Annotated in this window: 53 protein-coding genes and 2 pseudogenes; 24 read left to right on the top strand and 31 right to left on the bottom strand. The window is 57.0% G+C overall.

Annotated features, from left to right (window positions below):
• Positions 1-117 precede the first annotated feature (117 nt).
• Together ATU_RS14070 and ATU_RS14065 are read left to right on the top strand one after the other, a co-directional pair.
• Positions 118-2,082, top strand: a complete 1,965-nt coding sequence (locus ATU_RS14070) for a glycosyltransferase family 2 protein (RefSeq protein WP_010972720.1) — start codon at positions 118-120, stop codon at positions 2,080-2,082.
• 44 nt (positions 2,083-2,126) lie between these two features.
• Positions 2,127-3,392, top strand: coding sequence for a hypothetical protein (locus ATU_RS14065; protein WP_010972719.1), 1,266 nt, complete (start codon positions 2,127-2,129; stop codon positions 3,390-3,392).
• 199 nt (positions 3,393-3,591) lie between these two features.
• Here the strand turns inward: ATU_RS14065 and ATU_RS14060 are convergent, their stop codons facing one another.
• Positions 3,592-4,761 carry a glucoamylase family protein gene (locus ATU_RS14060; protein WP_010972718.1) on the bottom strand — a complete coding sequence of 390 codons (1,170 nt, stop codon included), beginning with the start codon at positions 4,759-4,761 and terminating at the stop codon, positions 3,592-3,594.
• A gap of 408 nt (positions 4,762-5,169) precedes the next feature.
• Here ATU_RS14060 and ATU_RS14055 point away from each other — a divergent pair, with 408 nt between their 5' ends.
• The 9 genes from ATU_RS14055 (at position 5,170) to ATU_RS14015 (ending at position 15,191) form a co-directional block, all read left to right on the top strand.
• Positions 5,170-6,816 (top strand): ABC transporter ATP-binding protein, encoded by a 1,647-nt coding sequence (locus ATU_RS14055; RefSeq protein ID WP_010972717.1) that lies wholly within the window; start codon positions 5,170-5,172, stop codon positions 6,814-6,816.
• Positions 6,817-7,104: 288 nt separating this feature from the next.
• Complete coding sequence (locus tag ATU_RS14050; RefSeq protein WP_010972716.1) at positions 7,105-7,590, top strand: MarR family winged helix-turn-helix transcriptional regulator; 486 nt, start codon at positions 7,105-7,107, stop codon at positions 7,588-7,590.
• Positions 7,587-8,297 (top strand): SDR family NAD(P)-dependent oxidoreductase, encoded by a 711-nt coding sequence (locus ATU_RS14045; protein WP_010972715.1) that lies wholly within the window; start codon positions 7,587-7,589, stop codon positions 8,295-8,297. Before ATU_RS14050 ends, ATU_RS14045 begins: the two co-directional genes overlap by 4 nt.
• Position 8,298: 1 nt before the next feature.
• On the top strand, positions 8,299-9,630 hold the full coding sequence (locus ATU_RS14040) for an NAD(P)/FAD-dependent oxidoreductase (protein ID WP_010972714.1): 1,332 nt from the start codon (positions 8,299-8,301) through the stop codon (positions 9,628-9,630).
• 136 nt (positions 9,631-9,766) lie between these two features.
• Positions 9,767-11,428, top strand: coding sequence for a peptide ABC transporter substrate-binding protein (locus ATU_RS14035; RefSeq protein ID WP_010972713.1), 1,662 nt, complete (start codon positions 9,767-9,769; stop codon positions 11,426-11,428).
• A 129-nt stretch (positions 11,429-11,557) separates the two neighbouring features.
• The gene (locus ATU_RS14030; protein ID WP_010972712.1) at positions 11,558-12,508 is read left to right on the top strand and encodes an ABC transporter permease; all 951 of its coding nucleotides are present in this window, start codon (positions 11,558-11,560) and stop codon (positions 12,506-12,508) included.
• Positions 12,509-12,549: 41 nt separating this feature from the next.
• Complete coding sequence (locus ATU_RS14025) at positions 12,550-13,440, top strand: ABC transporter permease (protein WP_010972711.1); 891 nt, start codon at positions 12,550-12,552, stop codon at positions 13,438-13,440.
• An 11-nt stretch (positions 13,441-13,451) separates the two neighbouring features.
• Entirely contained in the window at positions 13,452-14,777 is a 1,326-nt protein-coding gene (locus ATU_RS14020) for an NAD(P)/FAD-dependent oxidoreductase (RefSeq protein WP_010972710.1), read from the top strand.
• Positions 14,778-14,843: 66 nt separating this feature from the next.
• The gene (locus tag ATU_RS14015; protein WP_006311983.1) at positions 14,844-15,191 is read left to right on the top strand and encodes a cupin domain-containing protein; all 348 of its coding nucleotides are present in this window, start codon (positions 14,844-14,846) and stop codon (positions 15,189-15,191) included.
• A 65-nt stretch (positions 15,192-15,256) separates the two neighbouring features.
• Here ATU_RS14015 and ATU_RS14010 read toward each other — a convergent pair whose 3' ends face one another.
• The 9 genes from ATU_RS14010 to ATU_RS13970 all read right to left on the bottom strand — a co-directional run bounded on the left by ATU_RS14010 (position 15,257) and on the right by ATU_RS13970 (position 26,889).
• On the bottom strand, positions 15,257-16,201 hold the full coding sequence (locus ATU_RS14010; RefSeq protein ID WP_006311984.1) for an isoaspartyl peptidase/L-asparaginase family protein: 945 nt from the start codon (positions 16,199-16,201) through the stop codon (positions 15,257-15,259).
• Between the two features lie 44 nt (positions 16,202-16,245).
• Complete coding sequence (locus ATU_RS14005) at positions 16,246-17,784, bottom strand: hydantoinase/oxoprolinase N-terminal domain-containing protein (RefSeq protein WP_010972709.1); 1,539 nt, start codon at positions 17,782-17,784, stop codon at positions 16,246-16,248.
• Positions 17,781-18,857: a DUF917 domain-containing protein gene (locus tag ATU_RS14000; RefSeq protein ID WP_010972708.1), complete on the bottom strand. Its 1,077-nt coding sequence runs from the start codon at positions 18,855-18,857 to the stop codon at positions 17,781-17,783. Before ATU_RS14000 ends, ATU_RS14005 begins: the two co-directional genes overlap by 4 nt.
• A gap of 115 nt (positions 18,858-18,972) precedes the next feature.
• Complete coding sequence (locus tag ATU_RS13995) at positions 18,973-20,568, bottom strand: ABC transporter substrate-binding protein (protein WP_035257578.1); 1,596 nt, start codon at positions 20,566-20,568, stop codon at positions 18,973-18,975.
• Positions 20,569-20,629: 61 nt separating this feature from the next.
• Entirely contained in the window at positions 20,630-21,763 is a 1,134-nt protein-coding gene (locus ATU_RS13990) for a DUF917 domain-containing protein (RefSeq protein WP_006311988.1), read from the bottom strand.
• Positions 21,756-23,312: a hydantoinase/oxoprolinase N-terminal domain-containing protein gene (locus ATU_RS13985; RefSeq protein WP_010972706.1), complete on the bottom strand. Its 1,557-nt coding sequence runs from the start codon at positions 23,310-23,312 to the stop codon at positions 21,756-21,758. The genes ATU_RS13990 and ATU_RS13985 overlap by 8 nt, the downstream gene beginning before the upstream one ends.
• 16 nt (positions 23,313-23,328) lie before the next feature.
• Positions 23,329-24,975, bottom strand: a complete 1,647-nt coding sequence (gene nikE, locus ATU_RS13980; protein ID WP_010972705.1) for a nickel ABC transporter ATP-binding protein NikE — start codon at positions 24,973-24,975, stop codon at positions 23,329-23,331.
• Between the two features lie 4 nt (positions 24,976-24,979).
• Complete coding sequence (locus ATU_RS13975) at positions 24,980-25,861, bottom strand: ABC transporter permease (RefSeq protein WP_006311991.1); 882 nt, start codon at positions 25,859-25,861, stop codon at positions 24,980-24,982.
• The gene (locus ATU_RS13970) at positions 25,861-26,889 is read right to left on the bottom strand and encodes an ABC transporter permease (protein ID WP_006311992.1); all 1,029 of its coding nucleotides are present in this window, start codon (positions 26,887-26,889) and stop codon (positions 25,861-25,863) included. The genes ATU_RS13975 and ATU_RS13970 overlap by 1 nt, the downstream gene beginning before the upstream one ends.
• Positions 26,890-27,024: 135 nt before the next feature.
• Here ATU_RS13970 and ATU_RS13965 point away from each other — a divergent pair, with 135 nt between their 5' ends.
• Complete coding sequence (locus ATU_RS13965) at positions 27,025-29,376, top strand: helix-turn-helix transcriptional regulator (RefSeq protein ID WP_035257500.1); 2,352 nt, start codon at positions 27,025-27,027, stop codon at positions 29,374-29,376.
• Between the two features lie 148 nt (positions 29,377-29,524).
• Here ATU_RS13965 and ATU_RS13960 read toward each other — a convergent pair whose 3' ends face one another.
• From ATU_RS13960 to ATU_RS13945, 4 genes are all read right to left on the bottom strand, one after another.
• The gene (locus tag ATU_RS13960; protein WP_010972703.1) at positions 29,525-30,073 is read right to left on the bottom strand and encodes an ROK family protein; all 549 of its coding nucleotides are present in this window, start codon (positions 30,071-30,073) and stop codon (positions 29,525-29,527) included.
• 18 nt (positions 30,074-30,091) lie between these two features.
• Positions 30,092-30,331, bottom strand: coding sequence for a hypothetical protein (locus tag ATU_RS13955; RefSeq protein ID WP_010972702.1), 240 nt, complete (start codon positions 30,329-30,331; stop codon positions 30,092-30,094).
• A 64-nt stretch (positions 30,332-30,395) separates the two neighbouring features.
• Positions 30,396-30,800, bottom strand: a complete 405-nt coding sequence (locus tag ATU_RS13950; RefSeq protein ID WP_010972701.1) for a hypothetical protein — start codon at positions 30,798-30,800, stop codon at positions 30,396-30,398.
• Positions 30,801-30,844: 44 nt separating this feature from the next.
• Positions 30,845-31,063 (bottom strand): hypothetical protein, encoded by a 219-nt coding sequence (locus ATU_RS13945; RefSeq protein WP_003521599.1) that lies wholly within the window; start codon positions 31,061-31,063, stop codon positions 30,845-30,847.
• Positions 31,064-31,260: 197 nt separating this feature from the next.
• Between ATU_RS13945 and ATU_RS26665 the strand changes: the two genes are divergently transcribed.
• A complete protein-coding gene (locus ATU_RS26665) occupies positions 31,261-31,533 on the top strand; it encodes a hypothetical protein (RefSeq protein ID WP_236762298.1) in 273 nt (90 codons plus the stop codon).
• A 32-nt stretch (positions 31,534-31,565) separates the two neighbouring features.
• Here the strand turns inward: ATU_RS26665 and ATU_RS13935 are convergent, their stop codons facing one another.
• The 11 genes from ATU_RS13935 to ATU_RS13885 all read right to left on the bottom strand — a co-directional run bounded on the left by ATU_RS13935 (position 31,566) and on the right by ATU_RS13885 (position 44,256).
• Positions 31,566-32,813 carry a glucarate dehydratase family protein gene (locus ATU_RS13935; protein WP_010972699.1) on the bottom strand — a complete coding sequence of 416 codons (1,248 nt, stop codon included), beginning with the start codon at positions 32,811-32,813 and terminating at the stop codon, positions 31,566-31,568.
• Positions 32,813-33,514 carry a sugar phosphate isomerase/epimerase family protein gene (locus ATU_RS13930; RefSeq protein ID WP_236762297.1) on the bottom strand — a complete coding sequence of 234 codons (702 nt, stop codon included), beginning with the start codon at positions 33,512-33,514 and terminating at the stop codon, positions 32,813-32,815. Before ATU_RS13930 ends, ATU_RS13935 begins: the two co-directional genes overlap by 1 nt.
• A gap of 92 nt (positions 33,515-33,606) precedes the next feature.
• Positions 33,607-34,641, bottom strand: coding sequence for a hydroxyacid dehydrogenase (locus ATU_RS13925; RefSeq protein WP_035257505.1), 1,035 nt, complete (start codon positions 34,639-34,641; stop codon positions 33,607-33,609).
• Entirely contained in the window at positions 34,638-35,807 is a 1,170-nt protein-coding gene (locus ATU_RS13920; RefSeq protein WP_010972696.1) for an SGNH/GDSL hydrolase family protein, read from the bottom strand. The genes ATU_RS13925 and ATU_RS13920 overlap by 4 nt, the downstream gene beginning before the upstream one ends.
• Positions 35,808-35,823: 16 nt before the next feature.
• Positions 35,824-36,573, bottom strand: a complete 750-nt coding sequence (locus tag ATU_RS13915) for an SDR family NAD(P)-dependent oxidoreductase (RefSeq protein ID WP_010972695.1) — start codon at positions 36,571-36,573, stop codon at positions 35,824-35,826.
• Positions 36,574-36,588: 15 nt separating this feature from the next.
• Entirely contained in the window at positions 36,589-38,919 is a 2,331-nt protein-coding gene (locus ATU_RS13910) for an alginate lyase (RefSeq protein ID WP_010972694.1), read from the bottom strand.
• Positions 38,920-38,990: 71 nt separating this feature from the next.
• Positions 38,991-40,520 carry an extracellular solute-binding protein gene (locus ATU_RS13905; protein WP_010972693.1) on the bottom strand — a complete coding sequence of 510 codons (1,530 nt, stop codon included), beginning with the start codon at positions 40,518-40,520 and terminating at the stop codon, positions 38,991-38,993.
• A gap of 60 nt (positions 40,521-40,580) precedes the next feature.
• A complete protein-coding gene (locus ATU_RS13900) occupies positions 40,581-41,462 on the bottom strand; it encodes a carbohydrate ABC transporter permease (RefSeq protein ID WP_003517572.1) in 882 nt (293 codons plus the stop codon).
• 11 nt (positions 41,463-41,473) lie between these two features.
• On the bottom strand, positions 41,474-42,403 hold the full coding sequence (locus ATU_RS13895; protein WP_010972692.1) for an ABC transporter permease: 930 nt from the start codon (positions 42,401-42,403) through the stop codon (positions 41,474-41,476).
• The gene (locus ATU_RS13890) at positions 42,400-43,515 is read right to left on the bottom strand and encodes an ABC transporter ATP-binding protein (RefSeq protein WP_010972691.1); all 1,116 of its coding nucleotides are present in this window, start codon (positions 43,513-43,515) and stop codon (positions 42,400-42,402) included. Before ATU_RS13890 ends, ATU_RS13895 begins: the two co-directional genes overlap by 4 nt.
• Before the next feature lie 30 nt (positions 43,516-43,545).
• Positions 43,546-44,256 carry a GntR family transcriptional regulator gene (locus tag ATU_RS13885; protein ID WP_010972690.1) on the bottom strand — a complete coding sequence of 237 codons (711 nt, stop codon included), beginning with the start codon at positions 44,254-44,256 and terminating at the stop codon, positions 43,546-43,548.
• A 404-nt stretch (positions 44,257-44,660) separates the two neighbouring features.
• On the opposite strand from ATU_RS13885, the gene ATU_RS13880 reads away from it, so the two are divergent.
• Entirely contained in the window at positions 44,661-45,224 is a 564-nt protein-coding gene (locus ATU_RS13880) for a hypothetical protein (RefSeq protein WP_035257513.1), read from the top strand.
• Positions 45,225-45,294: 70 nt separating this feature from the next.
• Here ATU_RS13880 and ATU_RS13875 read toward each other — a convergent pair whose 3' ends face one another.
• From ATU_RS13875 to ATU_RS26915, 4 genes and pseudogenes are all read right to left on the bottom strand, one after another.
• Entirely contained in the window at positions 45,295-45,678 is a 384-nt protein-coding gene (locus ATU_RS13875) for an ester cyclase (RefSeq protein ID WP_010972688.1), read from the bottom strand.
• 70 nt (positions 45,679-45,748) lie between these two features.
• Positions 45,749-46,338: pseudogene (locus ATU_RS13870) on the bottom strand (histidine phosphatase family protein).
• Positions 46,339-46,377: 39 nt separating this feature from the next.
• Positions 46,378-46,929: a P-loop nucleotide/nucleoside kinase family protein gene (locus tag ATU_RS13865; protein ID WP_010972685.1), complete on the bottom strand. Its 552-nt coding sequence runs from the start codon at positions 46,927-46,929 to the stop codon at positions 46,378-46,380.
• A 105-nt stretch (positions 46,930-47,034) separates the two neighbouring features.
• A complete protein-coding gene (locus tag ATU_RS26915; protein WP_266021412.1) occupies positions 47,035-47,163 on the bottom strand; it encodes a hypothetical protein in 129 nt (42 codons plus the stop codon).
• 189 nt (positions 47,164-47,352) lie between these two features.
• Here ATU_RS26915 and ATU_RS13860 point away from each other — a divergent pair, with 189 nt between their 5' ends.
• From ATU_RS13860 to ATU_RS13840, 6 genes are all read left to right on the top strand, one after another.
• On the top strand, positions 47,353-47,586 hold the full coding sequence (locus ATU_RS13860; RefSeq protein ID WP_006312031.1) for an AbrB/MazE/SpoVT family DNA-binding domain-containing protein: 234 nt from the start codon (positions 47,353-47,355) through the stop codon (positions 47,584-47,586).
• Positions 47,583-47,987: a type II toxin-antitoxin system VapC family toxin gene (locus tag ATU_RS13855; protein WP_010972683.1), complete on the top strand. Its 405-nt coding sequence runs from the start codon at positions 47,583-47,585 to the stop codon at positions 47,985-47,987. Before ATU_RS13860 ends, ATU_RS13855 begins: the two co-directional genes overlap by 4 nt.
• Positions 47,988-48,071: 84 nt before the next feature.
• Entirely contained in the window at positions 48,072-48,197 is a 126-nt protein-coding gene (locus ATU_RS26910; RefSeq protein WP_258114296.1) for a hypothetical protein, read from the top strand.
• On the top strand, positions 48,145-48,834 hold the full coding sequence (locus tag ATU_RS13850) for a type VI immunity family protein (protein WP_010972682.1): 690 nt from the start codon (positions 48,145-48,147) through the stop codon (positions 48,832-48,834). Before ATU_RS26910 ends, ATU_RS13850 begins: the two co-directional genes overlap by 53 nt.
• Before the next feature lie 227 nt (positions 48,835-49,061).
• On the top strand, positions 49,062-49,403 hold the full coding sequence (locus ATU_RS13845) for an ArsR/SmtB family transcription factor (RefSeq protein ID WP_035257518.1): 342 nt from the start codon (positions 49,062-49,064) through the stop codon (positions 49,401-49,403).
• Positions 49,400-50,323 (top strand): SRPBCC family protein, encoded by a 924-nt coding sequence (locus ATU_RS13840; protein WP_010972680.1) that lies wholly within the window; start codon positions 49,400-49,402, stop codon positions 50,321-50,323. Before ATU_RS13845 ends, ATU_RS13840 begins: the two co-directional genes overlap by 4 nt.
• 26 nt (positions 50,324-50,349) lie before the next feature.
• On the opposite strand, the gene ATU_RS13835 is transcribed toward ATU_RS13840, so the two are convergent.
• Entirely contained in the window at positions 50,350-51,417 is a 1,068-nt protein-coding gene (locus tag ATU_RS13835) for an acyltransferase family protein (protein WP_010972679.1), read from the bottom strand.
• A 430-nt stretch (positions 51,418-51,847) separates the two neighbouring features.
• Between ATU_RS13835 and ATU_RS13830 the strand changes: the two genes are divergently transcribed.
• Together ATU_RS13830 and ATU_RS13825 are read left to right on the top strand one after the other, a co-directional pair.
• A complete protein-coding gene (locus tag ATU_RS13830; protein ID WP_162180334.1) occupies positions 51,848-52,096 on the top strand; it encodes a hypothetical protein in 249 nt (82 codons plus the stop codon).
• A 229-nt stretch (positions 52,097-52,325) separates the two neighbouring features.
• Positions 52,326-53,534, top strand: coding sequence for an O-antigen ligase family protein (locus ATU_RS13825; protein WP_051883815.1), 1,209 nt, complete (start codon positions 52,326-52,328; stop codon positions 53,532-53,534).
• 406 nt (positions 53,535-53,940) lie between these two features.
• Here the strand turns inward: ATU_RS13825 and ATU_RS13820 are convergent, their stop codons facing one another.
• Positions 53,941-54,360 carry a hypothetical protein gene (locus ATU_RS13820; RefSeq protein WP_035257524.1) on the bottom strand — a complete coding sequence of 140 codons (420 nt, stop codon included), beginning with the start codon at positions 54,358-54,360 and terminating at the stop codon, positions 53,941-53,943.
• 68 nt (positions 54,361-54,428) lie between these two features.
• Between ATU_RS13820 and ATU_RS13815 the strand changes: the two are divergent.
• A pseudogene (locus tag ATU_RS13815) lies at positions 54,429-55,182 on the top strand (IS5 family transposase).
• 88 nt (positions 55,183-55,270) lie between these two features.
• Positions 55,271-55,984, top strand: coding sequence for a hypothetical protein (locus ATU_RS13810; RefSeq protein WP_010972674.1), 714 nt, complete (start codon positions 55,271-55,273; stop codon positions 55,982-55,984).
• Positions 55,985-56,926: the final 942 nt, after the last annotated feature.

Below are 56,926 nucleotides of genomic sequence, written 5' to 3'. Positions count from 1 at the left end.
GGGCGAGCCCTGCGGGTTCACTCCTATACCCGCAGGGCAGTTCTTCTTTTTCAAAGATGATGTTCAGATGCGCGCCCGGAACCCGACGCGCAGCCGACCAACTGCGAGGTTAGGGCGATGTATTTCAGTGCTGAAGGTGACGTTCAGTCGGTGCTTTATGTGAACCTGACGATTGCGATTGGGGCGATCCTGTTTGCCCTTCTCGCTGATCCCAGAAAGATGGTCGACAGGTTGGCCTTCAGCATCATCATGTTGCTATCGCTTGGTGTCTATATCGTATGGCGGGCAACGGATACCTTGCCGCCGCTGGAATTCTCCCTCGAAACGCTCTGGTGCTACACCTATTTCACCTTCGAGCTGATCTCGGTGCTTTACGCCATGGGGTCCATCCTCATACTTCTTCGCCGGACCGACTGGTCAGCCGTTGCCGATCAGGGAGAGGCATATCTTGCAGGCAACCCGCATGCGCCGCTCGTCGATGTGTTTATCTGCACTTACAACGAGCCGCTGAACGTTCTCGAAAAATCCATCATCGCCGCGCAGGCGATGGATTATCCTCGACTGCGCGTCTTCGTCTGTGACGACACACGTCGCGCAGAGGTAAGAACCTATTGCGAAGCCGTGGGCGTGAACTACGTCACACGTCCCGACAACAAGCACGCCAAGGCAGGCAATCTCAACAATGCGCTGCTCCACACCAATGCGCTGGAAGAGGTTTCCGACTTCATCATGGTCCTCGATGCGGATTTTGCCCCCCAGGCAAACTTCCTGCGGCGCGTGACGGGTCTCTTTTCGGACCCGAAGGTGGCTGTCGTCCAGACGCCTCAATTCTATTTCAACAGTGATCCAATTCAGCACAATCTCGGTATCGACAAGAGCTTCGTGGACGACCAGCGGGTCTTCTTCGACGTCTTCCAGCCGGCCAAGGATGCCGTTGGTTGCGCTTTTTGCGTCGGCACCAGCTTCGTCGTACGCCGCGCCGCGGTAAATGGTATTGGCGGTTTCCCTTCGGATGCGCTTTCCGAAGACATGCTGCTGACATATCGCCTGATGGAAAGGGGATATGTCACGCGCTGGCTGAATGAGAAGTTGAGCGTTGGATTGTCGGCGGAAGGTGTACCCGAATACATCACCCAGCGCACCCGCTGGTGTCTCGGCACGATCCAGATCGGGCTTTTGCGGACCGGACCTCTCTGGCGTGGAAATTTTACGCTGACGCAGCGGCTGCACTATCTGCATGGACTTTTCTGCTGGCTGTCGAAGCCGTTTATCCTGTGCCTGCTGCTTGCACCGTCCATCTATTGGCTGACGGGTGTATCGGCGCTGCAGGCCGATGAGCTGATGTTCATGAAGCTCGGCCTGTCATCTCTTGCGCTTTTCTGGACCTATTCCACCTGGATATCCGGCAAGAGGACGCTTCCTCTCTTCACCGAAGTCACCCACGCCCTGACCGCCGTACCCATTACCATCACGCTTTTTCAGGCAATCCGTAAACCGTTCGGGCGCCCGTTCAAAGTCACCGAAAAGGGAGGAGACCGATCCCAGGTCCGTGTCCACCTCCCGACGGCGATTTTTTTCGCTTTCGTGACCCTGTCTTCGGCCGTCTCCATCGTGCTGGCTGTCTATGGTCTGGATGCTCCGTCCGAGCTGTCCTCGCGGGACTGCCTCAATCTGATCTGGTCCGCCGTCGCGATGGTGATCGCATTCACCAGCTTCATTTGCTGCATTGAATTGCCGCGTTTCGGCAAGGAGGAAATGATCGGAGTGGATTTTCGCGGGCAGTTGCGGTCCGCATCCTCGACGAGACCGGTGCGTATCACCGGCCTCTCAACCGAAAACATCACACTGGCTGCGGTTCCGTCTTCCAGCGATGTAACGGATGTTTTCGTACCGGAGGCGGGGTGGATGCGGATCAGCCCTGCGGAGCACGCGCAGAACTCCGGAAAGTTCGATATTCATCCAAGCGACGAGCAGCGCCGGTCCATTTTGCGCCTGTTGTTTCGCAAGGCTCCTGAAAATGTCGCGGAACAGGGCGACCTGATGAAATCCATGCGGATTCTTCTCGCACGGGCATTCGGGTGAATGGACCCGTAGGAATTTGCAACAGCGCGAAAGGGTTCGTCGGGATGAGCATCCGAAACATGATCGCGACGCTTTTGATGGTTTTCGCGATGACGTCTACGGCGGCGGCCGGGAAAATAGCGGATCGTACTGGTCTCGCGGCAAAGCTGTGTGACGGCCTTGCGGGCAGGATGGACCAATCAACCGCACCGTTTTTGCTCCGCAGCTTCGAGCCGGGTCCGTCACAGAAGCCGCTCGATCCGGCGCTGTCAAATACGGCTTTCACCTATGATAATGCGCTTGCCTCGATTGCGCTTTTCGCCTGTGGAAAGGATGACAAGGCGCTGAGGATCGTCGAGGCTCTGCGTTATGCGCTTGGGCACGACCGGACCTATCGCGATGGGCGGGTGCGGAATGCCTACCGTGCCGGTGCTGTCGATGTGTATCAGGGCTCCATGCTCCTGCCGGGTTTCTGGAACGAGGGCCGCAAGGCTTGGATGGAGGACGACTATCAGGTCGGAAGCGCTACCGGAAATCTTGCCTGGGCAGCACTGGCGTTTCTCGCCGCTTTTGATCGTTCGGGAGATAAATCCTATCTCTCGGCTGCGTCGTCACTCATCGAGTGGATCAACCAGAATACCGTTGGAACAGGCGGTCTCGGTTTTACGGGCGGGACGTTCGGGCAGGATGCCCAACCAATACATCTCGACTGGAAATCGACGGAGCATAATCTTGACGTCTTTGCCGCTGCAGCCTGGCTGAGCGAGATCGACCAGGCGAAGGACTGGCGATCCGTGCAGGACCGGGCGTTGTCTTTTCTCAATGCCATGTGGAACGATGGTGAGGGTCGTTTTTACGTCGGCAGTTTGCCCGGTGGCGACACGCCAAACACCAGCCAGTCCGGCATTGATTCCGAACTTTGGCCGATCATGGCCGTGCCGAAATTCCGCGCGCGCGCGGACCATGTTCTCGATTGGGTCGATCGTCATTATGCCGTTGATGGCGGTTTTGATTTCAACGACGACCGGGATGGCATATGGCTGGAAGGCACGGCGCAGGCTGCACTGGCGTTCGAGATTGCGGGGCATCGCGCTCGCTCGGACGCGCTTCTTGATACGATTGGAGCGGAATTGTCGCCGGAGAGCCTTGTCTATGCCACGTCGGGTCCGGAATTAACGACGGGTTTGAAAATAGGCCCGGACTCCACATCCGCAGATTTCAAATATTTCCGGTTACCTCACGTCGGCGCGACGGCATGGGGGATACTCGCTGCGAAAGGCTGGAATCCGTTCGTCAGGAGGGGAGTTTCAAGGATGCACGAGGCAGAATAATGCCGGAACGCTGTAACGGAGTTTGATCTTTCGATTATCTGGGGGCGTTCGCGCAAAAAAAACCCTCCGTCAGGAGGGCTGCAATAGTGCGGACCTTACGCGCTTGTAAGGAGGGGGCGGAGGGGAACAGTTCGCCCGCTTATCAAATGCGCGGGACGTAAAACGGTTCCGCTTCCAATCCGGTTTCATATGCCTGCCGCTATTTTGGGATAGCTCGAACCGTGGCAGCGTCGATTTCCCGCCTTGCCTGTTGCGATGCGTTTCGGAAGCCGAGCCGGCACAGGCCGGTTTGAATCTCCTGCGCGTTCATGAACAAATCCCAGATAAGTCCGCTTCGATGGTTCTCCATCATGGCAACAACAGGGCCCTGGTTGATGGCGAGATGTGTTTTGGAGACCCAGCCGGTTGTCGGCTCGAAGGAATCCATGAGTCCAAAGCGACCCACCAGCGCGCCGCCATGCCATTGCAGAAAGCGCTCGGCCGCCTGTTTTGATCGGAGCGGCAGAAAAGGCATGCTGGAGAGTGCAGCCGTCGTCGCAATGATACCGTGATCATCCGTCGGAGAGTTGACAACATACCCTTTCGGCCCATCGCAGGCGGACAGACCCCATCCGTCTTCAGGCGCGTAGCGAGTGCTGCAATAGCGATAGTTGATCAGACTATGCGCATGCACCTGTTCGAGATAATCGCTGCAATAGACATCCCCCAGACCGCGCGGATCGAGCGTGCAGAACGAGTAATGCGACAGAAAAAGCGGGCCTCCAAAGGGCTCGCCAAGCGGCAGTCGGACGCCAAGATAGGTCGTGCCGTTCGTGATTTCCCCATTTCGCGCCCAGCCGGCGTGATAGGATGCCGGGTCTATCGCGTCAGCAGTTGATCCTGCCGCCAGCACGTAACTGACGAGAGCCTCATTCCAGCCGACGATAGGAAGGTTCTTCGCCCAGCCGTATCGGGGGCTCCAGTGCCAGAAGAGCGGTCCGCGTTTTCCCTGTGTGAACCAGGCCCACTCCACCGTCTCGACGATGTCGGCGACGGATCGGCGTAGATCGATTTCATCGGCTGTCTGCCTGTCGAAGAACTCCCGGGCGCAAATCAGCCCCTGAACGAGGAGAGCCGTCTCGACGAGGTCCCCGCCATCATCGAACTTCGCGAAGGGAATTGTCTTTCCGCCAGCCGTCTGGATGAAATGGGGAAAGGCACCGTGAAATCGTTTTACCGCGCCGAGCGATCGCAACATGCGGTTTGCCCGATCGGCGCCCTCCTGCCTCGTTATCCACGCGCGATGAACGCCGACGACAAGCGCGAGAAACCCGAAGCCCACTCCCGATATGGAGGTGATCTCGTGGATTGGCAGACCGTCGGAACGCATGCGATCCCTCGGAAGTCCGCTTTCCGGATGGCTGCCGGACCAGAAATAGTCGAAGGCACTGTGATGCAAGCCATCAAGTTGAGCAGAAAATTCGTCTGACACTTCCAACCTCGGTGATCTGCTGCAACCTGGCGCGGATCCAGAGCAAGGCTTATCCGACTCGCCCGCTTATTCCAAATCCCTGAGCGGAACGTCCGAAAGCCTTGGTCGAACGACCTCACGGAGCATGTGACAAGCGCTTCGCTCTAAAATTTGACACGCCTGCGGTCGTCGGCGGCACAATAGCAAACAGTTGGCGAAGCCACGGCCTTACCGCTAGACAAGATAGTGGATATAGTCCACCATCTTGTCTCCGGCGTGAAGACGTCGGCCAAAGCGAACAAAGTTACAAAAAAACAAGGGGAACTTATGTCGCATTCAACCACGTCGGCCGACGTGGTGCTTTCCGTTCGTAATCTCACGGTGGATTTGCCGCGAGGAATGGAGCGCAGCCACGCGGTCAAAGATATTTCGTTCGACCTCCACGCAGGTGAGATCCTTTGCATTATCGGTGAATCCGGATCCGGCAAGTCCGTCACCGCAAGCACGATCATGGGGCTGCTGTCGCCTGTCATCACCGTCAGTTCCGGAGAAATTCAATTCAAGGGAATGGATATACTCGCGGCGAAGGAGGAGAAGATCCGGCCTTTGCGTGGCCAGGCTGTGTCTATCATTTTCCAGGACCCGCTTTCAGCACTCAATCCGTTGATGACCGTCGGCGATCAGGTTGCCGAGGTACTTGAAGCGCACGGTGTCGGCACGCGTGAGACCCGTAACGCCAAGGTTCTGGAGCTGCTGGAAGAGGTCGGCCTTCCCGACCCGCTGTTGATGCGGCTCCAATATCCATTCCGCCTGTCTGGCGGGCAGCGCCAGCGCGTCATGATCGCCATGGCGCTGGCGCTTGATCCGGATGTGCTGATCGCAGATGAGCCCACGACCGCACTTGATGTGACCACTCAGGCACAAATTCTTGAGCTCATCCGCAAAATTCAGAAACGAAAAAATATGAGTGTGATGTTCATCACCCATGACTTCGGGGTCGTGGCGGAAATTGCCGATCGCGTCGTGGTGATGGAGAAGGGATATCTCGTTGAGCAGGGGCGAGCGGATCAGGTTCTTATCAATCCCGTTCACCCTTACACCCAGCGGCTGGTTGCGGCGGTTCCGCGAATGCGCAGTGTCGAGCGTTCGATCGATGAGGAAGTTCCCGTTGTTCTCGAGGTGGAAAACCTCGAGAAGGAATACCGAAGCTCAGGATCGTTTTTCCGCAAGGCCCGCACCGTCAAGGCCGTGAACAATGTGAGTTTCAAGCTTCGAAAAGGACAGACCCTCGGCGTCGTCGGGGAAAGCGGATCGGGCAAATCTTCCCTCGGACGCGTGTTGCTGAAGTTGCTTGACCCGGATGGCGGGGCCATTCGCTTCGACGGCCGCGATATCGCGACGATGGACGAAAGTGCGTTTCGAGCTTTGCGACCCTATATTCAGATGATCTTTCAGGATCCATTTGCTTCGCTCAATCCGCGCCATACCATTGGCAAGATTTTGACGGTCGGTCCGCTTGCCCATGGAATGGCCTTGCATGAGGCGAGAACAAAAGCCCTTGGAATTCTGAAACTCGTTGGTCTGGATGAGCAGGCTTATGACCGTTTTCCGCATGAATTCTCCGGCGGACAGCGCCAGCGCATCGGAATTGCCCGTGCCCTGATGTTCGATCCGGTTGTTCTGGTGGCTGACGAAGCCGTGTCTGCCCTTGACGTTTCCATACAGGCCCAGGTTCTGGAGCTTCTGGCCCGCGTGCAAAGGGAAATGAAGGTGGCAATGATCTTCATCACTCATGACCTGAGGGTCGCAAGCCAGATTTGCGATGACGTCCTCGTCATGCACAAGGGAACAGTGGTAGAGCAGGGACCTCCGACGAAAATCTTCCGCGCACCCACGCATCCCTATACGCAAAAACTCGTTGCAGCCATTCCTGGCGCAGACTGGGAACCATCGGCCGAGGTAGCCCACATGTGAAAAGCCTCTCGGGCTGACTGACCCGAGGGATTTTCGTATCGCGCGATGTTTCGAGATATTTTCGAACGCCGGATCTCTTCGATCCTGCGGCGCATCGGGTTGAGTTTATAAGCAATTGATTTAAATGAATAATTTAAGAATTTTTGCAAAAAATAGTTGCGTTTATCCACTAACTGTCATTTCATATAGTCACAAAACTGCAATACGACATGGTCGAAAGCTCCATCGCGGTGCGCGGGGAAAGCGCATTCGTAAATCTTCTTTTTTGACCATTCGAACGGAAAACACATGTCCAAACCTACAGCCAAACCGCCTGTATCGCCTACCGACATCAATCTCGACGTGCTTGAAGACACGCTGAGCTTCTATATCCGCACGATCAATCTCGCCGTATCGCGAGATCTGGACAACCGGCTGGAGGGGCTGGATGTGGCGAAGGGAACTGGAAAAATCACGACTTTGCTGCTTGTCGACGATTATCCCGGAATCCGCCCTTCAGTGATTGCGCATCTGACGATGCGGGACCGTTCCGCTATGGGAAGGGTCATCGATCAGATGGTGTCACACGACCTGATTCGCCGGGAGGTGTCGCCGGACGATAGCCGGGCGCAGGAACTCTACATCACCGCGGCGGGGTCAGCACTCGCCTTGAAAATCCGGGAAATCGTTCCGCAGCAATCGCGCGACTTCTTCTCCTTCATTCCGGAAGACGAACAGAAACAGGTGATCGACATTTTGCGTCGTGCCTACCGTCACATCGTGGGGCTATCATGACAGATCGGCGAGGAGGGCGGGTTGCTCTCATCTCGGGTGCCAGCCGGGGTATCGGAGATCACATTGGTGCAGCGCTTCTGCAGCAAGGTTGGCTGGTGTCACTCGGCATGCGTACGCCTGTCCTGCCGTCCTGGGCTGTTGGTCGCGAGAAAGACGTTCATCTGTTCAGCTATGATGCGAACGATGCCGCTGAAACGCGCTGGACGGAAGACGCTCTCCGGCATTTCGGTCGCATCGATGCGATCGTCGCGAACGCCGGCATCATGATCCCGAAGACGGTGATCGAGGCGAATGACGACGATATCGACGCCATGCTTTCCGTGAACGTCAAGGCGCCGCGAAGACTGGTGAAAGCCGCTTGGAACGCCCTGTGCGAAAGCGGTCGTGGCCGCGTGATCATCCTTGCCTCCCTTTCGGGAAAGCGCGTCAAGTCGGCATCGGCGGGCAGTTATTCGCTCTCCAAATTTGCCGCTGTCGCCCTTGCCCATGCCATTCGGCAGGCGGGCTTTGAGAAAGGGGTGCGTGCTACGGCGGTTTGCCCGGGATTTGTCGCAACCGATATGGCTGCCGCTTTGTCCGAGCGGCCGGCCGAGCAGATGACCCAGCCCACGGATCTCGGCCGCATCATTGCCATGCTGCTCTCCCTTCCGAACGAGGCTTCCGTCGCCGAATTCGCCATCAATTGTCAGCTTGAGGAGTTTTTCTGACATGCCCGGTCCTTATGTCGTCCCCGTTCATGGCGATGCGGAACTACCGAAAGAAGTCGATGTCGTCGTCATAGGCGGCGGCATCGTCGGCACCTCCACTGCGCTCGAACTCATCGATCAGGGGCTGCGTGTCGCCCTTTGTGAAAAAGGCGGCATTGGGCACGAGCAGTCGAGCCGAAACTGGGGATGGGTCCGCATTTCCCGTCGCGATCCGCGGGAAGTACCGTTGATGGCGGAGGCGCTTCGGATCTGGGCCGATCTCAATCGCCGGACCGGCCGGGAGACCGGTTTTAAACAATCCGGCATCGTCTTCACCTGCGCCAATGACAAGGAATTTTCCGAGCACGAACGCTGGAACCGCAATCTGGAGGGATATCAGATTGAAAGCCGCATGCTAAGCGCGGCGGAATTCAAGGCGAAGTATCCCGGCTCAGACATGAATGTTGCGGGGGCGCTTTACACTGCCGGGGACTGCCGCGCTGAACCGCAGCGAGCCGCGCCCGCGATTGCGGAAGCGGCACGCGATCGCGGTGCCTTTATCCTGACGGAATGTGCTGTGCGTGGGTTGCAGCTTTCCGGCGGCAAGGTCTCCGGTGTGGTGACGGAACGGGGTGAAATTGCCTGCAAAGCGGCCGTCATGGCAGGCGGCGCATGGTCGAGCCTGTTTCTGGGCAACAACGGACTTGATCTACCACAGCTCAAGGTAATGAACTCCGTGCTGAGGACAAAGCCGCTGGAGGGCGGGCCGGAACAGGCGATCTGGTCAAACGGCTTTGCGATCCGCAAACGCCTCGACGGCGGATATACAATCGCAAACGGCTTCCAGAATATCGTCGATATCGTTCCGGCGTCTTTCCGTTATGCGGCGAAATTCCTGCCGGCGTTGCGGCACGAGTGGCGTTCGCTCGATCTGCGTCTGACGGGCAGGTTTTACGATGAGTGGCGTATGCCGCGCCGCTGGAAGCTCGATGAGCCATCGCCCTTCGAATATAATCGGGTGCTCGATCCAGTTCCGTCGACGAAGATGACGGACGGCGCCCTTGCAAAGCTCAAGCAGGCATTTCCCGTCTTCGAGAAGGCAGAAATCGCGCAACGCTGGGCGGGCATGATCGATGTGACGCCGGACGCCATTCCGGTCATCGACGCCATCGATGCGATTCCGGGTTTCCATGTCGCCACGGGTTTTTCGGGACATGGTTTCGGAATAGGTCCGGCGGCCGGAAAACTCATGGCCGATATTGTCACCGGCCGCACTCCGATCGTCGATCGCTACGATTTCCGTTTCAGCCGCTTCAGCGACGGTTCGAAGATCGAACTGGTCAGCGGGTTCTGAGGCCAGGTCCTGGTACGGACATGACCTGTCACGTCAAGGCATAAGGCAGGCAACTGTCGAAGGGAGCCAAACTGCCCAAAGAGGCGGAAGAAATAATAATCGTCATGTTCAACCATCGGATCAAGGGGAACTAAAAATGTCCGACCAGAACAAGCCGCTTATGAATACCACCCGCCGCCAGGCACTCGGCCTTTTGGCGCTTGGCGCATCCGGTGTCGTCCTTTCAGGCCTTCCGGGCTTTTCCCGCGCAATGGCGCAGGGAGAGTCCGCCAAAGGCCAGTTGACCGTCGGGTTCTCGCAGGAACCCACTGTTTTCAACCCCCATATGCCTCATATCGAAGTTGATGAAGGTATCCATTTCAGCATTTTCGACCCACTCTTTTATGTCGATGAGAAAGGCGCTTTTGTTGCTGCCCTCGCCGCCGAGGTGCCGACCGTCGAAAACGGCGGTATTTCCGCCGATGGCCTCGCTTGGAAAGTCAAACTTCGTGACGACGTCAAGTGGCACGATGGAAAGCCTTTCACAGCCGAAGACGTGAAGTTCACGCTTGAACTGCTCGTCGATCCCAACTTCCGGTCGTGGCGCAAGACCGGGCATGAGTTTGTGCGTGATCTTACTGTGGTCTCGCCAACGGAAATCACCTGGAAGATGGAAAAGCCCTTTGCGCCATATCCATCGATCCTCGCGTCCACATTCATTACCCCGAAACATCTCCTGGGTGCGGAAGCTGACCGCAACACGGCCGCCTACAACAACGCCCCGGTTGGAACGGGCGCCTTCAAGTGGAAGGAGCGTGTTGCCGGAGACTACATCCTGCTTGAAGCCAATGCCGATTATTTCGGTGACGGCCCGCATATCGAGCGTTTGATCTACAAATACGTGCCCGATCTGAACGTTCTCTACACCCAGTTCAAGACAGGCGATATCGACGTGGTCGGCCTTCAATGGATCACGCCCGACCATTATGACGAGGCCAAGGATCTGTCCGGCAAGGTTGTCAATGTCGTGCCGGGCTCGACGATTGAATCGCTCTCGTTCAATATGGAGCGACCGCAATTCAAGGATCCGGCTGTCCGGGAAGCGCTTTACGCTGCGATCGACAAGCAATCGATCATCGAGGCGCTTTATTACGGTCTACCGGCGCCCACGGAAAGTTACGTCCCGCAGCAGTCCTTCTATTACAATCCTGATCTGCCCAAACACGAATATTCCATCGAAAGAGCGAAGAAGCTGCTGGAGGATGCTGGTTGGGTCGCCGGTGCAGATGGCGTCCGAGCAAAAGATGGCGTGAAGCTTGCCTTCACCTGCTCGACAACGGCGGGAAATCACATCCGTGAACAGGTGCAGCAATACATACAGCAATCCTTTAAGGATATCGGCGTGGAGATGACCATTTCCAACCTGCCGCCTGCCGTCATGTGGGGCGACTACTGGATGCTGTCGAAGTTCGATTCCGTTATTGTCGGGCTCGATTTCCTGACCGGTCCTGACCCGGATACGTCGGACTTCTTCCGCTCGACATCGAGTCCGGCGAAAGGCGGTTCGGGACAGAATACCTGGCAGTTTGCGAACAAAGAGGTTGACGAACTTCTTGCGAAGGGCGGCAGCCTCTTTGTGCCGGAGGAGCGCAAGGCCGTCTACCTGAAGATTCAGGAGATCATGCGCAAGGAACTGCCGCTGCTGCCGCTCTTCCAGTATGCGACGGTACGCGGGCATAAGCAGGGTGTCGAGAACGTCAAACCCAATGTCAACACACGCATCGATACCTGGAACGTTGCGACCTGGCACCTGGCGTAAGGGCCAGCCACAGAACGGGGCCTCGGCCCGAGCTATGTGGAAAGCACCGGCGTCAAGGTCGCCGGTGCCGTGACGGCTATTCGTGGACGGGTGTGAGGCCTGTCGACGATGCGACCTGGAGTTTGACCCATGCTGACCTTTCTTCTGCACCGCATATGGCAGAGCCTCGTGCTTTTGCTGCTTGTCTCCATTATCGGTTTTGCGATCCTCAATCTCGCGCCGGGCGGGCCTCTCTCGCAATTTGCCCTCACTCCGGGCATGACGCGGGAAGCGCTTGACCGTATCGCCCACCAGATGGGCCTCGATCGGCCGTTGCCGATCCAATATCTCGATTGGGCCTGGCGATTGTTGCAGGGCGACTGGGGTAAATCCTATCGCGACCAGCGTCCGGTTCTCGACATCATTTCCGGACATCTGTTTGCGACATTGCTTCTGATGGTTTCATCGACAGTCGTATCGGTCCTCGTTGGCACGTGGATCGGGATTAAGGGGGCCATCAAGCGCTACACGCTGTTCGATTACACCGCGACAGTCGGTGCGATGATTGCGCTCTCCATTCCAACTTTCTGGTTCGGCCTGGTTGCGATTTATGTTTTTGCGCTACGGCTGAAATGGCTACCGGCGGGCAATATGTATACGATCGGTGATCAATCCCTCTATGATTATGCGATCCACCTGATCATGCCGAGCCTCGTGCTCGCCCTCGTGAATATTGCCGTCTGGAGCCGCTACATGCGGACGGCCACGCTTGACGTCATCAATCAGGATTTCGTCCGCACCGCCCGTGCCAAGGGGCTGACCCCGCGCAGGGTGTTGATGAAACACGTCGTTGGTAACGCACTTCTGCCGATGATCACCCTTGCCGGCCTGCAGCTTCCGACGATCCTCGGTGGCGCCCTGGTAACGGAGACCGTCTTCACCTGGCCAGGTATGGGGCGTTTGTTCCTCGATAGCCTTGGTTATCACGACTATCCCGTCGTGATGGGGCTCCTGATGTTTTCCGCGATCCTCGTGCTGTTCGGCAGTTTGCTTGCCGACCTGCTGGTCGCCCTGGTCGATCCGCGCATCAGGCTCGGATGAGGCCTGGTCGCCGGACGGCGCAACCAATCGAAGGAAAGATCATGTCCGCTGCAACACTCCAACAATCGCAGGACGCGCCACGGTTTCACTGGTGGCAGAACCGCACGCTTCGTCGTTTTGCCCGCCACAAGCTGGCTGTACTTGGCGTCATCATGATTATGATCATGATTTTTGCCTGCGTCGTGGGGCCATATCTCTTGCCTTACGACGAATTGTTCATCGATTTGCGTGCACGCTTCGCGCCGCCACTGACCGGCTATCATATATTCGGTACAGATCCACTCGGACGTGACATTGCTGCGCGACTGTTCAATGCAGGTCGCATCTCACTGCTTGTCGGCTTTTTCGCCATGGTGCTGTCTACCTTGATCGGGACAGTCATCGGTGTTGTGGCCGGGTATTACGGTGGACGTATCGGGGCAATCCTGATGCGCTTTGTCGATGCATTTCTTTCTTTTCCGAGCATTTTCCTGCTTCTGGCACTGGCCGCTTTTGTCAAGCCAAGTCCGTTCATGATCACGCTCATCATCGCCGTCACGAGCTGGATGGAAATTGCGCGTCTGGTCGAGGCGGAGGTTCGGTCACTTCGTGAACGTGATTTCGTCATGGCGGCTCGTATGCTCGGCTTGCCCAATGGCTGGATCATGTTCCGCGAATTGCTCCCGAATGCCATCGGGCCGATCATCGTCGCTGCCACCTTGACGGTTGCGCGGGCCATTCTTCTCGAAGCCTATATCAGTTTCCTTGGTTACGGCATTCAGCCGCCGCTGCCGAGCTGGGGCAATATGTTGAACGGCGCCCAGCAATATCTCGACAAGGCTCCGTGGCTCGCGATCATACCCGGTGTCGCCATCACGCTGGCCGTCACCAGCTTCAACTTCATTGGCGACGGGCTTCGCGATGCGCTCGATGCCCGCACCGATCTGAATTGAGAGTCAAGGCGATGGCTTCTTTCTCACCTTTCGATGTGACGCTGTGGTATTCAACAGCCGCTCCCGCGCCACTGACGGAACCGCTATCCGGTCGCATCCAGGCCGACGTCTGTATCGTCGGTGCAGGTTACACTGGTCTAACGACCGCGCTTGAACTGGCAAAAGCCGGGGTCGACGTCGTTCTTCTGGAGCGGCAGGAGATCGGGTTTGGCGGTTCCGGCCGAAATGCCGGGCATTGTACCCCCACTTTCACTCATTATAGCCTGCCCGAGCTGCGAAAGATGCTGGGCGAAACCTGGGCCGAGCGGCTTATCGAACGGCAAACACGGGCGAATGATCGGGTGTCGCACATGATCCGCGACTACCGGATCAACTGCGAATGGGTGCAGAACGGTTATGTCATGGGCGCTCCGCACAAGGGCGCGATTGAGGAAATCAGGCGTAAGGTAGAGACCTACAATGCTGTCGGTGCGAAAACCCGGCTGCTCGGCCGAGATGAGGTGGCTGCCATCACGGGGAGCCCCCGCTTCCATGGCGGGTGGCTGCACGAGGAGGCGGGCCACCTCAATCCGCTCGCTTATGCCAGAGGGCTTGGCGGCGCGGTTATTCAGGAGCGCGGAAGAATATTCACGGGCTCGAGCGTAACCGGCTGCGAGCGCAATGCGACCGGCGGCTGGAAGGTGAGGACAGAGCACGGCGAGGTCATCGCATCCAAGGTGATCTTCACCACTGGAGCCTACACTGTCGGCGGATGGCCCAAGCTCGATCAGACCTTTAAGATTCAGCGCGTTTTCGTTGCCGCGACGCAAATATTGTCAGAGGAGACACGTCGGACTGTCCTGCCGCGAAACACCACGATCCACGACGGCCGGGGTGACATCTATGTCTATAAATACAATGCCGAAGGCCGCATTGTAGCATCGATGTTTCCCATGGGACGCCGCGGGCGGGACATCGTCTATACGCGACAGGTCATGAGCGATCGCCTGAAATGGCTGCACCCTCAGATTTCTGCGGATATTCGCTGGGACTATTTCTGGTTCGGCGAACTGGATATGCAATATCGCACCGTTCCGCGTCTTTATGATCTGTCGCCGGGTGTCGTCGCCCTGACCGGTTTATCTGGTCGTGGCGTGCCGACCGGCTCCATGCTTGGTTCCATTCTTTCGGAATGGGCGCTCGGAAAGCCGGAGAACGAACTGGCCTTGAAAGTTGAGCCGCTGAAGTCCGCACCATTCTACATGAGTTTCGCGCCAGCCATGACGCTAAGATATTACCGCATGCGCGACAACATCGCCACGAGGCTCGCGGGCATGGAACTACCGCCCCATGCGTGAGGCCGGACACGGCCGCGAACATCATCAATCCTCGGTCCTCAAACCAACACAGCAAGGAAAAAGCCCATGACAATGCCGATTTTCAATATTTCCGATGACGTGGATCTTGTGCCGGCAATGCCGGCGGAGGGCCGCGACGGCGGCTCGTATCGCCGTCAGATATGGCAGGACGACGTCGAAAACGGCACCATCGTTGCCGTCTGGATGGCCGAGCCCGGCATCTATAATTACGCTGGTCGCGATCTCGAGGAAACCTTTGTCGTCGTAGAGGGCGAGGCGCTCTATTCGCAGGCTGACGCCGATCCGGTGAAGATCGGTCCGGGCTCAATCGTCAGCATCGCCAAGGGTGTTCCAAGCCGTCTCGAAATCCTCTCTTCATTCCGCAAGCTTGCCACCGTCATTCCAAAGCCTTGATATGGGATATGGAAGAGGGGCGCTCCAAAGCTGGAGTCCCCTCCAATGGTGACGAAATTCCGGGCTTATAATTTGACGGCGTAAGCTTCAGCGTGAGTGGCCACAAACGCCTCTCCAGACGCCGTAACCCAGCCGCGGAACATGCCTGGTGTATTGTACGGAGCGGTAATGCCGCCCTTCGCATCAATGGCGACCAGACCGGCACCGATATCATAGGGAGCCAGGTCCCTGTGCACGAGATTGCCGGCGGCGGTTTCCAGATCCTGTCCGAGATAGGCGACGCGTGACGCGATCTCGTGGCCGACGACATAACGGATGAAAAACTCACCCTTGCCGGTGCCGGAGACCGCGCAGGCGCCGTCGCGCGCATAGGTGCCGGCGCCGATCACGGGGCTGTCGCCCACCCGGCCATCCGGCTTGTTGGTATAGCCGCCGGTTGAGGTGGCCGCAGCAAGGTGCCCCGCCGCATCGAGCGCCACCGCGCCGACGGTTCCGTGCTTTTCGTTTTCCGTCGCTTCCGTGCCTGTGGCTGCATGGCGCTTCATCGCTGCCAGTGCCTCGAGGCGTTTTTGCGTGGTGAAATAGGACTGAGGTTCGGTGGCGAGACCCTTCTCCGTGGCAAAGCGATCCGCAGCCTCTCCTGTGAGATAGACCGCCCGTTCATCCACCATCAGTGCGCGGGCCGCCTTCACAGGATTGCGAATGGCGCGGGATGCGCTGATCGCGCCTGCCGAAAGCGTGGCCCCGTCCATGATCGAGGCATCGAGTTCGTGAATGCCGTTTTCGTTCAGCGCCGCCCCGTGTCCCGCATTGAAGTGCGGGCTGTCCTCCATGACGACGACCGCTGCCTCAACGGCCTCGAGCGCTGTTCCGCCCGCCTTCAGCACGCCATAACCGGCCCGCAGCGCTGCTGCCAGATCTTCACGGGCCGCGGCCCATTCCGCCGCCGTCATGCTGTCTTCCGGCATCACGCCGCAACCACCGTGAATGGCCAGTGCGATCTTCGTCATTTGATAACTCCTTCGTCGCCCAACTTTGGCAGGGCCTCTTACAATCAATGAAAGGCGATATCGCCGATGACCCGCACGCGAACCCGCCGCGCCCCGCCGGGTAGATAGGCGATCGGAATATCCTCCACCTCAAGCGTCTTGAGGCTTGTCCGCTCCGCGCCTGAAGCAACCGCTGCGTTCTGCGCTTCGGTCTCGGCTTTCGCAAGGGCTTCATCACGGCTCAGGCCCGAGAAAACCTGGTCGACCTCGCCGGAAACCTGCGCCATCGCCGCGCCCAGCGCATTGGCAACGCCGGCATTTTCAACACGCAGTACGTCCGACGCGCCCGGAACCGTCTCGGGGATCAGGAATGCCCCGCCGCCGACGGCAACCAGCGGCACATCTTCGGCTGATGTCTTCATCTGGTCGAAGCTGTCGGCCACCATGTTACGGATGCGTTGAAGTGTTGCCTGCACGAAAGTTGAATCAAGGTCTTTCACACGGTCGCGGTCGCCTATTTCGATCAGGCCTGCGGCAACGGCGATATCCGATGTCGTCAGTGTCTCGCCGCCGAAAACGCGGGCTTCCGTCAGGATGCGGTAACCGACCGAGCGCGGGCCGATCTTGCCCGTCTCAGGGTCGACGATGGTGCCGCCGCCGAGCGCAATCGGCAGAAGATCGGGCATACGGAAGAGCGTGCGCACCCCGCCAATATGGACGATATTGTTCGCCTCTCGCGGAAATCCGCCGACAAGGCAGCCGATATCGGAGGTGGTGCCGCCGACATCCACCACCATCGCATCGGAAAGACCGGTGAGGAAGGCAGCACCGCGCATCGAATTGGTCGGGCCGGAAGCGAAGCTGTGCACGGGATTGGCCGCAGCGACATCCGCGAGCGACACGGTGCCGTCATTCTGGGTCAGATAGAACGGTGCTTTCACGCCCGCTTCGCGCAGCGCATCCGAAAATGCCTGCACTGTCGTCTTGCCAAGCGTCTGCAAGGCAGCATTCAGGAGGGCGACATTCTCACGCTCCAGAAGCCCGATACGCCCAAGCGTATGGGAAAGCGTGATGCGTGCATCGGGGATCACAGAGCGGACGATTTCAGCCGCCCGTACTTCGCACTCCGTGGTCAGCGGCGAAAAGGTCGCGGAAATGGCGATGGAGGTGATGCCCGCATCGCGAATTTTCATCGCCGCCTCGCGGATTTCATCCGGGATCATCGGCACCAGCGGACTGCCGTCATATTCGTGGCCGCCATGCACCATGAAGATCAGAGGATCGACGGCGTCGTGCAGATCCTTCGGCCAGTCGCACATCGGCGGCAGCGAAGAACCTGTCGGCAGCGCAATACGGAGCGCCGCAACCCGCTCTAGCCGGGCGCGCTCCACCACTGCATTGGTGAAATGGGTGGTGCCGATCATCACCGCATCAATTGGCCGGTCCGCCGCGCCGACATGGCCCGCCACATGAGCGAGGGCCGCCTTTACGCCGGACAGAACATCCTGCGTCGTCGGAACCTTGATGGAGGCAACAATCGTGTCTCCATCGATCAAAACGGCATCCGTATTGGTGCCGCCAACGTCAATACCGATGCGTTTCATGGGAATACCGATCTGAAATCAATGTCATAACCGAAGGCGCGCGGGCCGACCGCGTCGATGCCGGCAGGCGTCGTCAGAAGTTCAGGCGCGGGCAGGGCGACAACCGTCACACGCTGGCCGTAACGCACCGATTCCGTGCCGATGGCGCCGCCGGAAACCGTGTCGAGAAGGCAAAGCAGGTCGGGCGTCATGGCAACCGGCTGGCCGTCGCGGAAGGCGACCGCCCATTCGTTCTGGAAGGCCAGTTCCATGCGCGAACCGCGGTCGGCATCGATGCCTTCGATGGTCGTGCTGCCGCGCAGGAAACCACCCGTGGTCTCGCGGGCGACATCCACCACCTTGCCGCGGAACAGCTGCTTGCCGCCCTCATGATCGAGAACCGCCTGGACGGGATCATCATGGCGCGCACGCGCCTCCATCACCGCGCGCCCGAGTTCCGTCGCCTTGGTGACGGTGTAGTGAATGCCCCATTCCTTCACTTCCTTGCCGGTGCGCGGCGCCTTGCAGGTGGCGGCGGTGGAGCCGACTTCGGTGCAGACCTTGCGCGAGATGCGCTCCATCCATTTCCACGATGCAGCGCGCGTCACGATCACCTCATTGTCGCGGACATCGACCAGCGACAGCGGAAACATCGGCAGGTTGCCGATGGCGAAGGATGTCATCTGTGCTTCGGGATAGGCGCGTCCCATCGCATCGGCATTCACGACCGGCCGGTCGAGCACGGCGGCGGCGAGGAAGGATGACAGTGCGTTCGAACCGCCGATTTCAACGCTCATGATCGCCCGGAACGGCTTGCCGAGATAATCCTCCATCACCTCGACAGCGCGGGCGAGATGCGCCGGATCCCCCAATCGCTCCTGACCAACGAGCGGCGCCCCCATCTTGGAGACGACCGCAACCATGTCATCATCGGCAAGCGCCATGGGATCCATGACCTTCACCCGTCTGCCCTCGGCATAAAGACGGCGCAGATTGAGCGTCGAGATATAGGGATTGCCTCCACCGCCCGTTCCCAGAATCCAGGCGCCGGTGGCGAGAGGTTCGATATCGTCTTCGGAAAATTCCCGGATCATGCGTCATCCTCGGGCATGCCGCAGCCTTTCCGGCCGCAAGCGATGCTCCTTCCCTTTGTCGTTCTGGTCTCATCGGTCCCGCCCTGAGGCGGGGCCGGTTTTCATGAGGCGGAGATCACTCCGCCTTGCAGTCCCAATGGAAATTGGAGAAGTTCAGGTCCCAGCTCTGCATGGGAATGAACTCGTAACCCTGAAGGCACTTGTTCGCCGCATAACGGCGGTTCGGCGCAACGGCCCAGACGTCAGGCTGAAGATCGGCGATCTTTGTCTGCAGTTCCTTGTAGGTGGCGTTCTGCTCGTTCACATTGGTCGTGGCGCGAACCTTATCGATCAGGCCGTCGATTTCCGCGTTCTGCAGCCATTCCATCGACATCCAGGTGCCGGAAGCCTTGGAATGATACTGATTGTAGAACATCGAATCCGGCGACGGATAAGTTGGCGAAATGTTCACCTGCGTCGATGCCGGCGTCGTTTCCGGCTTGGAGGACAATTCGACGATACGGTTCCATGGCTCCGGCTTGATATCGAGCGTGATGCCGACCTGCTCGAGGCTGGACTGCAGAAGCAGCGCCACTTCGGCCTCGAAGGCCAGCGAAGCGACATAGCTGTTGACGAGCGTGATCTTCTGGCCGGCATATTTCGACTTCGCCAGTTCTTCCTTGGCCTTTTCCAGATCGTAGACGCCGGGCTGGATGTCGCCATTATGCGCATCCTTGAACGCGTCGGAGAGCGGTCCGCGCATGTCGAAGCCGGGATAGATCACTTCTTGGATCGTCTTGTAGTCCGTCGCGTAGGCAATGGCGCGGCGAACGTGAACGTCGTCGGTCGGATAGACCTTGGTGTTGAGCTTGATGACGAAACCGCCGGCGGTGCGGGTCTGGATCAGCTTGTAACCCTTCATGCGGCCGATGGATTCATAGGTGTCATTGCCAAGACCATGCGAGGAAAGGCCGAGTTCACCCTTTTCAGCCAGCGCCTTGACGGTGGCGTCGTCGCTGGTCTGCACGAAGCGCACTTCGTCGATCGGCTTGCCCTTGCTCCAGCCGAGAAAATAATCGGCATTGCGGGCGATGACCATGTCGGCGGAACGGTTGTAGCTGACAAGCTTGTACGGGCCGGAACCGGCGGAATGTTCGCCGACATAGGCCTCGCCCCACTTGTCCTCGGGCTTGGCATTGGCTTCGATGAGCGTCTTGTTCATCGCCATCATCAAGGGCGTTGCCGCCATGAAGGGCGAAAACTGACGCTCGATCTTCATGACCAACGTCGCCTCGTCGGGCGCGGTGACGTTTTCGGGCTTCAATACGCCGACGATCAGGTTCGACGGGCCCTTGTTGATCCCGAGCAGGCGCTGGATCGACCAAGCAAGATCGGCAGCCTTTACGGCCGTGCCGTCCTGAAATTTCGCGTCGTCGCGCAGGTGGAAGGTATAGGTCAGGCCGTCTTGCGAAACATCCCAGGATTTCGCCAGATGCGGCACGATTTCGCCCTTGGCGTTCACCGTGGTCAGGCCGTCATACATGTTCACAATGGCCATGTAGCCGGTATAGTCAGTCACTTTCGCCGGGTCGAGCGAACTGAATATCTGCATGGTATTGACCGCGACCGACACCTTGTCTTCCGCAAAAGCAGCGGAAGGAACAAGCGGCAGCGCCATTGCCGTGCCGAGCGCAAGCATGGCAAGGCGGGAAGAAAGTCCCGGCATTTTCATTTTCATTTTCATTTTCATTATCGTTCTCCTCTTTATTGCGGGTCATTTGCCCCGCTTATGGTTAGGCAGCCTTGCTGACCGGAAGGGGCAGCGGTGAGAAAGGAATGTCCGGATAGCCGAAGGCTGCCGGACCAACGACTTCGAGCGCGCGGGCGCTGCGCAGCAGATCGTGGCAGGGAATGGCGATAACGGCCACGCGCTGGCCGTAGCGAAGCACTTCGGTGGTGATCGGATAACCCGTGTCGACATCGAGCAGGACGATCAGGTCGGGAACCGTCACTTCCACCTTGCCGTCACGGGAAAACAGCAGGAACTCGTTCTGGATGGCGACGCCCGCCGTCTGGCCGGCGCAATCGTCGAAACCGGACAGCGTGAGATCGCCGACTGCAAAACCGCCGCGCAGGTGGCGCTTCAGATCGGTGATCTTGCCGTTGAAAATGCGCCGTCCGCCTTCCAGTGCGCAAACCGCGGCAATCGGGTCTTCCTGCTGCTTGCGGGCGCGGATCACCGCCTCACCGATGGCAATCGCCTTGGTGTAGGTTTTCGGGATGCCGTACTGGTGCACGTAGTGCGCCTGCATCGGCGCGGTCGCCAGCATCGCGCCGCCTCCCTGCGCCACAACGCAGGCGCGGGCCATGCGTTCATGCCAGACCTCGGAAACGGCATGGCTGAAGATGACAGCATTGCCGTGCAGATCGCACATCACCGATGGCGTGGAACTATGCCCATAGATGGAGAATGTCGTCATCTGCATTTCCGGGAAAGCCCGGCCCATGCCGTCGCAATCGAGGATAGGCAGGCCACCCAGCGCCGCCGTCACCAGTGGGTTCATGGAGTTGGAGCCGCCGATTTCCTCGCAGACGATGGCGTCTACGGGCGTGCGGATCAGCTCTTCCATGGCGCGCAGGCAGCGCAGGCCTTCGCGGCCTTCGCGAATGCGCTCGACGCCGACAACAGGTGCGCCGATGCCGCCGATGGACATGCAGAGCGCGTCCGGCTCGATGGCGTCGGTTGCGAGGATCTTCATCTCGTAACCGGCCTTCATGGCCTCCAGCGCTAGAAGCTTGCCGAGATAGGGATTGCCGCCGCCACCCGTGCCGAGAATGCCGGCGCCGATTTCCAGCGCGTCGAGATCTTCACGGGTCAGCGTCCGCAATGCCGCTTCGTCATATTTCAGCTTGCGCGTCTCAGCCATGATTGGCTCCCATTTCTCCAACAACTTTCACATGAATGCGGGTGGCGTTGCCCGGCAGGTAGGCAAGCGGCATGTCCTCGCGCTCGATGACCTCAAGCGTTTCGGCAATCGCACCGGCGGCAATCGCCTTCTCGCGTGCTTCGGCCTCGGCTTCTGCAAGCGCACTTTCACGCGTGCGTCCGTCGATCAGCGAGAAGACCCGGTCCGTCTCGCCGCTGATCTGGGCGATCGCCGCGCCGACGGCGTTGGCCACCGCGAAATTCTCAGGCCTGATGACGTCCAGATTGCCAATACGGTCCGGCATCAGGATCGAACCACCGCCAACGGCGATCACCGGCACCGGTGAGGACGAGATGCGGCTGCGCTCCACGCAAGCCTCGAGCATGTCGTTTATCTTGTTCACCGCCGCATCCACGAGCCTCTTGTCGAGGCTGGACACCAGCGCCTTTTCACCCACATCCGCCTTGCCGGATGCAACAGCGATATCGGTTGCCGTCAGGGTCGAACCGCCGAAGCAGAGCGCATCGCGGCGAACGCGGTAACCGACGGATTTCGGGCCGACGGTCAGGCCATGGTCGCCATTGACCACCATAGAACCGCCGCCAAGACCGATGGAGAAAACATCAGGCATGCGGAAATTCGTGCGCACGCCGCCAATATCCACCGTCGTGGAAGCCTGGCGCGGGAAGCCGTGCGACAGCGAGCCGACATCTGAGGTGGTGCCGCCGACATCCACGACCACGGCATCCTTGAGACCGGTGAGGAAGGCCGCACCGCGCATGGAGTTTGTCGGGCCGGACGCGAAGGTGAGCACTGGGAAGCCGCGCACCACATCTGCCGCCATCAGCGTGCCGTCGTTCTGGGTGATATAAAACGGGCAGGTGATGCCCGCTGCCTTCAGCGCTTCGCCAAAAGCCGCAACGGTGCGGTCGGCAAGCGATAGCAGGCTGGCATTCATGATCGCCGCACTTTCACGCGCAAGCAGACCATGACGGCCGATATCCTTGGACATGACCACCGGCAGGCCGGGGCAGCGGTCCTGCAGGATTTCCTTCGCCCGCACTTCCATAGCATCATTGATGCCGCTGAAAACGCAGGTGACGGCGGCTGCCTTCAGGGCCTTGGCGCGAATATCGGCGGCGATGCGGACGATTTCGTCCTCATCGAGCGGCGAAATTTCGCGACCGTCGAACTCGTAACCGCCGCGCACCTGGTAACCGTGGTTGCCAACGATTTCCTTCAGATCATCCGGCCAATCAACCATGGGTGGCAGGCCGGCGCCGGATGGCAGACCGATCCGGATGGCTGCGACCTCGTCCATATGCCGGCGCTCGATCACCGCATTGGTGAAATGCGTGGTGCCGATCATCACGGCACCGATGCGCGCCCGGTCGATGCCCGATGCGTCGATGACCTTTTCAAGGGCTTCGATGACACCGGACGTCACATCCTCTGTCGTGGAGGCCTTCACCCCTGCCAGAACGGTTTTATCCTGCAACACAACGGCATCGGTATTCGTGCCGCCGACGTCAATTCCAACGCGATACACGTCAGGCTCCTCTTTATTAATCGGTCGTTTTTACGAGGAAGCGCATGCGCTCTTCCTCGGTCACGGTGGGTTTCAGACGCTCTTCCTCGTCGGTGACGACGGGGATGGCCGCGATCAGGGCGCGGGTATAGGGATGCGACGGCTCGGCGAAGACCGCCGATGTCACGCCCTCTTCGACAATCTCGCCACGCAGCATGATGGCGATGCGCGAACAGAAATTGCGCATCAGCGACAGGTCGTGCGAGATCATCAGATAGGTCAGGCCAAGCTCCTTGCGCAGCTGCAGCAGAAGGTCGATCACCGTCTTCTGCACGGAGACATCGAGTGCTGCCGTTGGCTCGTCGAGGATAAGGATCTTCGGCTCGGCCGCCAGTGCGCGGGCAATCGCCACGCGCTGCTTCTGGCCACCGGAAAGCTCATGCGGATATTTGCCGAGATAGGATTGCGGCAGCCGCACCAGTTCCATCAGTTCCTGCATGCGGCTTTCACGCACCTGGCCGTCCATGCCGATGGATTTCAACGGCAGAGCGAGCGTCTGCCTGACGGTACGCTTCGGATTGAGCGAAGTACCGGGATTTTGGTAAACGATCTGCGTCAGGCGCTTGCCGCGTTCAGGCACCGGGGCGTCAATGACGAGATTACCGGAAGTGGGACGCGAAAGGCCCATGATCATGCGCGCAACCGAGGTCTTGCCGGAGCCGGATTCACCGGCCAAACCGAACACTTCGCCTTCCTTCAGCGTGATGTTCACGTCGCGCACGGCATGGTAGCCATTGCGTCTGCCGTAAATCTTGTTCAGGCCTTCGATGGTGATGATCGGCTGCCGCGTGCTTTGGGCGAGATCCGTGACACGTGAGCCATAGAGCGGCGGCACCGCATCCAGCAGCGAACGCGTATAATCCGCAGCAGGAGAATGCAGGATTTGCGTGCAGGGACCAGTCTCAACGATATCACCGTGATGCATGACCACGACCCGGTCCGCCACCTTGCGCACCACGCCGAGATTGTGGGTGATCATCAGCAGCGCCATGTTTTCTTCGGCAACCAGCTGGTTGATGAGATTGAGGATTTCATCCTGCGTGGTCACGTCGAGTGCGGTGCCGGGCTCATCGGCGATCAGAAGCTTCGGCTGGTGCAGTAGCGCAAGCCCGATCAGCACACGCTGGCGCATGCCGCCCGAAAGTTCGGACGGATAGGCATTCATCACCCGCTCGGTATCGGCAAGCTGCACCCGGCGCAGAACCGCTGCGATGCGGTTACGGCGCTCAGCCTTGGACGAATTGATACCATCGCGTTTGTCGGCAAAGCGCATGACATCATCGAGATGCGTGCCGATTTTGAAGACCGGATTGAAGGAGGATAGCGGGTCCTGCATGATCAGCGAAAAGGCCGTTCCCTTCAGCGCCTCACGTTCTCTGCGCGGCAGGGCAAGCACATCCCGGCCATCGATGATGATGGCGCCCGATGTGATCGCCGCATTCTTCGGCAGGGTGCCGATGATCGTCTTGGCTGTGACGGACTTGCCCGATCCGGTCTCGCCGATCAGCGCCACGCGCTCGCCGGCGGCAACCGTGAAGGCGACATTGCGCAGCACCTGGCGGGTGCGGCCGTAATTGGAGAAGGTGACGTTGAGGTTTTCGACCTTGAGAAGCGGTTCAGTCATGACTTTAGCTTTCCACGTCGAACATGTCGCGCAGGCCGTCGCCCAGCAGGTTGAAACCCAGCGTCACGTAAAGCACGGCCGCGCCGGGGCAGAGCACTTCCCACCAGAAATCCGGCATGAACTGGCGCCCGTCGGCAACCATCGATCCAAGGTCTGGGGTCGGCGGTTTGACGCCGAAACCGAGGAAGCTCAGCGTCGCGCCGAACAGGATGACGAAGGCGGCATCCAGCGTTGTCTTGACCGATATGACCGAGACGCAATTGGGCAGGATTTCACGAAAGAGAATGTGCAGCGGGCCCGCCCCGGCAAGACGCGCGGCTTCGATGTAGTCTTCGGAGGCAATGGATTTCGATACCGAATAGATCAGCCGCGCATGCCAGGTCCACCATAGCAGCGTGATTGCGATCATGGCGTTCGTCAAAGTCGGTTCCAGGAGGTTGGAGACCGCGAGCGCCATGACGAGCGGCGGCATGGCCAGCATCACATTCGTCAGGCCGCTGATGAGCTTTTCGGTCCAGCCGCCGAAATAACCGGCAACGAGGCCAAGTACCGTGCCGACAGGCACCGAAATGCCAAGCACGCCGATGACGAGAAGCAACGAAACCCGCAGCCCGAAGATGGTACGGGAAAAGATATCGCGTCCGGCCTTGTCGGTGCCGAACCAGTGCTCCAGATCCGGTGGCATGTGGCGAGCTCGGAAATCGACAACCGCGCCGATATGTTTGGGATAGGGCGTGAGCCATGGCGCAAAGACCGCCAGCACCAGCACAGACAAAAGGATCAGCGAACCGATGACCGCCGCCGGATTACGGCTGAAGCGGTACCACATCATGTAACCGGCGCTTAGGCCCCGATCGGTGGGTTCGAGCATTTTCATATCAGCCATCAGCGAGCCTCCTTGCGGCGCAGGCGCGGGTCGATGATCGAGATGAGGACATCCACGATCAGGTTCGCAACGATGAAGAACAGGCCGGCCACCAGCACCACGGCGGTCACGGCGTTGAGGTCTTTCTGCAGGATGGCGTTCAGCCCATAGGAAGCGAAGCCGCCCCAGGCGAAAACCATTTCGATCACGAAGGCATTGCCGATCAGCGACGCGAATTCGAGCCCCATGATCGTCAGCGGCGCGATGGAGGAAAGCTTCAAGAGATAACGGAAGATGATGACCCGCTCCGGCACACCGAAACTTTGCAGGGTCAGCACGTGGTCCTTGCGCTGGTTCTCGATCATCGAGGAGCGCGTGATGCGAGTGATCTGGCCGATGCCCGCCATGGAAAGCGCAAAGGCCGGCAACGCGAGATGCTTGAGCGCATCCAGCACCACATCGAACCGTCCGGCCAACGTGCCGTCGATGAGGATGAAACCGGTTGGACCGCCCTGCCAGCCGAGCCCGTGGTCAAGCCTGCCGATGATCGGCCAGCCGGAGAGAAACCGGGCGGCCAGCAATTGCAGCGTGATGGCGAAAAGAAAGCTCGGGATCGTCACGCCGGTGAGCGACAGGATTCGGCCGATATGATCCAGCGGCCGGTCGCGATAATGCGCGGTGATGACGCCGAGTGGGATGGCGACGGCGAACATGAAGATGACCGAGACCAGCACCAGCTCGACGGTGGCCGGAACGGTCTGCGCCAGATCGGTGGTGACCGGGCGCTGGGAAACCAGTGAGAAGCCGAGATCGCCGTGCAGGGCGTTGCCGATATAGTCGAGATATTGAACGGCGAGCGGCTTGTCGAGACCCATCTCGCCGCGCAGCGCATCCACCTGTTCCTGCGTTGCCGCCGGGCCGAGCGCCATGCGGGCGGGATCACCCGGCACCACACGGGCCAACGCGAAAATCATGATGGACAGGGCGATCATGACCAGCACGAAAGCGCCGAGCCTGTTCAAAATCGCGACCAGCGGATGTTGCTGCATCGGTGGAACGTTCCTTGTGCATCAGTTGCCTGAGCACAATTTTTCACCGCATGTCGGTTTGAACAATTGCTGAAAGGTATAGTTTTTTGAAAGATTAGTATAGGTTTTGTTGATTAAATCTCCTATCCCTCGTGAATGATGCTTTTGCCCCGCACCCGCCTTTGCCGTCGTATCGCCTGCGAAACCACCGGTGTCATTTTTCTGCGTGCGCCGGCGGGAGCGGGGAAAAGCGTGCTGCTGGAGATGCTTGCGAAAGAGCTGGGCACCACCATATGCCGCACGCACCAGCCGCGAAGCGACGATGTGGCTGATGGCCGCCTTCTGTGGGACGTGCCGGTCTTTGCCCGGGCAGTGCGTATGCCTGCCGGCATTCTGGAATCGGTGCGCTTCGTGGTCATCGCTTGCCGCCCCGATCAACGGATCAGCGGGCTGGCGCGACAAATCCTGCATCGCGGTTCGCTCACCATCGGACCGGATGAACTGGCACTAGGTAACGATGAAGCCGAAAGCCTCCCATTCGAACAGCGACGCATCGCGCTTGAGGATTTTGCGGGATGGCCGGCCTTCCTGGCGTTGGCCCGGCAGCCGGATGAAACGCTGTGTGCAGAATATCTGCGGGAAAACTATCTGCCGCATCTTTCCCCCGCCCAGACAGTCGAGCTTTGTTTGTGGCTCGAAAATCCGTCTGCTGAACCCAAGGCGGAGTGGAGGGAATTGCTCCCACCTTTCCTTACCGGATGTCCCGAACAACATCCCACGCTCTTTCGGCTTTTGACCCTGGCGGCACGCGACCGTCTCGCCACCTTGCAGGTCGGCAGCGCCGTGGTGGAGGTCGCCTCCGCCCTTGAAAGGGCAGGTAATTCGCTTGCGGCGATGGCGATGCTGCTCGACCGGGGCCATGAGACCCATGCCGCACAGATGCTTGAACGCGCCCACGGCCGTGAACTGATCTACCGAAGCAGCGTCGACAGGTTTCGTGAGATCATCATGCGGTTTTCACAGGATATGATCGCAACGAATGAAACCGTGCTGTTTGCCGTGACCCGAGCCCTGCTGAAACAGGGAGAGTTACAACGCGTGCGGCATCTGGTCGGCAAAAGCCTCGGCTCGGACTATCTCGATCCGCTGAAAGTGCTTTCCCGGGACTCGCGGTTTTCTTTCGCTGCCCGAACCTTCCGGTTAAACCTGATGATCGCCGAGGACCTGACGCCCAACGACGCGATGATAACGCGCCTCGGCGAATTCATGGCCGATTATCCCTTGGACGATCACGGCAAATGGGCGGCTTATTATAATGCGTTGCTTGAATTCGAAATCCGCCGCCGCAATTTTCGCGAGGCGGAGGCCGCGGCCACCCGCGCCCTCATCTATCTGCGCAAGATGGGAGGGCAGCCTTTGCTCGAATTCTTCATCCATCTGCACCAGATCGTGCTGCGGCTGATGAGCGGCGACGTGCTTCTGGCTCGCCGGGCGGCACAGGAGGCGCGCGCAAGGCTGGAACAGGTGCCGCATGATGCGGTGCAGGAGTTCCGGATGTTGCGGCTTGCCGAGGCCTGTCTCGCCTACGAGGCGGGAAAGCCGCGTGACCTGCTGCATTTTGTTGAGCACGAGTTCGATCAATTCGCCGCTGCCGAAATCTGGCCAAGCCTGATGCAGTTTGCGCTGTTTTACGCCTCGCAGGTGCTCATCGACCATTTCCCGATGACCGTTCGTGCGGGTTTTCTGGACGGTCTCTGGATTCACCTGTCGGAAGGGCTTCAATTCCACGCGATGATGGAGATCAGGACGGCCATCGCCTACCAGAATGCCAATCGCTGGGCGGATGCCACCGCCACTCTTTCGGCAATCCGCATGCCGATGGGCCGCAACTGGGTGGAAAGTGCGCATGAGGACCTGTCGAGGCTGACGCGTCGTGACGAGATCGCCTATGTCATGGCGTGGCTACGCGACGCCGTGCATCTCTTTACGCCGCGCGCCTATCTCTCCCGCCAGATAGACGCGATGATCGCCAACCCCAAGGTTACCAACCGGGAAAAAGTAGCGCTCAGGATCTGGCAGAGCTATGCCGCGCATCAGCGCCGCGACAATGCCGCTGCCCGCGCGCATATTCTTACAGCCCTTGAATCCGCGACCCGCCTTGGCTGCAGAGGTGTGTTGTCGGAGGAGCGTGTGTTCCTGTCACCGCTCTTGAACAATCGTCGCATCCGCAGTTTCATCGAGACCTCCTCCGATGTCCGCACCGCGCTGTCGATATTTGCCGACTCGGTAAACTCGCCGCAGGCGCGCGCCCTGCATGGCGGGCTTTCCCAGCGGGAAGCGCAGATGCTGCAACTGCTTGCCAGTGGCATGTCGAACAAGAAGATCGCCCAGACGCTGAACATCTCGGAAGTGACGGTAAAGTTTCACCTGGGCAACCTTTTCCGGAAGCTCGATTGTAACCGGCGCTCCGAAGCCATTCGCGCAGCGAAGGCGCTGGATTGGCTTTAATATGTCAGTGCTGATCGGCTTTGGTCACATGGTTTGGAGTTTTTCGATACCTGTTTCACGGCGCTGACCAATTAGACAAGTCGCGTCGGGCGAGCCACTGTTGTTCACATTTGACAGCAAAGCTCGGACTGAGCGCAAATCTGTTCCTTCACCTGAGCGCCGGGTGCGCACTGTGACGCAACATCACCATTTCGACGTTCTGCGCCTTCATCTGTTCCTCAACCACGAGAATGGCGGCGCCTATGATACCAGCGTCGGGGTCTGGCGGCGAGATAACCAGTTCCAGTTCCCTGGTCGCCAGCGGAAGCGAGCGTTTGTAGACCAGTTCGCGTATGCCGGCCAGAAGATGGTCGTTGGCAATGGCCCGCGTGCCGCCGATGACGATCATCTGCGGGTTCAGGATGCTGACGAGGCTTGTCATGACCTCGCCGAGAATGCGGCCGGACTCCCTGACGAGGTGAATGGCAAGCGGCTGTCCAAGTTCGACAAGCCGGGTCACGTCGCGGGCGGTATGGGCCTCGACGCCCTCCCTGCGCAGCTCGCGGGCGATTGCCCAGCCGGCGGCACGCGCCTCGACGCAGCCGATCTTGCCGCAGCGGCAGAGTGGCGCGGGCTCGCGCGCGAACTGGATATGGCCGATATCACCCGCCGCACCTTGCGCGCCGCGGTAGAGACGGCCGCGTTTCCTCGGTCTCACGGATCAATCCCGCATCGATCAGGCCTGCGAGTTTCTGGTGGACAGTCGCGCGCGAGAGACCGGCAGAACCAGCCGTCCATCGCGCCAGTGCTCGATATCGATCGTGCCGGGCCGGGAGAACATCCACATGCACGCGGCAGTATAGTAGCGGTCGGGCTTCAGCGCCTCGGCATTGGCCAATCCCACTTCCGACATGGCTGTTGTGGTGCTGTCGCGTTCGGTTTGCGAGGAGGGCCAGCAGGTGCCTTTGCTCAACACAAAGGCCTGCCTCGGTGCATAGAAGGCATCATGCCACCGAGGTCAGATGTTGTTGAGCTGCGCCTCACACGGCCTTTATGATATTGCAGATGCCCTCGCGAATGACGTTCTTGTCAGCGATCTGTCCTGCCTGGATATTGAAAACAGCATCGATCCGGACAGCGTTGCCTTTCTGGCGCGCCACCACCCGCAGCGTCTGAATTCTGCCGCTGCCGCTGGTTTCCTGATGGGCATCGATCGACGAAAGTGCCTTGTTGATCTGGATCCCGGAGAAGCCTTCTGCCGCGACTGCCTGGGCAAGCTTCTGAAGGACGGCAGGTGCCTTGGCTTTCGGCAGCTCCTGCCAGGACTTGTAAGAGACGGCAGTCACCATCGGCACACCCGAAACGGTGAAGTTTTTCTCGCAGGAAGCTGCGAAGGCAGGGCTTGAGAAGGCGATGAGGCCGATGGCCGCAATAAGAGATTTCATTGCTATGATCCGATTGTTGGTGAAGTTTTTAGCTGTTACCCCCGTCAGAACGACGACCGTTTTCCCCGGTAGGTCGATGGCGGCGGCAGGGCCTCATGAGCTTGTGCTAGCGTTTCCAGCCATGTTGCGAGCCCATCAGGAACGGCTTCATTGCCGGCTTCCAGCGCTTCGATCCAGGAGAGTTCGCATTGCAGGGCAGAGGCAATGTTGATTGGCGTCCAGCGGATCACCCGCAGGCATTCATTGAAGCGATCTGGCGACATGATGATTTGTTATGTTCCCCGTCATTTTCTTACTGAAGCTTGCCCACGTAGGCAAAAGAGTCAATCATTTATGCAACTTTTGATTGGCGCAAGTTCGATTGCTTGGAGGGGAGGCGGCTTTTACGGCTCGTGCATGGGCGCCTACCTCGCGAGCGGACGGGGAAAAGCAGACGGTCTTCTTTCAGGATGGTCCGTACATGTCAGAGCCGAAAGACGTACGCGGGTTCAAGAAGATTGCCACCTATCAGAACGGCGATATTGCCGCGGCTCGTTACCATTTTGGCAATGGAATCGTCGTGCTGACAGGCCCGCATCCAGAGGCGGATGGATCGTGGTTTCGCGAAGCGGTTGCGGTCTGTGGCGCTCTTGTAGCCCAAGGGGTCGTCGCGGCGCTTCTCGGAGTCGCCGCGGGCGGCGAAACGACGGTCAGGATGCAGCGAGAGCGTCCTCAGATGCCAGAAAAGCACTGAGTGCGGTGACGTCGCGGCAGCTTGCAGCAACCTCACCAACGCGGCACGCGTCTTGTGTAATCGGGATCAAAAAGCTTCATGTAAGCCGTGTCGTCGCGTTCCTTCAAACTGCTCTCGTCATAAAGTGCCGCAAGAGACGCGAGTTTGTTCCTGTCCAGTGATACGCCAAGTCCCGGTTTTGTCGGCAAGGCAAGTTTCCCGTCGCGGAAAATGAAGGGCGTTCCTTCGATGACGTCTGTCGCCGTCCAGGGGTAATGGGTGTCGCAGTCGAAGGTGAGATTTGGTGTCGCAGCAGCGGCGTGGACCATCGCCGCGAGTGTGATGCCAAGATGTGAGTTGGAATGCATCGAAAGACCTAGGTCCAGCACCTCGCAGATTTTTGAAAGATGGGATGCGGCGCGAAGGCCGCCCCAGTAGTGATGATCGGAAAGCACTATCTTTACCGCCTTTTTTTCAAAGGCTGCGGCAATGTGATCGAACTCCAGCACGACCATGTTTGTCGCGAGAGGGATTGAGGTTGCGGCGGCCACTTGCGCCATCTGGTCCATGCCCAGGACCGGGTCCTCCAGATATTCCAGAACATTCTCAAGCTTGCGCGCCACATGGATCGCAGTCTCGACCGTCCAGCCTCCATTTGGGTCAATGCGCAAAGGATGACGCGGAAAGGCTTCCCGAAGCTTCAGCATAGTTTCGATTTCAAGGTCGGGATGGAGTACGCCGCCCTTGAGTTTCAGCGATTGGAAGCCGTGGTTCTCGACCATTCTGCGCGCTTCCCCAACCATCTGGTCAGGTGTGAGAACCTCTCCCCATTCGTCCGGCGCTTCTCCGATATGCCCCGCAAACTTGAAAAACAGATAGGCACTGAATGGTACACTGGTCCGAACAGCTCCGCCGAGGAGGTCGCATACCGGGCGACCGAGAAGCTTGCCCTGAATGTCGAGACACGGAACTTCAAAGGCAGATGCGACCACATCCGTCAGCTTGTGATCGGCGACGGCTGATTTGGCATTGATACCGCCGCCACCCGGCAAAGCGGCTATGATCCGGGACTTCAGTTCGTGCAGATGAAATGGATCCAGTCCGATAAGTGCCGGAGCAGCGCGCCGCAGACCTTCCAGCGCTTTGATACTTCCGTAACTTTCCCCGAGGCCGACCGTACCGTCATCGCATATGACCTCGATGACGGTGCGCAGTGCATGCGGCTGATGGACACCTTTGCAGTTCAAAAGTGGCCTGTCGGGAATGGCGACCGGTGTGAGGTGAATTTCGGCTATGCGCATCAGGAGACTCCTTGTCGCCACCAGCTGTGCGCAGCCTTGAGTGCATCTGCGAGCGGTGGCAGTTGGGGATGCCAGTGGCGTTCCCATTCCAGACTGAGAGGGATTTGCCGTTCATTCGGCAGAATAAGCGAAAGCAACTCTGATATCGGAAACTCGCCTTGCCCTGGCAAAACGTAGCGCCGTTCTCTGTCGCTATCCATCACGCTGTCCTTGACGTGCAGATGGACGACGTTTCTTTCGATCTGACGCCAAACCATTTTGAGATTGGAGCCTTTTGCCCAGGTGTGGTGGGTGTCCCACAATATCCGGGCGGCCGGCACCTGCTCGATGAAGGTGAGAAGCTGTTCAAAATCCGAAAGCGCATCATGGGTTTCGATCATCAGGTCGACGTTCAGTCCACGTGTCTGTCTAACGGCTTGCCAATTATCCAGCAGCGCCGCCGAACGGTCCAAATCTTCCGGCCCAATTTTCTTGCCGCCGTCGAATATCCGCAGATAGGCGATGTTGGCAGCCTCTGCCCAGTCGATGAAGGGCTCGATCTCGGAGAGACTATCGCTCCCGAATAACCGCATGGATGTGTTGAGAGCGGCAACCCTGAGGTTGCGTTCGCTCAGAAAGGCGGCAAATCGGGCAGGTGTGCCAAATTCGGCAGTGAGCGCGGCTATAAGGTCGATGGTGCCGGAAAGTGCGCGCAGTTCCACGTTTGCGATGCCATGGCGCTCTGTCAGGTCGGCCGTCTCATGCAGGCTGAGTTCGGAGCAGCCGAGGGTCGAAAAGCAATAGTCGGAACCACTCATGCCATACGTTCCATATCCTGCTTGTGGACCGGGTGGAGGGGCGCAAGTCCCGCCACGAAACGTTCAATTTCGGTAATGGCCAGATCGGAAAGTGCGCGCAATTCATTGCCCAGCGCCCCGGCTATATGGGGGGTTAGAACGACATTGGGCAGATCGTAAAACGGGCTGTCCGTGGGCAGGGGCTCGGGTTCGGGCGTGTCAATCAGAATGCGCAGCCGTCCGGAAATCGCTTCAGTCAGCAATGCATCGTGGTCGACCAGCCAGCCCCGCGCCGTGTTGATGAAGATGGCATGGTCCGCCATCAGCGCCAGTTCGCGGGCGCCGATCATATGGTGCGTTTCCGGCAGGATCGGCGCGTGCAGCGAGACCACATCGGACCATGCGAGAAGCTCGTCCAGTTCGGCTTTCTTCGCGCCAAGGGATGCGGCCTCTTCCGCCGACAGAAAGGGATCGTAAACGGCAATCTCGAATGTGCCGCGCGCCAGCATCTCCATCACCAGCCGCCCGATGCGCGAGGCGCCGACAATGCCAACCTTGCGGGCATGATTGCCAAGATAGGGCAGGCTTCTGCCGCGCCTGCTGCCAAAAACGCCGGTGCCGCGCTCTGTTCTATGTTCATCCCGCAATCGAAACACATCCTTGCCGCACATGATGATTGCCGCATAGGTGAATTCGGCAACCGGCACGGCCATGGCGGAAGCTGCTGTCGTGACCAGAATATCCGACGTCTCCCAGAATTCTGCGGGCGCAACCATCCGCACCGATGATGCCGCATAGGCCAGCATTTTCAGCCGCGGCGCGCGTGAAAGTCGTTCGCGTGTCAGGGATGGCGTACCCCAGGCAGCGAGCAGAATATCCGCTTCGGCGAGAGCCTCGGCACCGTTCGCCGTGTCGAAATCCGTATGGGGAAAGCCCGGAATAATGTCCGCTACGGCATTCAGCCTTGCCCATTCGCGCGGACCGAAGAAGCCTTCTGGAAGCTCGCTACGCATCGCAATCAGCAGGCGTGGTTTGTCCTGAGAATGTTTCATGCGCGCACCGGATTTGAAATGGGGTGGATGTCGATGCAGGAAACATCGATCTCAATCGGTTGAGAACCGGGCTGCAGGATCACATCGAGAAAAAGCTCAGGCGGTGCTTTGCCCGGCCGCAGTTTCAGGGGAGGGGTTCTTAACGCGCCTTGCCACTGTGCGGACGGAAAGGAAAAAAGCCTGCCGTCATCGGCACGAAACGGTGCCAGCGCTGTCACCGTCTGTCCTTCGGCTGCGACGTCTTTCAGTCGCAGCGATATCCCGAGGACACCATCATGCGCCGGTACCTCCACATCGCAGATAGCCTCCACCCATACTCCCGTGCCGGGGTGGACAAGCTGCCCGCCGAGACGATGATTCTGCTCATCCGCGTCGGTGACGATCCGGGCCGAGAGGTCCGATGCGAGATTGCCGGCGGGATTGTTGACCGGATCGAAGCAATCATCCTTTGACAGGAGCCGGGCCGGCGCACGGGGCACGATCGTTTCGAGATAATCCGCCAGCAATTGCCCGACCGCAAAGGCGCCGGCTACGGAAAAATGGGTTCCGTCATCGGAATAGCCCGGATATGGTTCGCCGAATTCGTTGTCAGGATCGACCCATGCTGCGTTCCAGTCGAAGACATGGCAATTGGCGTTGTTGGCGGCAAATTCGGTGCTCTGCCGGTTGATCCAGTGGGCCTTTGCCCGCTCTGCACCGGCCGCCGGCCATTTTCCAGTGCTTCGCGCCAGAATGGGAAGCAAAATGACGGTCTTGCCGGCGGCGAGCAGGACTGAGGCGATCCTTGCCCGCGTGTCTGCAATCGTCTGGCGCGTTTCCACCATCATGTCGTTGGTGCCGGCATCGATGATGACCAGATCGAAATCCGATTGCAGCAACCGCGGCAGCCGGCGTTCGATCTCGACCGCCTTCTGGCCGGAAACTCCGAAATTGAGACCGGAAAAGAACCGGCTGATGCCCGGCCGGTTGCTCGGCTCCCAGCCGGGCGGCACGGATGGATCGTGGTGGACCGGGCAGCAAAGCCTGCCATGCGACAGGACCTCGGCCCAGCTCATCCAGCCGCGTGCCGATGTGGCAAGCGAGCTGGCGTCACCAATATGGTTCTGCTGGACGAGCGAGGTGCCGAGAATGGCAATCCGGCCAGCCCGGGGGAGCGTTACCGACATGAGGCGATCCGGATCATCAGGAAAACAGGACGCCGCCATTGATGTCGTAGCAGGCGCCGGTGACATAAGCGGCATCGTCAGACGCGAGGAAGGCCACCAGACCGGCGACGTCTTCGCTCGACCCTTCGCGCTTGAGCGACGTCGCGCCGGCCACCCGTTCGCGCACCTCCGGCTTGGTGAAGGTATCGTGGAAGGTGGTGGAGATCATACCGGGGCAAACGGCGTTGACGCGGATTTTGGGGCCGACTTCTTTGGCAAGTCCGCGGGTGAAGGTCATCACGGCACCCTTGGAAGTGGCATAGGCAAGAGCGCCCGGGCCGCCGCCATCACGGCCGGCCTGCGACGAGAAAGTGACGATCGCGCCGCCCTTGGCCATCTTCGGCAATGCGGTCTTGGCCGTCAGGAACAGCGATGTCAGATTGACGTCGAGGACCTGATGCCAGAAGGCTTCATCCATTTCTGCGATTGTCTTGCGGGCGATCAGGCCGCCGGCAACATGGACGAGGCCGTGGATCTCCCCAAACTTGTCCGCAGCCGCAGATATGGCAGCCTCGACTTCGGCGGCGTTTGTGAGATCCGCCTTGATCGCCAGAGCCGAACGACCAAGCTTTTCGATTTCGGCAACGGCTGTGGCCGCGCCCTCTGCCGCGCCATTATAGGTAAGAACGACATTGGCGCCTTCCTGTGCGAAACGGATGGCGCATGCCCGGCCGATATCCCGGCCGGCCCCGGCGACAACGATGGTTCTGTTGGTAAAACGCTGCATTGGAAACCTCGTATGTTAGAACTGCTTGGGAAGGGAGAGCTTGAAACGCTCGTCATCGACATCACTGAAGTAGATGTCGGTGGAAAAACCCTGATCATCGATGAAGCTGAAAATGCGCTTCGGCTCCTTCAGGCTGTAAGGCACCAGAAGGGTGACAAGGCGATGCCGGGTGGCGGCCGGAACCGTGGCGCAGACATGGTGGTGTATGTCGAGCCCTTCGAATTCTTTCGGGTCGATATCGGGAAAACCCTCCACGGCGCTGATTTGCGGCGTGCCGCCCGAAGAGTAAACGAACTGTCCGTAGAAACCGGCTTTCCGGCCATTGTAGCGGAAGCTTGACCTGCCGGTCTGCGGCGCTCCGAGTGTATGGCAAAGCCATTGCAGTTCCTGGGGTTCCGAACATTCGACTTCGTCGACAATCACGAAATAGCTGTCATTAACGAAGTGGGTTTCGCGCAGCACCTTTTGAACCAGCGGGTTCGCAACCTGGTAGGCGGCGGTTGCATCGCCGACGATACGAACATGGCCGGGCTGTTCCTCCACCGAGACGATGCGGCCGGCGGCGCGGCGTGCAAGCGCCTTGTCCTTTTCCGCATATTGGCCTTTGCCGCCGATCAGCACGGCATTTTTCGACCGTGTCTGACGCCGCCAATTCAGATGCATCTGCGAATTGAACGCCACGTAATAACCGGACTGGATCGCCAGATCCTCGCCATGGGCATAAAGCACAAAGGCATTCTGGTCGCCGTGACTGTGGCTGAGCGAACCGTAAGGGCTGGATTTGAAGACGAACTGCAGGTGCCGGTCCGGGTCTTCCATGTCTTTTTGGATGGTCGCCCAACCAATATCATCGAAAACGGCGAGTGCCGGCAGGTCGGCGGGAGACACGGCTTCCACCTGCGGGTAATCGTGGCGATAGACGAGATCGTCGAAGTTGAGGTCCCACCAGCCGTAATTGTAAAAGGCCATTTCCGTGCCTGTCGCATCGGCCTTGATGTGATCGAAATACCACTGGTAATGGCCATTGCCGGTGACGCCGGCGAATTGCCGGACGTTGTATCCCAGCTTCAGGCCGGGAAGGTCGCCAAGGGTGGAGTCGTCGCCGAAGTTGGCGCGGCGGGTTCCCGGCGCCTTGGTGTAAAGCGGGAAGCGACCGGTATTCTGGAAAAACGGCCGTTGATAGAGGTCATAACCAATATAGGAGCGGATCAGATTGGCGGCCTCGATGAGATAGGCCATGCCGGTCATCCAGTAATGCGGACCTTCCGCCCAACCACCATCGGTTCCCGCCCAGGGAGAATAGAGCGTGGCAAGGAATTCGACGGTATAGTCGAGCCATTCGCCAGCCTCGTCGCTTTCTCCCTGAAGTGCGATGCAGGCCGGCGTCAATACAGCCGAAAGCGAGCGCACCGCATGGCTGTCATAGGGAAAGACGTGAATGCGGGCGTGTGCGATGACATGATCGGCAACTTCCCGCGTCCGTTCGAGAAGAACGGATCGCACGGTCCTGCGTTCGTCTTCGCTCAGATGGTCGTACAGCCAGTCATAACCCCAGGCGAGTGCGACGACGACGCGGAACCCCGCCTCGTCATTATAGGCGCGTGAGGTCGCACCTTTCGTGTCCCAGGCGGCGACGGCCAGCAGCCATTTGCGGGATGCATCGAGAAGGTCGTCGCGTCCGAGCACGCGGCCGGCAATGGCCAGGTGCCGGATCGCATAGATCACTTCCTGGCAGTCTATATACATCTGCCGCCAGAGCGTGGCGACACGCGTGTTGTTGGGATAGGGCTGCGGTTCCGGCATGACCGGCCGCTCGAGCCACGGCTCGACCGATTTTTCGTAAAACTCGGCCCAGCCACAATGGTTGGGGTCCTTCGCAACGGCATCGGCGAAGGCACTCAATTGCTCGGAGTTGAGCCACAGCCGAGGGTGGCTGGTTTGCGCGGCAGCATGGCGGGCAGACCTGCCGGGCAGCGGCGTTTTCGGCAGTGCTTCACTGATCTCGAAACTGCGTACGGTGCTCCAGTTGGAATGCGCTGTTGCGGATTTCTGATCCCATAGCGCATAACACCAGTGATAATGGCCGTCCGGCAGTGCTTCATCCGGGGTGAAGAAATTCCAGGCGAGATCCTCGAAGACGAGCGTTTTTTTGTCTGTAAAACCGGGATCGGTCGAAATGCGCAGCACGTAACGCGCGCCGTCGTCAATATCGGGTAGCCATGAAAAGCGCGGAGGGTTCTCCGTCGGTTGTGCTTCTTCGCTCGGCTCGTAGCCAATGGTCAATGAGCCCGGGCGGGGTTCATCGAGAAGTGTCTGTCTGGAGATGGCCGGGGCAGAGGGACGCATTGCGCTCTAACTCCTATGAAAACAGAAGGGAAAGGATGGCGGCGACAAGGCCGCCATCATGGTCGGAGGGTTTATTGCGCCGCCTTGTACTGGCGGTCATAGGCCGACTGCATCATCTTGATGACCTCGTCGTAACCAAGAGCAGTGAGGCGCTTTTTGTAGGCGTCCCAGCCGGTATCGACGTCCTGCGCGCCGAGAATCCAGGTCTGCTGCATCTCGGTCATGTAGGTGAGGATGCTAGGCCAGTAGCGGTCGAAGGTCGCTTTTTCCTCGGCGTTCAGGGAAACGCCCATGAACTCGTCCTTGAGGCAGTTGCACTTCTCGTAGAGGTCGATGCCCTCAAGCGCGATCTTGTTCGTCCACTGGCGCTCATATTCGTAATCCATCCAGTATCCGCGCGGGATCGCCGCACCGACCGCCCAGAGCTGGGCATTGACCGGATCCTTGTTGTCGAGGATTTCCTTCTTGAACTGCGGTTTGCCATCGACCATTTCGTAGGTCAGACCCTCAACGCCGAAATTCGACAGGATGCGGCCCTGCTGTGAGAACCAGAAGTCGAAATATTTGATGGTTTCGACCGGGTGTTCATTGGTCGCCGAAATTGCCCAGCCGACGGGCTGGACACGCAGGCGCCGCGAATCCTCGAAGCGTTGGCCCGAGACGGTCTTGGGCGGAAGCATCGGCTTCAGCGCAAAGCCTTCAATCTTGGGCGACAGGGCGTCATTGTAGGTCGACGTGCTGGCGAACCAGTCATGCGTCATCCCGCCGAGATTGTTGCCCAGGAGATATTCGCGCGAACGGGCGCCGCGGGTGAATATCTCCTTGTCGATCAGGCCTTCCTTGTACCACTTGGCGACATTGGAAATGCCCGTCTTGTAGTTTTCCTCTGCCCACGGGTGACGCAGCTGCCCGTCGTAAACGGCAAAGTCGCCATAACGTTCGGATCCCGACACACGAGCGTCCCACAGGTTGATGAGGCGGACGGCATCGATTTCCTCACGGGCAAAATAAGGCACTTCATCCTTGAGACCATTGCCGTTCGGGTCCTTGTCGCGGAAGGCTTTCAGAACTTCGTAGACCTCTTCCGGTGTCTCCGGCTGCTTCAGGCCGAGCTTGTCGAGCCAGTCCTGGCGGATGAACCAGCCGCGCGAGAACTTGCCGTCAGGCACATAGGGGATGAAATAAAGCTTGCCGTCCGGTCCGGAAATCGCATTGCGGATTTCCTTGTGGCTGTCGAAGAAGGCCTTAAGGTTGGGGGCGTTTTCCTCGATCAGCTCATCGAGCGGAATGAACGCACCCTCCAGCCCGTAGCGGATGAAATCCTCCTTCAAACCACCGTTGGCGTCACCGCCAACGATGTCGGGAAGGTTGCCTGAGGCGATCAGAAGATTGAAGGCATCACGGCTGCTGGTGGTTGCCAGGGATGCAACATTGCGGACATGGATATTGGTGATTTCCGCTGCCTTCTGCTCCACCGGCCATTTTTCCGAATAGACGTATTTGTCGCGGAAATGAAAATGGATAGTCAGTTCCAGCGGGTCTTCGGTGATCTTGCCTGAATCCTGCGCCGATACCGGCAAAGCCAGGGTTGCGGCTGTCATCAACGCCAGTAGGGGCGCGCCTTTTCGTAGTGCTCTCACAGGTTCTCCTCCCTTGTGCTGCTACTCTTTGACTCCGCCCAGCAGAATTCCTTTGGTGAAATACTTCTGCGCGTAGGGGTAAATGATGAGGACGGGAATAATGGAAGCGATCATGATCGCCGATGTCACCGTCTCGAACGAATAGTGGGCGGTCAGCAGGCTCGAGGCGAATTCGTCATTGGAATTGAGATCGACGATGACGCGCTTCAGATAGACCTGAAGCGGAATTTTCTCCTCGCCGCGCAGCAGCACCATGGCCCAGAAATAACCGTTCCAGCGCGATACGATGCAGAACAGCGCGACCGTGACGATTGCGGGCTTCGACAGCGGAATGAACACCTTCCAAAGCAGCTGCAATTCGCTGGCGCCATCCATCTTCGCGGCCTCTTCGAAGGATTTCGGCACCGCTTCGAAAAAATTCCGCAGCAGGATGACGTTGAAGGCATTGGCCGCGAAACCGAGGATGATGCCGAAACGGCTGTCGAGAAGCCCGAGATCGCGCATATTCAGGAAGAACGGGATCATGCCGGCGTTGAACCAGAGCGTGAACGCGATGGCGATGTTGAAGAACGTGCGGCCACGCAGGCGTTTGCGCGACAGGGCATAGGCGCCGGGTATCATGATCAGCAGGCTCATGAGCGTGCCGCCGAAGGTATAGATGAAGGTGTTGCCATAGGCGACCCAGAACATCCTGTCGGACAAGACCCGATCGTAGGCGGCAAGCGTGACATCGACGGGCCAGAGGGTGACGCGGCCGGCGGTGACGGCAGCGCCCGAGGAGAGCGAGACCGACAGCACATAGATGAAAGGATAGAGTGTCGACAGGACGAACAGGCCGAGAAGAATGGCGTTTGCCCAGCCGAAAATCCTGTCGCCACGGGAATAGAGATTGAAGTTTGCCATGTTTCAGCTCCTCACCACAGCGATGTCGACGAGACTTTTCGGCTGATGCGATTTGCCGAATAGACGAGGACGAAGGCGATGACCGCGTTGAACAGGCCGGCGGCAGTCGCAAGATCGTATTGGGTGCCCTGCAGGCCGGTGCGGTAAATGAAGGTGGAAACGACGTCCGCCGTCTCGTAGGTGGATGGGCGATAGAGCAGGATGATATATTCGAACCCGACTTCGACCAGATTGCCGATGCGGATGATCAGCATGATCACGATCGTCGGCAGGATGCAGGGCAGGGTGATACGCCACATCATCTGCCAGCGCGATGCGCCATCCACCCGGGCGGATTCGTAAAGCGTCGGGCTCACGCCGGCGATGGCGGCGAGATAGACGATGGATTCGAAGCCTGCCTCCTTCCAGACCGATGAGCCGATATAGACGGGACGGAACCATTCCGGCTGGGTCAGGAAATAGATCGGCTCAAATCCAAGGCCTTTCAGCATGAGATTGACGATGCCTATCGAGGGCGAGAGGAAATTGATGACAATGCCGGCGACGATCACCACAGAGATGAAATGCGGCAGGTAAACGACGGTCTGCGCCCAGCTCCGGGCAGTGCCGTTCTGAACCTCATTAAACATCAGGGCCAGAATGATTGGCACCGGAAAGGCGAAGATCAGGCCGAGGCCGCTGATGGTGATGGTGTTCCAGAAGGAACGCACGAACATGTCGTTGCGGAAGAGCTCCACGAAATTCGCAAAACCGACCCAGGGGCTCTTTTCGATGCCGCGGAAGATCGAGAAATCCTGGAATGCGATGACCAATCCGTACATGGGTTTGTAGAGGAAAACCGCAAACCAGATGAGCATTGGCGCCAGCAGCAGGTAGAGTTGCCAGTCACGGCGCACGTCTTCCTGAAGGTCGTGAAGGCGCCCTTGAAAATCCTGTTTCATGGCTGCGCTCCATCCCGGATTTTGAGCGATCTTCCGGTCGCCGCGTCAAAGACGTGGACGCGGGCGGTATCGATGGAAAGCCGGTTGACGCCGTTAAGGGCATGATCGCCATAAAGCGTTTCGGCTTTGGCGATAAATGGCTGGCCATCCGCCTTTCCATGCAGCAGTGCTTCAGCGCCCAGCGGCTCCACAAGGTCAATGCTGCAATGGAGAACCTCGCGGCCATCGCTATCTTCCACCGACATGATTTCCGGCCGCAGGCCGAGCTTGACGGTCTGTCCTTCGATTGCGTTCTTCGCGAAGGCATCGGGGATGCTGAAGCGCTGCCCGGAGCCGCCCGTGAGCCTGACCTTCACGGTGCCATCCTGCTTTTCGATGGTTCCGTCGAGTAGGTTCATTGGTGGCGAGCCGATGAAGCTTGCGACAAATGTGTTCGCCGGTTCGAGGAAAACCTCCATTGGCGAGCCGACCTGTTCGATATGGCCGCCATTCATGATGACGATGCGGTCGGCAAGCGTCATCGCCTCCACCTGGTCGTGGGTCACGTAGATGCTGGTGGCCTGCATCCGTTTGTGCAGCAGCTTGATCTCGGCGCGCATATGGGTGCGCAGCTTGGCGTCAAGATTGGAGAGGGGTTCGTCGAACAGGAAGATTTTCGGTTGGCGCACGATGGCGCGGCCCATGGCGACGCGCTGGCGCTGGCCACCGGAAAGATCGGCCGGCTTGCGGGCCAGATATTCGGTAAGTCCCAATATCTGTGCGGCTTCCGCAACGGCCTTGTCGACGACGGCCCGTTTCTCGCCCCTGACGCGCAGGCCGAACGCGATGTTCTCGGCCACGCTCAGATGGGGGTAGAGCGCATAGTTCTGGAATACCATGGCGACATCGCGGTCTTTCGGCGCGACCTTGTTGACCACCCGGCCGTCCATCGAAACGGTGCCGTCCGAGATGTCCTCCAGTCCGGCGAGCATACGCAGCGTGGTGGATTTTCCGCATCCCGAAGGACCAACGAGGACAACGAATTCCTGCGGCTGTATGGAAAGATTGATACCGTGGACGACTTCTAGGGCGCCATAGCGCTTGACGACGTCGTTGATTTGAACTGCGGACATGAAAGGCCCCTCCTCAAAAGCCTCGTATGGTCAGTCAGGTGTCTTCGACCCCCGCGATGCGCGCTTCCTCGTGACGCGCGTGTTGACCTGCTCGATGAAGGTCCAGATCTTCGGGTTCTTGGAGAGTTCTGCGATTTTGGTTTCGAGTGACCCGAGATGGCGCTGGACGGCTTCGCGTGCCGCTTCGACGTCGCCTGACTCGATTCCATCCACGATTGCCTCGTGCTCCTCGATAACCTTTTCTGTGCGTCTGACCGCAAATACGCGTTTCAGATGCCGCATACGGTCCATTTCGCCCTTGGCCTGGTTGACCACGCTCCAGGCGCCCGGAAGGCGCGCGGCTGCAAAGATGGTCTTGTGGAATTCCTCGTCAAGCAGGAAGAAATTCGTGAATTCTTCGTCTTTTGCAGCAATGCGCTGATTTGAGAGGCAGGTCTTGAGGCGCGCGATGTCTTCAAGCGAATGGCGCTTCGTAGCCTCTATGACCGCGCCCTCTTCCAGTTTGAACCGTATGAAGCAGGCTTCCATGTACCGCTGCACATCGATCGGTGAGATGTATGTACCGCCCTGTGGAACAACGGTGACGAAGCCCTCTTCCGACAGGCGGATGATCGCTTCGCGTACAGGCGTTTTGCTGACATTCAAAAGTGCGGCGATCTCTTTTTCCGACAGCGCGCGCCCAGGAAGTAGTTTGACTTCCACAATGAGCTTGCGGAGCAGCGCATGGATCCGATTGGTCATGTTGCCGCCCTCCGGCAATTCGTCGGGAGTAACCAACTCGGACAGGGGCAGGGATGGAAACTCGAGGGGATTAGACATATCAAATCCATAACTGAGATATCAGAAGAGTTTCTGACATATCGGAATGCGAAATTTCTGTCAAGCGGTCAGTTTGCCGCGATATCGGCCCAAAGGACGAAGTGCAGTGCTTAGCTGGTTCGAGGAGCGAAATGGCTGGAACCAAGTTAAATTCGTGAGAGTGCGCGCAAGGGCACGATCTAAACCAACCCTGGCTTTACCGGAGACAGTTTGATTTAAGTTATGTGCTGGTGCGTCCAGCATGGCGTGATATCGTTCTTCGGCCACGGCCGGAGGGATGTTTCCGATGGCTCCAGAAGGGGCTTCGGACGTGGCGGTTTGACTCCATGGACGATGACGAATCGGAGAAGAGAATGAGAAACGCAGAGCGAGCAGGTCCGCTTCGGTATCTTGAGGTATCGGCCATCGGCAGTTTTTGCTCTGCATTTTTTTATTTCGGGGTGGCCATGGCAATGCCGGCGGACATGACGGCGGAGCGCCTTCTCAATATCTGTGAAGCGCCCACCATGCAGGCCGCGATGATCAAGGGTGACGAACTTGGCTGGCCGCGGCTGACCGCCGCGGAAACGGAGGAATGGCGTCGTAGTTTCGTCGCATATAATGAGGGTTCGGTGGTGGTCGTGGGCTGGCGGGGCGAGAACGCCGGCAGAGCCGAGTCATTGTCTTTTTGGGTTGCGACTGGTCCAAACGGACACAAGGCATGCGCCTATTCCACGGCAAGGCCTGCCGGTTTTCTGGATGCCTTGTCGGAGCGGCTTGGTGCACCGGATAATCTCGACAAAAATGACGCGATAGAAAGTACGACAGCCTGGTGGAAACGAGGTGCGGTCGAGTATTCTTTTGTCCAGATCGGCTCATCCGCTGTCGTCAATATCCGTTCAAGTCAGTGAGGTAGTGGCGTAAACTTCAGGTAAATTGTCGCATAATCCGACAGGCCGCTTCCCGTGGAACTTAAGATTGTCAGCCAAGCTGGCGCTCAATTGCGACCTTGTCGAGGACCGACCAGACCCTACGGATTTTTGCCTGTTCGAAGTCGTAGAAAACATGCTCGCAGAATTGAACGCGCCGGCCATTGACCGGAAGGTCCATGAAGATGGATTTGGGCGTACAGTCAAAAAACAGCCGGGCGGCAAGCCGCGTCGCGTCGCTGACAAGAATCTCGGCCTCAAATCGCAGGTCGGGAATGTCGGCAAAGTCCTTGACCAGCATATCGCGATAGCCCGACAGCCCGAACGGCCGGCCATTGTGTTCGACATTGTCGTCGACGAAGGTGCCGAGTTCATCGAAGGCTTGGTGATTAAGGGAGTCGAGGTAAGCGAGATAGATGTCGTTGAGTGTTTGCAAGTTGTCTTCCTCTACCAGTATGGTTTGTGCTGCCCGCAACTCTGGAGTTACCGAATCATACTGGTGCAGGTCAAACTGTGATGAGCTCGCACCTGCCATCATCTAGCCGGTAAAACCCATCCTGCGGAACGGGTAGCTCGAGCATTTCCTGCTTTAAAAGCCCGAGAAAAACACCCCGAAGGATCCGCCCGAACAGACCATGGGAAATGGCGATGGTCGGATGCCGGACATCCAGGATCCATGACGTCGCGCGCTTGCAGGAATCATCAAAACTTTCGCCATCTGGTGCCCTGAAATACCAGTCGAACGCATTGGACCCGTCAAGATGGCCGGGAAACTCGTTGTCGATTTCAAAACGCGTCAACCCGTCCCAGGACCCTGTCGTGACCTCAACCAGTCGGTCATCTTCGATATGCGGGAGCGGCAGCTTCGCCTGTACTGTACCCGTTCTGCCGTTTGTCGCACGCGCCCGAGCGGACTGATCTGCATCTGGAACAACTGGTTATCATTGTTGAGTGCGTCGCGGAGCAGGCGAGCAACCTGGTCCGCCTGTTCAACGCCCCGTGGCGTCAAGGGTGAATCCAATTGCCCCTGAAACCGGCCAAGAGAGTTCCAGAGAGTTTCGCCGTGGCGAAGGAGGTAAATGGTCGGTAGAGCCACGCTTGTTTCATCCTGCACGTTCGTTATCGATTGCTGTCACTAGGAAGCATCAATACGGAAACGTCCCGATTGCAGCGCATTGATGGCCGACTGCAAAGCCTGATCCGTGTCCTTGCCTGACACTGGCAGGACATGGTGCTCAAAGGCGCCGAGATCGGCGAACTGGGAGTGAAGATCGGCGACCACCAGTGGATCGCTGAGGCTGTCGCCACCCCGGTCCAGACAGCGTTCGATCGCCTCAGCCGCTGTCGTGCGCAGCACAATGTAATGCAGCGGCCGGGCAAGTGCCGTAAAGGCCGGCAGCCAGTCCGGTCGGACGACGCCGTCAAGGATGACGAAGTAGCCCTCCTTGGCGTAACGACCGGCAACATCGGCGGCGATCTGCATGATCATGCGGTTCTGCTGATGGGATTGCGGCAGCCATGGATCGATGCGGCCGTGCTTGATATATCCCCACAGATCATCGCTGTGAAAATGCACCTTTGGAACGCCGGGAAGGTTCGCTAGCGCTTCGGCGATTGTGGATTTGCCAGAGCCGGGGTGCCCGGAGAGAAGCAGGATATTACCGCCAAGATCGTCCGTCATGTTCATTCACTGACGTTGGGCATGCGTAAAGCGGCTAATGATGTAATCATTCGTCTATCGACGTTACCACCCTGGTGTTTCCTATCTTGGCTCGCAGGCAAATGAGGCCCCCTATCTGGCAAAGCTTATCACAAGATAAGCAGACGCCAGAAGCAGGGTGACGATTGTAAAGAATATCAGACCTGCCGCCAGTTCATCGAACTGGCCGTCGCGTCCATTGCGGTCCCAGTCGTAAGCCATAGCCAACCTCCATCGTTGCTGTAAGGGAAGGGTGGTCCCGTATGGTTAACGAAAGCCTAATGGCGGCAGGCTGAATGTTTCCGGTATGATCTGATATCTGGGTCGTAGCGACCGTTTCGTAACGAGACGAGTTGCAAAGGAGGCACAGAAGTAATACCGTTGGTTACGACGGTATTACGGAAATTTGACATGACAACAACGGTAACGGCCAAAGGGCAGGTCACCATTCCAAAAGCTGTACGCGAGCTTTTAGGGATCTCACCGGGAAGCTCGGTCGATTTTGTCCGGGCTCCCGATGGACGGATCGTTCTCGTCAGGGCGGACAAGAAACAGCCACTGACGCGTTTTGCTAAGCTGCGCGGACATGCCGGTGAAGGTCTTGGTACCGACGCCATCATGGCTTTGACCCGTGGTGACGAGTGACGCTTGTCGATACAAATGTGCTGCTTGATCTTGTGACGGACGACCCGGTTTGGGCCGATTGGTCAATCGAGCAGCTCGAACTGGCAAGCGTTTCAGGTTCGCTGTACATCAATGACGTTGTCTACGCGGAACTATCTGTTCGATATGAGCGGATAGAAGAGCTTGACGCTTTTGTTGATCAGGCGGGGTTGAAGTTCACCCCTTTTCCTCGCGCAGCGTTATTTCTGGCAGGTAAGGCCTTTACCAAGTATCACCGGGGCGGCGGGACCCGTACCGGTGTTTTGCCTGACTTTTTTATCGGCGCCCACGCAGCAATACAAAACCTTCCCTTGTTGACGCGAGATGTGGCTCGTTACCGATCGTATTTTCCAACTGTCACTTTGATCTCACCTGAAGTTTAGGAATGCGCGGGCCTTAGCACTTGTGAGCCGACTTCGGTTTTCGAAGTAGTTTCGCGCTCTTCGCCTGAGGTCAGGCGAGCCGCAATGCTTTCAACTGGCTGGCTTGACGAGGCTGATTTCGGTTTTGCTGTCGAGGACGATATGCAGGTCGCGGATCATGCCGGCTGCCTGCAGCAGGGCGTTTCGCACGTCGTCGTCGCTGCGCCATGACGTCGCGAATTATCTGTCACAAGATGAATATTTTGACGAGGCAGAGACCGCGAGCTTCTATATCAGGCACATGCCAAAGCAGGCGTTGCGTTCGACCGATCCGATTCACGACTACTTCACTGTCCTTCTTCCGAGCGTCGGATACCGCGGTGGTAACGGGCGGCTGATGTATCAGGCGCGGCTATCGGAATTATCACGCAATCCAACCGGCATGGTTCGCCTCTTTGTTGATGCTTGCCGCGATCTTCGGGTTTTTTATGCAGTGTCCGGCATGTCGCTTTTCTTCTGTTCCTATGCGGCAGGTGCGACTGAAAAAGCATATCCTTTGTTTCGTCGGTTTCCAGGCCTTCTTTACGAAGATGGCAGCAATTTCACGTTGGAAATATTGCGTCGCACCGATGTGATCCGAGACGTGAATTGGTTGACAGCCATCAACGATGAACTGCTGGCGCGGGTCGGTGGCTTAGAGAAAGCAAGAGACGTGCTGGGAGACGAGATTGTCCTCCATCCCTACGAAGGAGGCGTCGTTTTCCAGGCGGGTGCCCGCGGCGTACCGCGCAGTCAACGATTTTCTCAAGCCCCTGCGTTAGGAGGCCTGGGATTATCCCTATATATGAGCGCCTTACGGTGTCGATGAGATGGAGTGTACGCAATGGTGGACTCATCGATTTGACGATGGTGAACGTTAAGCTCGCCCAGCCTCAACGATTTCATCACCCCGATGGCCATCCTTAAGGAGCGGAGGTGAAACGTCTGGGCGACACTAAGGCATCTCATACCCGGAGATCATTCCTGCCGATAAAACTTAGTTGATTTGCTAAGTTTTCCCTTGCTCCGCCACGATGAAGCATGATAGTTAGCAATATGACTAAGCATCATCGCGAACTTTCACTGATCTTCCAGGCTCTGGCCGATCCGACGCGGCGGGCGATTCTGGCGCGCCTCGGCGGCGGGCCGGCACCGGTCATGGAGCTGTCCGCTCCCACGGGGCTGCGTCTGCCCACGGTCATGCGGCACCTTTCCGTGCTGGAGGAGGCGGGGTTGATCATCACGTCCAAGGATGGTCGGGTGCGCACCTGCGCCATCGTGCCGGAGGCGCTGGAGCCGGTATGCACGTGGCTCGATGAGCAGCGGGCGATGTGGGAGAGCCGGCTTGACCGGCTGGAGGCATTTGCAATGCAGGCCATGAAGGAGGATTCCGAATGACAACGAAACCGGGTCAACAAAGCGCACACGCTGAACCGCATCAGCCACAAGACGGTTTTGCGACGCTCAGCTTTGAACGGGAAATTGCCGTTCCGCTATCGGCTCTCTGGCAGGTCTGGCTGTCACCCGCCGCCCGGGCGGTGTGGGCTTCTCCCTCACCCTCGGTCACCGTGGAGTTCCTGGAGGCGGACAGCAGGCTGGGCGGTCGCGAAGTGTCGCTCTGCAAGGTCGCCGGCCAGCCGGATATTCGCTGTGAATGCGGCTGGCTGGAGCTGCAGCCAACCCGCCGCAGCGTGAATTACGAGGTGGTCTCATCCGGCGGCGTAACCCAGTCGGCAGCGCTGGTCACTGCCGATTTTCAGTCTGCGGAAGAGCGGAGCCGCTTGACCGTAACGGTGCAGCTTTCCTCTCTGGCCAGGGATATGCGCGATGGCTATCACGAAGGTTTCGGCGCGGGTCTCAACAATCTGGCCAGCGTGGCCGGGCGGACCATGGTGCTGGAACGAGTGATAAAGGTGCCGCGAAACATCGTCTGGAAAGCCTGGATGAACGAGAAGACGCTGCCGCAATGGTGGGGCCCTGAAGGCTTTTCCTGCCGCACGAAGAGGATTGATCTGCGCACCGGCGGCGAATGGGTCTTTGACATGATCGGCCCTGACGGCACAGTCTTCCCGAACCATCATCGTTATGTCGAGATCCGGCCTGAAGAGCGGCTTGCCTATACGCTGCTGTGGGGCGAAAACGGTCCGAAACATGCCGATGCCTGGGCCTCCTTCGAAGATCAGGATGGCGCGACGAAAGTTGTGCTGGGCATGGTGTTCAGCACGGACGCCGAGTTCCAGCAAGCGAAGGGTTTCGGCGCCGTGGAGCTGGGTCAGCAAACGCTGGGCAAACTGGAGCGCTTCGCCAAGTTTTTTTAAATGGACCGATCCTGCATCGACATTTTCTATATCCGAAATCCGAGCTCCTTTATACTCTGTTTCTTGATCGTTATTCGGCGATAACCTTGATTTATAGGATACTCAATGAATTTATAGGAGGCCAACCCAAATATGGTGGTGAGCGCTAAAGCACATAGAGCCATTATCCCTAGTGCGACTAAGCCGGGCGTAAAAAATAGACCTACCGCTTTTTCAGAAACTTGAATCATTAAATTGTGAACGAGATAGATTGAATAACTTGCGTTTCCAAGGTGGATAACGAGTCTATTTCGCGCAACCAAGCCGTTTTCCTCAAGGAATACGCACCCGGAGATAAGCATTAAACCAGCTAATCCCCAAGTCATTGGTCGAAATATATTGTTACTATAACTTAGACCCAAACCGTTGCCCGTGACAGCAATAATAAGTGCTCCACTGGCAATTAAAATCCAAGCAATTGTTGGATTGGCTGAAGGAGAATTTTCGCGTCTCGAAACATAAAAAGCACCAAATGCTGCTCCTATGGCAAAATCAAGGATTACTGGGCTGGTATAATATTCTAGATATGGGTTTTTCGCGAGAATTATTCCTGAACTAGCCAGGCAAATCAGAATTGTTACCAAAAGCGCTATTCTCATTCCGAAATTAGGAACAAAAAGTAGCAAAGCAAACAGCGAATAGAAGAAAATTTCAAAATTCAGCGTCCAACCAACAGACAAAATTGGCTCCCACAGGCCGTTGCGCGTGAATGGGATAAAGAAAAGAGATTTCCAAATGTAGCTGAGTTGCAGATCGATCACGCCAATGGGGCGAAACCCAATGAGGAACAGGGCTACGATAGCCAACGTCATTATCCAGTATATAGGAACGATACGAATAATTCGGTTTAAGAAGAATTTTGCCGGGTCTCTGTCTTTCCCGAACGTGGTCAACACCATAATGAATCCACTGAGAACGAAAAATATATCAACCCCGGCGGCTCCGAATTCATAGACTTTGGCCCCCGGAAACAAACGATCTACGTAGGGTAAGAAATGATGAAAGAATACTAGGAAAGCCGCCACTGCTCTCAAAGCCTGCAGATTGATAATCATTTTATGGCCTCAAAATACCGTCGTAGAAAATTATCGAATAGTAACCTATCGGTCTAAAATATTGCTCTAATTTGATATTATAGTGGGACGAAGTTGTTCTATTACTCTCTAAAGCCCTATTCTCAGAAATTTTTTATCTAATCAATTGTCGTCACGCCTACTTCAAGAACTGCCTTGAAGGAGATAGTCTGACTGGTGACTTTTATGAAACTGAAATGGTGGCGCGCAAAAAGTAAATGGTTGGACGGCTGCCAAGAAGCAAAATCCTTTTCCTGAAGAGGTACACAAATTTCTAATGAATTTGCAAGCTGAGAATGATGGACCCGCGGCAACAGCCCTAGCGACGCGAGGGTTCTTGATTAGAGTGGATTCCTAGAGTAAAAGTTTTTTTTGATATTTTTGATATTTTTTTTAAAAGATTGGAATGACAATGAGTGCACTCGTTGTGCCGTCATTTTTCTATCGCAAGTTTCTGACGATAGCTGCATTATTTAAAAACAACAAGCGGTGGCGCCAACCCGACGAATGGATACGTGTGCACGTTTTTTTTCCTGTAACTTCGGTGGATGGGGAAAGGCTGACTCGTGTGGTCATGCGGCGAGGCGAGGCCAACAACTATGAATACCGGGCCTTAAACGAGGAAGAAAAAGAAGAGATGTTTTGCGATCTAGCTTGGTGAGACGTCATAGCATTATTGCATGAGGCTTTTCAAATTGCATCGACGAAGGCTTAACAAATTGCGGCGTTACAATGATCTACCTAGCTTCATTGAAGCTTTACCATTATATCCGACGCGGATAATTGTATCCCGAGGTATTGTCCGTTTATATATATTTTTGTTTGGTTTCTTGTCCCAGTGTAATGTAATTCCGACAGCCTTTGGATTGCCATTTCTTAGAATTACAGACATGTTAGTCATATCGACGCTGCCAATATTGTATTTGGTATATATAAGGCTATTTAATTCGGCGCTGATTTTGACTCATATTGCTCCGATTATGTTTGCATTCTTAACCTGTCTATTTTTTTTCACCGATAGGCGGCAAGGCGAACTATATTCGTCTGTCTTTACATTTTTATATTTACTTTATTTTCTTCCCTTTACGTTTGCTTTGCTCCGTGAGGGGTGCTTGGATTTGTTTTGTTGGGGAATCCTGGCAGGATTCGCGACGACGACAATTTTTTTGTTGATTGATTTGTATGTTCCTTACACTCTTACGAAGATAGGTCTCGCCCTTGTGTTTGACTATGAAGCGGTCGCTGACGCAGCGGCAAAGGGCGACTACAATGCGCCTCTGCTTCGCTTCGAAAAAGCCGGCGGACTGTGGACGCACGGAAATGAAGCTGGTCCAGTGTTTGCCCTAGCCGCTGCCGCTGCGGCGTCTTTAACGGAAAGGCGTCGCAATTTTTTTATATTTGCATCATTTGTAGCGATATACCTTGTTTCGTTTAGCGCCACACTAAATAGATCCGGGATGGGTACGGTCGTATTGATAGGACTGATATCGTACATGTCTTCGTTCTCGAACCGAAAAATAACTTTGACATTGGTTTATGGCTGCATTGGAACATTAATTGGCTCAATGGTGATTTTCTTTGGCTCGTTCGATCTACTCGATGGCGCGATCTCAAAGAGATTTCTTGAGGACGAAAATGCTAGCTCGAATATTTTCGAACGGCTTGAATCTCTCGGGTATGGCATACAAGTGGCCCTCCATAACCCTTTTGGTATAGGACTTGCCGCTAGGATGGCTGCAATGAATGCGTTCAGTAACTTGGGGACGCCTCACAATGGTTTTGTTTCGACTGCTTTTACTTCGGGTATTTTAGTTGGTTTTTTTGTTGTGTCCTCAGTCGCATATATGTTGTTTCGTTATAGAAAGGTGCGCTTTTTTCTTTACGTGGCAGTTACACTGACTTGCGGTTATTTTTTTGAGGAACTGGACTTCAACGCCGCCTTTATGTGTTGGGCCGGTTTGTTGATAGGTTACACCTGTTTGGATCTCGATTATCGCTTGGTTCGGGGGCGGGCAATTTTGCGGTACTTGTTGAAACTGTTTAAAAGTCAGCAGTCTGTATGTCCTGAAGCCACTAGTTTATCTTCCGTGAACTCATGAATAGAATAATAGAGTGAAAACCATGTGTCGTTTCCATCAATTCAAATATTGACGTTAGGAATCTCGTAGAGGTTTAAGATGTCACGCGGGAGCATTGTCATTTTCGTCCCAAGGGTGTTGGTTGATGCCTTGCGATAGAAGGTGTCTCTCGCGTCACTACTGACTTGACGACTTTTATCGCTCAAAAAAGGGGACATTGCGTGTTTGATCACTTGGATTTTTAGTTGTTCTCCGGGCCTGTAGTGGTTTCTCATTCGTTTTGTTTTTCAGCTACTTGACGCCAATTTGTTCCTTAATTTACGCCTGCTCCGCTTTATATGGCGAACTTTTTATTTCCTCATTCTTTCCCATCCCTCGCTGGTTGACCTATATTGAGCCGTGAACCCATAAACGGGCGGCGAGGCGATTAAGGGCGGTCAGCCTGTAAGTACCAAATAAAACACATGCGGTCGCGGACGTTGCAACCAGCAGCGTCGTAAGCTGCAAAAGAGTCGGCAAACGCTTTTCGCCCTTCTTCGATAAAGTCGTAACGAAGGCTGATATCAACCATCTGCTGTCGTGCGGTTGTTGCGGAGAGTGCGACGCGCTCGGCCCAAGTTAAACCGTCTGGCTCGCTCATCAACGTGTTTACCTCTACCCAATAACATTCGCAGGTAGCTTCCGGCAGCAGGAATTGCAGTGGCCCGTCAACGTTAAGAAGGCCTAATTTCTCGGCTTCATTGATAACCAGAGATATTGTTTCAGGTTGCCAACCCCATTCACCGCCGCTGCGACAAGCGGCAGATCGCAGTGTATCTGGAAGGAGCATCTCAGGGTTGTCTTTCATGCGGCAAGGCTATACATCTTCCAAGAGCGATCAACGTCTGATTCAGTGCCGTCACGGGCCGATACGATCTGACCGACCACGAGTGGCGCGTGATTCAGCCGCTGTTGCCCAACAAGCCGCGAGGTGTGCCTCGTGTTGATGACCGTCGCGCGCTGAACGGCATTTTCTGGGTTCTGCGATCGGGTGCTCCTTGGCGTGAGGTGCCACAGCGCTATGGCCCCCTACATCACCTGCTACAATCGCTTCCGACGCTGGATGAAAGCCGGAATCTGGGACAGCATGATGGACGGCCTCACCAGCACATCGCATGATCGGATCACGATGATCGACGGCACTTCAATTCGCGTACATCATTCAGCGGCAACATTGAGGACGGATCACCCAGATCGCTGCCTTGGAAAAAGTCGCGGCGGTCTCACAACCAAAATCCATGCTTTAACCGATGGAAAAGGGCTGCCAATCAAGATTGCCATTACACCCGGTCATGCCCATGACCTTACGGCAGCGGGCGAACTACTCGATAATCTTTCCGTCAGGTGCGATGCTTCTTGCGGACAATGCATATGATGCCAACTGGCTACGCTCAAAGATGAGCGCGCAACGCTCGTGGGCTAATATTCCGCGAAAGTCTAATCAAAAGGAGGCAATCGTCTTCAGCCCTTGGCTGTACAAAAAAGCGCAACCTCATGAGCGCTTCTTAACAAGCTCAAATACTTCAGACGGGTTGCAACCCGATACGACAAACTTGGAATGACGTTTCTCGCAATGACGAAGCTAGCTTGCATTCGCATCGTACTCCGTCATAACGAGTCCACGGCCTAGTTATGGCTGCTCACAAAGAGGAATTTAAGAGTACTTGCAATAATATTTGGAGAATTGATTTTGGCAATGTTTTGATAATGGATAATTCATGAAATATATTTTCTTATTATCGGCTTTTTTGATATTTTTATTTTCGGCTTTTATTTACTTTTTTCCGATCTTTGGCGCGGTTGTTTGTCCGCCTTGTTTTGGTTTTGTCGAGGTTGAAGGGGGGATTTATATTGACGCGAGCCTAAATGCGGATCTTGAGAAAGATAAGATTTTGAGTAATCTCGATGCCGCACATTTGTTATTGAGAGAGGTCTACGGTGAGGTTGAGGCTCCGCTACCCGCAATATTTTTGTGCGTGTCCAAGAATTGCGCCACGTACCTAGGTAGACGTGGGGAGAAGGCTTCGTCGTTTGGGCATTGGGCTATTGTTGTCTATCGTGATGGAAATAACTCTGGCATTTTGGCTCATGAGCTTTCTCATATTGAGATTGGCTTTAGGCTAGGCTTTTATAATATGTCGTCTGTCCCCATTTGGTTTGATGAAGGGGTAGCAGTGGTCGCATCACAAGATCGTAGATATTTGAACGTTGACCCTTCCGGTAGACTTTCGTGTAAAGAGGGTGTCAGCGGGGCGGTGATAGCCGATCTCGATGAGTGGTGGCGGCGCGCTAGCATCGGGGACGTCGGCATATACAGCGCTGCTGCTTGCGAAGTTATGAAATGGATGGACCGTAGGGGCAATGAAGGTTCATTGGTTAGACTCTTGGATTTATTACGATCGGGCGAGTCGTTTGATGTGGCTTTTGAATAGTGGTGTAGGCAGTTAGTTTTTTACGGGTTTATTTCGTTTATTTCATTTCCTCGCACATCCCCACCCTTTTTCTCTGGTTTATACTTCTTCCTTGTTCGGCGATGAATAGGAAGACATTCCTGTTTTGAAACTGAACCAGCGCCGGCTGTGAGAGAAAGACGTCGCTCTCATATTTCGCGGTCTGACAGGTAAAGTCCTCTGGCCGTGACCGGAGGAGAGATGGAATCTGGTTTGTGGTGGGCCTTTCTATTTCTCCGAAACGCATTGGCTGAAGGACACGCTCTGACAGGCATAAACCGCTGATGCGGGGCACTGATAAGTGTCTTTATTTTCCCTAGGCGGCAATTTTCAGTGCCCCGTTGCAATGCCCATCGAGCTGAAAGGCTGATGGAAAAAGAGATGGAGTTCACAACACGGTCGCAGCTGCGTCGCGTGATAGGAAAGGTGTGTTCAAATGGGTCTCTATGAAATGTACGTCCTTGCTACTCGTGCAGATACCGCCCTGATGAGGAGAAGGCTGGCACGATCTCTTTTTGCCAGGGCAAAGCTTCGAAATCGGAAGCTCAAGAAGTAGTATTTACGCAACCAGAAGGAGAGTTTTGATTCGATGGTCAATAGGAAGAGGGGAGGGCAGGTGAGTTGCGACCTGAGCGGCTTCTGCAAACATATATTTATATAATAACCAGCGCAAAACATATAAAATATATGCGCTGTTAGATTGTATATTTTTGAATGAGGGCGGATGAGAATCTGCGGACAAAACTGATTTTACTGACCTGCAATTTGCGGATTGCGGGCCGACTACGCATAAATATATGAGTTTTATGTTGAATTTGCTGATTTGAATGGAGAATCGTTATGCGCGGAAACTATATGAGCGAGATGGGTTTGATTGGAGTGGAGTTCAGATTTGAGTGGCGATCGATCATAATAACAATATCA

Source organism: Agrobacterium fabrum str. C58 (assembly GCF_000092025.1).
Lineage (GTDB): Bacteria > Pseudomonadota > Alphaproteobacteria > Rhizobiales > Rhizobiaceae > Agrobacterium > Agrobacterium fabrum.
Note: the sequence above shows the minus strand (reverse complement) of the source record. Positions and strands in the feature narration are given on the sequence as shown.

What these genes read in the sequence shown, in the direction of transcription:
- ATU_RS13810 (WP_010972674.1), top strand. Translation starts at nt 55,271, where the DNA reads ATGAAATATATTTTCTTATTATCGGCTTTTTTGATATTTTTATTTTCG.
- ATU_RS14010 (WP_006311984.1), bottom strand. Translation starts at nt 16,201, where the DNA reads ATGACGAAGATCGCACTGGCCATTCACGGTGGTTGCGGCGTGATGCCG.
- ATU_RS26665 (WP_236762298.1), top strand. Translation starts at nt 31,261, where the DNA reads ATGTCAGAGCCGAAAGACGTACGCGGGTTCAAGAAGATTGCCACCTAT.
- ATU_RS13885 (WP_010972690.1), bottom strand. Translation starts at nt 44,256, where the DNA reads ATGACCAATCGGATCCATGCGCTGCTCCGCAAGCTCATTGTGGAAGTC.
- ATU_RS14055 (WP_010972717.1), top strand. Translation starts at nt 5,170, where the DNA reads ATGTCGCATTCAACCACGTCGGCCGACGTGGTGCTTTCCGTTCGTAAT.
- ATU_RS13975 (WP_006311991.1), bottom strand. Translation starts at nt 25,861, where the DNA reads ATGGCTGATATGAAAATGCTCGAACCCACCGATCGGGGCCTAAGCGCC.
- ATU_RS14070 (WP_010972720.1), top strand. Translation starts at nt 118, where the DNA reads ATGTATTTCAGTGCTGAAGGTGACGTTCAGTCGGTGCTTTATGTGAAC.
- ATU_RS14065 (WP_010972719.1), top strand. Translation starts at nt 2,127, where the DNA reads ATGAGCATCCGAAACATGATCGCGACGCTTTTGATGGTTTTCGCGATG.
- ATU_RS14045 (WP_010972715.1), top strand. Translation starts at nt 7,587, where the DNA reads ATGACAGATCGGCGAGGAGGGCGGGTTGCTCTCATCTCGGGTGCCAGC.
- ATU_RS14030 (WP_010972712.1), top strand. Translation starts at nt 11,558, where the DNA reads ATGCTGACCTTTCTTCTGCACCGCATATGGCAGAGCCTCGTGCTTTTG.
- ATU_RS13990 (WP_006311988.1), bottom strand. Translation starts at nt 21,763, where the DNA reads ATGGCTGAGACGCGCAAGCTGAAATATGACGAAGCGGCATTGCGGACG.
- ATU_RS14035 (WP_010972713.1), top strand. Translation starts at nt 9,767, where the DNA reads ATGTCCGACCAGAACAAGCCGCTTATGAATACCACCCGCCGCCAGGCA.
- ATU_RS13920 (WP_010972696.1), bottom strand. Translation starts at nt 35,807, where the DNA reads ATGTCGGTAACGCTCCCCCGGGCTGGCCGGATTGCCATTCTCGGCACC.
- ATU_RS14050 (WP_010972716.1), top strand. Translation starts at nt 7,105, where the DNA reads ATGTCCAAACCTACAGCCAAACCGCCTGTATCGCCTACCGACATCAAT.
- ATU_RS13880 (WP_035257513.1), top strand. Translation starts at nt 44,661, where the DNA reads ATGGACGATGACGAATCGGAGAAGAGAATGAGAAACGCAGAGCGAGCA.
- ATU_RS14040 (WP_010972714.1), top strand. Translation starts at nt 8,299, where the DNA reads ATGCCCGGTCCTTATGTCGTCCCCGTTCATGGCGATGCGGAACTACCG.
- ATU_RS13830 (WP_162180334.1), top strand. Translation starts at nt 51,848, where the DNA reads ATGAGTGCACTCGTTGTGCCGTCATTTTTCTATCGCAAGTTTCTGACG.
- ATU_RS13900 (WP_003517572.1), bottom strand. Translation starts at nt 41,462, where the DNA reads ATGGCAAACTTCAATCTCTATTCCCGTGGCGACAGGATTTTCGGCTGG.
- ATU_RS13840 (WP_010972680.1), top strand. Translation starts at nt 49,400, where the DNA reads ATGACAACGAAACCGGGTCAACAAAGCGCACACGCTGAACCGCATCAG.
- ATU_RS14020 (WP_010972710.1), top strand. Translation starts at nt 13,452, where the DNA reads ATGGCTTCTTTCTCACCTTTCGATGTGACGCTGTGGTATTCAACAGCC.
- ATU_RS26915 (WP_266021412.1), bottom strand. Translation starts at nt 47,163, where the DNA reads ATGGCTTACGACTGGGACCGCAATGGACGCGACGGCCAGTTCGATGAA.
- ATU_RS13905 (WP_010972693.1), bottom strand. Translation starts at nt 40,520, where the DNA reads ATGACAGCCGCAACCCTGGCTTTGCCGGTATCGGCGCAGGATTCAGGC.
- ATU_RS14060 (WP_010972718.1), bottom strand. Translation starts at nt 4,761, where the DNA reads ATGCGTTCCGACGGTCTGCCAATCCACGAGATCACCTCCATATCGGGA.
- ATU_RS13945 (WP_003521599.1), bottom strand. Translation starts at nt 31,063, where the DNA reads ATGTCGCCAGATCGCTTCAATGAATGCCTGCGGGTGATCCGCTGGACG.
- ATU_RS13950 (WP_010972701.1), bottom strand. Translation starts at nt 30,800, where the DNA reads ATGAAATCTCTTATTGCGGCCATCGGCCTCATCGCCTTCTCAAGCCCT.
- nikE (WP_010972705.1), bottom strand. Translation starts at nt 24,975, where the DNA reads ATGACTGAACCGCTTCTCAAGGTCGAAAACCTCAACGTCACCTTCTCC.
- ATU_RS13835 (WP_010972679.1), bottom strand. Translation starts at nt 51,417, where the DNA reads ATGATTATCAATCTGCAGGCTTTGAGAGCAGTGGCGGCTTTCCTAGTA.
- ATU_RS13820 (WP_035257524.1), bottom strand. Translation starts at nt 54,360, where the DNA reads ATGAAAGACAACCCTGAGATGCTCCTTCCAGATACACTGCGATCTGCC.
- ATU_RS26910 (WP_258114296.1), top strand. Translation starts at nt 48,072, where the DNA reads ATGCTTTCAACTGGCTGGCTTGACGAGGCTGATTTCGGTTTTGCTGTC.
- ATU_RS13860 (WP_006312031.1), top strand. Translation starts at nt 47,353, where the DNA reads ATGACAACAACGGTAACGGCCAAAGGGCAGGTCACCATTCCAAAAGCT.
- ATU_RS13850 (WP_010972682.1), top strand. Translation starts at nt 48,145, where the DNA reads ATGCCGGCTGCCTGCAGCAGGGCGTTTCGCACGTCGTCGTCGCTGCGC.
- ATU_RS13970 (WP_006311992.1), bottom strand. Translation starts at nt 26,889, where the DNA reads ATGCAGCAACATCCGCTGGTCGCGATTTTGAACAGGCTCGGCGCTTTC.
- ATU_RS13935 (WP_010972699.1), bottom strand. Translation starts at nt 32,813, where the DNA reads ATGCGCATAGCCGAAATTCACCTCACACCGGTCGCCATTCCCGACAGG.
- ATU_RS13995 (WP_035257578.1), bottom strand. Translation starts at nt 20,568, where the DNA reads ATGAAAATGCCGGGACTTTCTTCCCGCCTTGCCATGCTTGCGCTCGGC.
- ATU_RS13895 (WP_010972692.1), bottom strand. Translation starts at nt 42,403, where the DNA reads ATGAAACAGGATTTTCAAGGGCGCCTTCACGACCTTCAGGAAGACGTG.
- ATU_RS14015 (WP_006311983.1), top strand. Translation starts at nt 14,844, where the DNA reads ATGACAATGCCGATTTTCAATATTTCCGATGACGTGGATCTTGTGCCG.
- ATU_RS13825 (WP_051883815.1), top strand. Translation starts at nt 52,326, where the DNA reads ATGTTAGTCATATCGACGCTGCCAATATTGTATTTGGTATATATAAGG.
- ATU_RS13890 (WP_010972691.1), bottom strand. Translation starts at nt 43,515, where the DNA reads ATGTCCGCAGTTCAAATCAACGACGTCGTCAAGCGCTATGGCGCCCTA.
- ATU_RS13865 (WP_010972685.1), bottom strand. Translation starts at nt 46,929, where the DNA reads ATGAACATGACGGACGATCTTGGCGGTAATATCCTGCTTCTCTCCGGG.
- ATU_RS14000 (WP_010972708.1), bottom strand. Translation starts at nt 18,857, where the DNA reads ATGATCCGGGAATTTTCCGAAGACGATATCGAACCTCTCGCCACCGGC.
- ATU_RS13910 (WP_010972694.1), bottom strand. Translation starts at nt 38,919, where the DNA reads ATGCGTCCCTCTGCCCCGGCCATCTCCAGACAGACACTTCTCGATGAA.
- ATU_RS13925 (WP_035257505.1), bottom strand. Translation starts at nt 34,641, where the DNA reads ATGAAACATTCTCAGGACAAACCACGCCTGCTGATTGCGATGCGTAGC.
- ATU_RS13845 (WP_035257518.1), top strand. Translation starts at nt 49,062, where the DNA reads ATGACTAAGCATCATCGCGAACTTTCACTGATCTTCCAGGCTCTGGCC.
- ATU_RS13915 (WP_010972695.1), bottom strand. Translation starts at nt 36,573, where the DNA reads ATGCAGCGTTTTACCAACAGAACCATCGTTGTCGCCGGGGCCGGCCGG.
- ATU_RS13965 (WP_035257500.1), top strand. Translation starts at nt 27,025, where the DNA reads ATGATGCTTTTGCCCCGCACCCGCCTTTGCCGTCGTATCGCCTGCGAA.
- ATU_RS14025 (WP_010972711.1), top strand. Translation starts at nt 12,550, where the DNA reads ATGTCCGCTGCAACACTCCAACAATCGCAGGACGCGCCACGGTTTCAC.
- ATU_RS14005 (WP_010972709.1), bottom strand. Translation starts at nt 17,784, where the DNA reads ATGAAACGCATCGGTATTGACGTTGGCGGCACCAATACGGATGCCGTT.